Here is a 54,689-nt window from a genome sequence, read left to right on the forward strand (position 1 = left end):
CGGTCGTCGCCGTGGCCGGCCTCTACCGGGCCCGCCGCCAGGACGACGCCCGCGAACCGGCGCGCCAGTAGTTCAATGCCGTGAAGGCCACCTTGAGGGACTCAGAGTCCCTCAAGGTGGCCTTCACGGACGTTCGTGGTGGCACGGCCGGGCGCGGCGGTGGTTTGATCGGGTCAACGACACAAGCGGGGGTTGATCCGATGGCTCAGAAGGCGTTCCGGTTCGGTGTGGTCGCGGCGGCCCAGGAGGGCGGCGCGAAGTGGCGGGAAACCGCGCGCCGGGCCGAGGAGCTGGGCTATGCGACGCTGCTCTCGCCGGACAACCTGAACCTGCCGACCCCGACGGCGTCGCTCGCGACGGCCGCGGCGGTCACCACGACCCTGCGTGTCGGCTCGTTCGTGCTGGCCGGCCCGCTGCGCACGGCCCGCGCGGCGGCCTGGGAGGCGCACAGCCTGACGGTCATGACCGACGGCCGGTTCGAGCTCGGCCTCGGCACCGGCCTGCCGTCGATGCGGCAGCAGGCCGAGGAGCTGGGCCTGCCCTACGGCAACGGCCAGGAGCGGCTGGACTCGATCTCCGAGACCATCGACCACGTCCGCCGGCTCGACGGTGACACGCACACGCCGGTGATGCTCGCCGCGGGCGGGCCCAAGGCGCGCCGGCTCGCCGGGGCGAAGGCCGACATCGTCACCCTCGCCGGGGGTGTGCTGACCACCCGCGACGAGTTCAAGTCGCACGTCGAGGAGATCCGGACCGCCGCGGACGGCCGGGACCTCGAGCTGGCCCTCAACATCTTCGTCGTCGGCGAGGTCGTCCCGCCGTGGATCCGCGGGTTCATCGGCGTCGACGCGGAGACGCTCATCGAGCACGACTCGCTGACCATGCTCCGTGGCAGCGTCGACGACATGGCCGCGGAGCTGGAACGCCGTCGCGACGAACTCGGCGTCTCCTACGTCAGCGTCAACAGCGCCTTCATCGAGGAGTTCGCGCCGCTGGTGGAGCGCTTGACGGGGAAGTGAGCGTCGCGGGGTCGGTGTTGGCGCCGCAGAGCAGCACGGCGACGCGCTCGCCGGGCGCGGGCACGTAGGCGCCGCCGAGCAGCGCGGCGTAGGCCGTCGCCCCGCCCGCTTCGACGGCGAGGCGGTAGCGGTCCCACAGCGTCGCCCGGGCTTCGATGATCGCGGCGTCCTCGACCAGGACCGAGCCCGCGCCCGTCCGGGTGGCCACCGCGAAGGCGATGTCACCGAGCCGGGACGCACCGAGCGAGTCGGCGGCCGGCCCGGACACTTCCACCTGGACCGGCTCGCCCGCGTCCAGGGCCGAGTGGAGCGTCGGGATCGTGCGCGGCTCGACGCCGACCACCCGCGCCCGGCCCTCGACCGCCGCGGCGATGCCCGCCAGCAGCCCGCCGCCGCCGACCGCGACCAGGATCGTGTCGAGCCCGTCCACCTGCTCCAGCAGCTCCAGGCCGACCGTGCCCTGGCCGGCGCAGATCTCCGGCTGGTCGTAGGCGTGGCAGAACAGCGCGCCGCTGTCGGCCGCGTGCTTCACGGCCGCGTCGTAGGCGTCCGCGTACTTGTCGCCGACCAGCTCGACGGCCGCGCCGAGCGCGTGCAGCTTCGCCACCTTCACCGCGGGCGCGGTCGTCGGGACGAAAACCCTAACGGCCACGCCGAATTCGCGGGCGGCGTACGCGACGGCGAGACCCGCGTTGCCACCGGACGCGGCAACCACTCCGGCGGCGGACAGCTCACCCGCGGCGATGATCCGGTTGAACGCGCCGCGGGCCTTGAACGAGCCGGTGTGCTGCAGGTGCTCGAGCTTGAACCACACGCCGTCGTCGGAGAAGACGGGTGTCCGGCGGACCCGGCCGTGGATCCTCGCGGCGGCGCGTTCGACGTCCGAAGTGCTGATCATGGCCCCAGCATGCGCGCGGCCGGACGTAAGCACCAGCGACGTCTCCTATGCTGCCATCAGCAACGCTTACGGCTGGAGGCCCCCGTGCTCGACGCCCACCGCCTGGCCCTGCTCGCCGAGGTCGCGCACGCCGGTTCCATCGCCGGTGCGGCGCAACGGCTTTCGTTCACGCCGTCCGCCGTCTCGCAGCAGCTGGCCAAGCTCGAACGCGACGTCGGCGCCCCCCTGCTGCACCGCAACCCGCGCGGGGTGACGCTCACCGCCGTCGGCGAAGGCCTGCTCACGCACGCCGAAACCATCGTCGGGGAGCTGCGGACCGCCGAGCGGACCGTACGGGCGCTGCTCGGCGAGGAGCCGGCGCAGCTGACCGTCGGCACGTTCGCCAGCGCGGGCGCGACCCTCGTGCCACCCGCGCTCGCCGGGTTCCGCGACGCGCACCCCGCCGTCGCGCTGCGCCTGCTCGACCTGGAGCCGCCCGACGGGTACGGCCTGGTCAGCTCCCGCGAGCTGGACCTGCTCATCACCCACCGCTATCCCGGGGCGCCGCTGCCCGACCCGCGCGGCCTCGAGCGGACGCTGCTGCGTTCGGAGCGGTTCCGCCTGATCCTGCCGGAAGGGCACGCGAAGGCCCGGGTCCGCCGTCTCACCCTGCGCGGGCTCGCGGGGGAGGACTGGATCTCGGGCAGCCCCGGCGTGCCCAACCGGGTGTGCCTCGAGCAGCTCGCGGACGCCGCCGGGGTGACGCTGCGCGTCGCCCACGAATCCCGCGACTACCAGGTGATCCTGGCGCTGGTCGAGGCCGGGCTGGGGATCGCGTTCGTGCCCGAAAGCGTGCTGGAGCGCGCCGGCCGCGCGCGGATCGAGGTCCGCGACGCGGCGGACGCCCAGCCGGCCCGCGACGTCTTCCTGGTGCACCACAAGCGCCCAGGCCGGTTGGTGACGGAGATGGCGGACCGGTTGCGGGCCTGACTCACCGCCGTCGCAGGTGCGGGTTCTCGATCGCGGGCGCCGCCGCCTTGTAGTTGTCGTGCCGGTTGACCTCCGTACCGGCCGGCACGATCGCGTCGATCCGGTCCAGCACGTCGCCGGGCAGCGGCCCGGACGCGGCCAGCAGGTCGTCGAGCTGCTCCGGGGTGCGCGGGCCGATCAGCACCGACGTCACGGCCGGGTGGCTCAGCACGAACCGCAGCGCGAGGTGGGCCAGCGGCAGGCCCGCCTCGGCGGCGACCTTCCGCAGCCGCTCGACGGCCTCGGCCCGGGCGCGGTTCTCCGGGATCGCGAGGTCGAACACCTCGGGCATCATGCCCGCGCGGTGGCTGCGCGCCGGGTCGCGGTCGGTCAGCCAGCCGCTGGACAACGGCCCGTAGGTCAGCACGCCCATGCCGTGGCGCTGGGCCGTCGGCAGGACGTCGTTCTCGATGATCCGGGTCAGCATCGAGTACCGCGGCTGCTCGGTGCGGAACCGGTGGTGCCCGCCGCGCCGGGCGGCCCACTGCGCCTCGACCATCAGCTCGGCCGGGAACGTCGACGAGCCGATCGCGCGCACCTTGCCCGCCCGGACGAGCTCGGACAGCGCGCCGAGCGTCTCGTCGATGTCGGTGAGGTGGTCCGGCCGGTGCATCTGGTAAAGGTCGATGTGGTCGGTGCCGAGCCGCTTCAGGCTGGCCTCGACGGCCAGCTTGATCCACCGCGGCGAGCCGCCCGCCTGGTTGGCGTCCGGGCCCATCGGCATGGAGAACTTCGTGGCGAGCACGACGTCGTCGCGGCGGCCCTTGAGCGCTTCGCCGACGATCACCTCCGACTCGCCGTGGGAGTAGACGTCGGCGGTGTCGACGAAGTTGATCCCGGCGTCCAGCGCCGCGTGGATCATCCGCACCGACTCGGCGCGGTCGGTGTTGCCCATGGCGCCCAGCATCATGGCGCCGAAGGCGAAGCGGCTGACGGAGATGCCGGTGCCGCCCAGGATTTCGCGTTCCATCTCGTTCTTCCTTCTCGGTGACGTGCCTCCAGGTAACCCCCGCCGGGCGGCCGGGTGGGAGGACTGGTCCCACCGGGGGTCCAGCAGACCCCCGCACGCGCGCCGCGGCCGTCCTACGCTGGAGGGATGAGCGAAGGCAACCCGGAACTGCGGGACTTCCTGCGGGCCCGTCGCGCCCGGGTGACCCCCGAGGACGCCGGGCTCGCGCCGGAACCCGGGGTCCGGCGCGTCCCGGGGCTGCGGCGGGAAGAGGTCGCGCGGCTGGCCGGGGTGAGCGTCGACTACTACGTCCGGCTCGAACGCGGGCGGAACCTGAACGTCTCGGAGTCGGTGCTGGACGCGATCGCGCGGGCGCTGCAGCTGGACGAGACCGAGCGGCGGCACCTGTTCGCGCTGGCCAAGCCGAGCCGCCGCCGGCCGCGGACCCCGCCGCCCCAGCGGATCCGGCCCGGGCTGCTGCGGGTGCTCGAGACGCTGGACGACGTCCCGGCGATCGTCACCGGCCGGCGCTTGGACGTCCTCGGCGCCAACCGGCTGTCCAAGGCCCTCTACCGCGACTTCGACGCGCTGCCCCCGCGCGAGCGCAACATCGCCCGGTTCGTGTTCCTCGACCCGCAGGCCCGCGACCTGTACGCGGACTGGGAGTCGGCCGCCCGCAGCGTCGTGGCGACGCTGCACCTGTACGCGGGCCGCAACCCCCACGACCCGCAGCTGGCCGAGCTGATCGGCGAGCTGTCGGTGCGCGACCAGGACTTCCGCCGCTGGTGGGCCGACCACGACGTCTACCAGCGCACGAACGGCACGAAGCACTACCGGCACCCGGTGGTGGGGGAGCTGATCCTGGGCTACGAGGCGCTGGCCCCGACCGGGGACCCGGACCAGGTGCTGGGGGTGCACACGGTGGAGCCGGGGTCACCGTCGGAAGAACGGCTGCGGCTGCTGGCCAGCTGGGCCGCGGAACCGGCGACGCCCTGAGTCAGCCCGCCGGCCGCCAGGTCCCGCAGAACAAATCCATTTCGACGTGGTCCGGTTCGCCGCCGTACTCGGTTCGATCGGCCTGCTCGGCTGCCCAGAGGAGGTAGTCACGCCAGGTGCTGGTCCACCACCCGCTCGTGAACCGCGGGGCGGCGCCTGCCTCGGGAGGCAGCCGTGCCGCCACGACACTGTCGAGGATCAGCGGCTGAGGACCGCCGTGGCCGCGGCGATAGCCCGCGAAGTAGAGGATCTTGGTGAAGAACGCCGGGCCGAGGCCCTTGAGTTTCGCCGTGCTCCGCAACTGCTCGTAGCAGTCGAGCAAGGTCGCGAGGGGGACGAGTTCGGCGCGCAGACCGGCCAGGGCGGTGTCGAGGTGATCGGCGGCCAGGTCGTGGCGGAGGATCCGGTTCGTGCGATGCGGGCCGTAGCCGCGGACTCCGTAACCCCAGGCCAGCACGCCGGCCGCGAACTGCACGCTCGTCACCTCCCCTGATCGCCAGCGCTGGGCGAGGGCGAACACGTCGGCGCGCCACACCTGGCCGCTGAGGGCGAACGCGTCAGGCCAAGCGCCAGGCGGTAGGTGGGAGGCCCACCGTGACGAGGCGACCGTGATCGCTTGGGGTTCCCCAGGCAGCCCGAGATTCGACATGCCCATGAGTCGCTCGCACCGCAGTCACCGTTTCGGCGGGGCACGTCCCGAGCATCAGCCGGTCGGCCGCATCGCGCTTTCGAACCGGGCCGACGCCTCGCGCAGCGCGTCCAAGCACGCCCGGACCGCGCCGCGGTCCTCCTCGCCGGTTCGGCAGATCGCGTGGATCGTGCGGGTCAGCGCCGGGCGGGTGGTCAGGATGCGGACTCCGTCCGGGAGCCGCTCGCGGGCCAGGCGGGGGACCAGTGCCGCGCCCACGTTGCCCGCCACCAGGGCCAGCTGGGTCGGGTAGCCGCCCACCGTGCAGCTGATCCGGGGCTCCAGCCGCTGCTTGCGCAGCACCTGCACCAGCCAGTCGTAGCACCCGGAGCCGGCGGTCCAGCCGATCCACGGCAGGTCGTCCACTTCGGACAGATCGACGGTCTTGCGGTGGGCCAGGCGGTGCCCGGCCGGCAGGGCGAGGTCCGCGACGTCGGAGAACAGCTCGATGCGCGTCGTCGACGGCGGGATGACCGTCGGGCGGTCCGCCCAGCTCTCCAGCACCGCGACGTCGAGGTCGCCGGCCAGCACCCGGGGCATCGTCTGCTCGGCCTCGCCCTCGTGCAGCGTCACCGCCAGCCGCGGGTGCTGCGCGGCCAGGGTCGCCAGCGCCGGGGGCAGCAGGGCGTGCACGGTCGTCGGGATCGCGCCGATCCGCAGTGGCCCGATGACGTCCTCGCGCAGCAGCTCCAGGTCCGTCTTCGCCTCGGCGACCTGCGCGAGGATCCGCTCGGCGTGCCCGGCCAGCACCGCACCCGCCTTCGTCAGCCGGACGCCGCGGCCGCGCGGCTCCAGCAGCGGCTGCCCGGCCTCCTTCTCCAGCTTCGCCAGCTGCTGCGAGACGCCCGAAGGCGTCATGTGCAGGGACGCGGCCGCCGCGGCGACCGAGCCCTGGGTGGCGACGGCGTGCAGCGCGCGCATCCGCTCGAGTCCGAACACGGTAGTGATCCTACCGAGTTCCCCGCAGAAACATTCGCTTGTCCTTGACAGTCGGGGCGCTCACGCTGGAGACGTGACCCTGACTGCCACCCAACCGACGTTCACCCAGCGGGTCGACCCGCGCCTGCTCGCCGCACTCGGCAGCTTCTGCATCTCGCTGTCGTCGGTCTTCATCAAGGTCTCGCACACCAGCGGCGCCACCAGCGCGTTCTGGCGCTGCCTGCTGTCGTTGCCGGTCCTGTTCGCGCTGGCCTGGTGGGAGCGGCGCAAGGCCGCCCCGGGCACGCGACGCCGGGTGCTGTTCCCGCTGCTGGCCGGGGCCGGGCTCGGCCTGGACTTCGTGCTCTGGGGCGAGGCGATCCCGCGCGTCGGCGCCGGTATCGCGACGGTGCTGCTGGCGGTGCAGGTGGTCATCGTGCCCGTGCTGGCGTTCGCGTTCCTCGCGGAACGGCCGTCGAAGCGGTTCCTCGTGGCCGCGCCGGTGCTGCTCGGCGGGGTGGTGCTGGCCGGCGGCTTCGCCGGGACCGGCGCGTTCGGGCCCGACCCGGTCACCGGCGCCGTCGCCGCGCTCGTCGCCGGGGCCGGGTACGCCGCCTACCTGTTCCTGATCCGGCTCAGCGGCGGCGCCGGGACGCAGTCGCACTCCCTGCTCCTGGCGACGTTCTCCGCGGGCACGGTCGCCTTGGTGCTCGGCCTCCCGTCCGGCACGCTCGACCTGGCCCCCGGGTGGCCCGCGTTCGGCTGGCTCATCGCGCTCGCCCTGGTCGGCCAGCTGACCGGGTGGCTGCTGATCTCGGCCGCGCTGCCCCGGATGACGGCGACCGCCGGGGCGACGCTGATGCTGCTGCAGCCGGTCGGCGCGGTGCTGCTGGGTATCGGCCTGCTGGGCGAGACGCCCGCCGTCCTGCAGCTCGTGGGCTGCGCCGGTGTCCTCGCCGCCGTCTGCTTCGCCGGGACGCGGCGACCTGCGGACCGGCGCGGTCAGGGCTAGCGTCACGAGGATGCGAGTACTGGTAGCCGGAGCTTCGGGCTTCGTCGGCAGCAGGTTGTGCCCGGCCCTGGAAGAAGCGGGGCACGACGTGCTCGCGATGACCCGCCGTCCCGAAAGCTACGAGGGGGCCGGGGAACCCGTGCGCGCCGACGTCGCCGACGTCGGCTCCCTGCGTGACGCCCTGAAGGGCGCCGACGCCGCGTACTACCTGGTCCATTCGCTCGACAGCTCGGACTTCAAGCGCCGCGACTCCGAAGCGGCGCGTGCCTTCGCCCGCGCCGCGGCCGACGCCGAGGTCGGCCGGATCGTCTACCTCGGCGGGCTAGGCGACGACGACGATTCGCTGTCGGAGCACCTCGCCAGCCGCCGCGAGGTCGAAGAGCTGCTCGGCGAAACCGGCGTGCCGGTCACCGTGCTGCGTGCCGGGATCGTGATCGGCCACGGCGGCACGTCGTGGGAGCTGACCCGCCAGCTCGTCGAGCACCTGCCGGCGATGATCACCCCGCGCTGGGTCGGCACCCGCACCCAGCCGATCGCGATCGCCGACGTCGTCCGCTACCTGGTCGGCGTGCTCGACCACGCGGAGGCCAAGGGCCGGGCGTTCGACATCGGCGGCCCCGAGGTGCTGGCCTACCGGGAGATGCTGCAGCGCGTCGCGGCACTCGAAGGCCGTCCGCTGGTGATCGTGCCAGTCCCGCTGCTGTCGCCGCGCCTCTCGTCGTACTGGCTCTCCCTGGTCACCGACATCGACGTGCAGACCGGGCGCTCCCTGATCGACTCGATGACGAACGAGGTCGTCGTCCGCGACGACAGCATCCGCCGGATCGTCGAGTTCGAGCCGATGGACTACGACGAAGCCGTGCTGCAGGCCCTCAAGGAGCGCGCGCAGAGCAGGCGGGCCGGGTGAAGGGGCGGTTCCTGACGGCGGTGACGGCCGCCGGGACCGCGTTGCTCGGCGCGTCCCTGTCCAGCCCGCCCGCGTCCAAGCGGTTCTACGGCCTCACCGGCGGTGTCGCCGCGACCTGGCTGGCGGGGGCACGCGCGGCCGGCCCGGTGCACCGGGGCCGTCGTGACGTCGCAGGACCGGTGCTGGCCGGGGCGGGCGCGTTCGGCGTGTTCTACGGCTGTGCGCTGGTTTCGCGGCACATCCCGCCGCTGCGCCGCGCGATCGCCGGGGTGCTCGACTACGCCCACCGCGGTTCGACGACGTCGGTGGTCGTGACGACGCTCGTCACGGGCGCGGCCGAGGAGGTCTTCTTCCGCGGCCCGCTGTACGACGCGCTGGGCACCCGCCGCTCGACCGCGGTGTACGTGCTGTCGACGTGCGCGACCCGCAACCCCGCGCTGGTACTGGCGTCGGCGGTGATGGGGACGGTGTTCGCCTGGCAGCGCGGCCGCTCGGGCGGGGTCCAGGCGCCGGTGCTGACGCACGTGGTCTGGTCCTCTCTGATGCTGGCGGTCATGCCGCGGCTGTTCGACTCCCCGTCGGCCGATGTCCGGAACGAGCCAGAACCGCGCTGAATCCTTTTCTCCCGCCACCGGATTTCCTATCCTGAAAAGAAACCCGGTGCGTGGAGAGGGATGTCGATGCGGACATTGCTCGTGCTCCTGCTCGTCCTCGGTTCCCTGTCACCCCTCTCGCCTCTCTCGTCACGGCCCGCCGCGGCGGCCACCGCGGTGTGCGCGACCTCCTGCGACACGCTCGATCCGTCGCGAGCCGCGCGAGAGAGCTTTCCCTTGCCCGACAAGGTGATCAACGGCCGGGTCGTGCGCCTGCACGCCTCCGACCCCGACGGCATGGCCTGGGCGAGCATCGACAACGGCGTGGCCAACGACGCCGTCTGGCTCGACCGGTCCTGGGACGGCGGCGCGAGCTGGGAAGGCCTGCTGGGCAAGGCCACCATCCCCGGTTCGTGGACCGGCACCCGCACCCTGATGTACAACCTCACCGATCCGGCGCACCACCGCCGCGGCCTGGTCCGGGCCTGCGGGGACGCACAGGGGGTCGCCTGCACCGCGTGGATCTACCCGGACGTCTGCGACGCGGCGTGCGACCGCAGCGCCCCGGGCTCCGGGGACGCCCAGCCGGTCGCGCCGACGACGTTGTACGGCCGCACGATCCGGCTCCACTTCGACGGCCGCGGCATGGCGTGGGCCGGGATCGAAGCGGGCGGCGCCGGCGACGAGATCTGGCTCGACCGCTCCTGGGACGCCGGGGCGAGCTGGCCGGACGGCTCGTCGCTGGGCCGCACGAGCGTCGCGTCGGGCGCGACCGGGACGCACACCACGGCGTTCGCCACCCGCGACCCGCGCGGCCGGCTGTACGGCGGCGCCGTGCGCGCGTGCGGTCGCGAAGCCACGCACGCCTCGGGCAGCTGCACGGCCTGGGCGCGTCCGGCGACGACCCGGGCGGCCGGCGCGGTGGACGCGCTGATGTGGTCCTACGAGCCCTACACCGCGTGGTGGCCGTCGAGCTGGTGGAACTCGGCCGTCGCGGTGACCGCCGTCGCGGACGCGGGCGGCTTCGACACCGCCATGGCCCGCACGCTGGACGTCAACCGGGCCGTTTTCCCGGCCGGGGGACGGAGTTCCGACCCGATCGAGGGCGACTTCGTCAGCCGCGCCATCGACGACAGCGCGTGGTGGGGGCTGGCCTGGATCGCCGTCTACGACCGCACCCGCGACCCGCGGTACCTCACCGAGGCGACGACGATCGCCAACTACGTCAACGGGTTCTGGGACACGAGCAGCTGCGGCGGCGGGGTGTGGTGGAACCGTGAGCGGACGTACAAGAACGCCGTCACGAGCGGGTTGTACCTGCGCCTGACCGCGTCGCTGCACACGCGGATCGCCGGGGACACGGTGTGGGGCCAGCGGGCCCGGACCGCGGGCGACTGGTACCTGAACAGCGGGCTGATCAACGGTTCCGGCCTGGTCAACGACGGCCTGACGTCCTCGTGCGCGAACAACGGCCAGACCGTCTGGACGTACAACCAGGGCCTCGGCATCGGCGGGCTCGTGGAACTGTGGCGGGCCACCGGCGTCACGTCCTATCTGGACGCCGCGCGCCGGCTGGCCGACGCGGCGATGTCCCGGCTGACCTCGAACGGCGTGCTCGTCGAGTCCTGCGACGCCGCGAACTCCTGTGACGACAACCAAAAGCAGTTCAAGGGCGTCTTCATGCGCTACTTCGGCGACCTGGCGAACGCGACGGGGTCGGCGACTTACCGTGCCTTCGCGCAGAAGCAGGCCGACACGCTGTGGGCGGGCGATCGCGACTCGCTCAACCGGATCGGTGAGCGCTGGGCCGGGGGCACGCCGAACACGGCCGACTGGCGGACCCAGGCGTCCGGGCTGGAAGCGGTGCTTGCGGCGGGGTAGGCCGGGCCGTCCGGTCCCGGGGACGGCCCGGCCTGGCTCAGCAGTGGCCGAGGTCGGCCCACTGCGCGGTGAGGCCGGGCTCGGAGCCCTGCGTCCACCAGTTCGCCTGCCAGAGGTGGCTGTTGTGCTTGACCCGCTGGCCGCCGAGGTAGACGGTGCCCCAGTCCCACTCCGCCGCGCTCGAGCAGTTCGCCGGCTGGGTCGGCGTGGTCGGGGTCGTCGGCGTGGTGGGTGTGGTCGGCGTGGTCGGGGTGGTGGGCGTGGTCGGGCTGGTCGGCGTGGTGCAGTTGCCGGAGCCGACCGTGTCGACGTGCGCGGTGCCCGCGCCGCGGTAGGTCGCGGCCTGGGCGACCGCGGCCGACGGCGCGACGACCTGGTTGCCCGCGTAGTAGGTCCAGTCCACCTGCTCGGTGTAGGTGCTGGTGCCGCTCGTGTGGCCGGCCGTGTCGATGAACCACATGTTGTAGTTGATCGACATCGGCGTGCGCGGGTAGACCGGGTCGCCCTGGGCGTCGGTGGTGTGGTCCGCGGTGAGCACGCCGTCGAGGTAGTACTTCACGTGCCCGCCGGAGACCTGCGTGACGACGTCGTGCCAGCCGTCGAAGCTGCGGTTCTGCGCGGTCGAGGTGCGCAGGCCGTCCCAGGTCGGGTTGTTCCAGTAGGTGTACCAGGACGTCTGGTAGTTCGCGGTCGAGCCGCCCCAGCCGCCGTTGGGCAGGTACTCGGAGAAGTCGAGCTCGCTGTAGAGCGGGTCGCGGTCGTACCGCAGCGGCGAGATCGTGAAGTAGGTTTCGTTGACGTGGTCGCCGTCCGTGCCGCTGGTCGGCGTGTCGGTGAACTTGACCCGGCTGGCGTAGGTGCCTTCCTGGAACCGCAGCTGGTTCTGGTACATCTCGGCGTGGGTGGTGCCGTTCGCGCTGCCGTCGGTGGACGCGTTGAGCTGCGCCACCTTTTCCCCGTTCACCGTGGGGAAACTGATGTTGCTCGTCAGCCAGCGCGCACCGGGCACGCCGGGGCTGCCGACGTCGTTGCGGGTGGTCCAGCCGGCCGCGCCGAAGGCGGAGTCGGCAGGGGAGCCGTAGTGGAAGTCGTCGAACAGGACACCGCACGCGGCGGTGACGGTGGCGGGGGTGGCGGCGGCCGGGCTGGCGTCGGCGCCGTGGGCGAGCACGAGCGCGGCCGCCGTAGCCGTCACGGCGGCGAGCGCCGCGGCGGTCTTGGCCGGTTTGCGGGGGGACATGGTGGTGTCTCTCCTCTCGGGGGAGGTACCTCGAAGAGCGGACAGATTGGTCTAGACGAATTGGCCTCAGTAGCGTGAGGCTTACCATTGGTAATGTCAAGGATTTACCAGTGGTAAGTTCCCGATCCGGCGCCGGGACGACACAATGGCAGCCGTGCGGACCTTCGCGGCGCTGGCCGTCCTCGTGCTCGTCGCCGGCTGTGCGGTTCAGGTGCCCGGCACGGCTCAGCCGTCGGGAAACGGCTTCGTCGTCAAGGACGGGACGCAGCTGCGCTTCCGGCCGGTCCTGACGGAGCTGCCGCCCTCGCCGCCGACCGGCTCGGCGGCGGACCGGCAGAGTGCCGATCCGGCCGCGCAGCAGGCCGCCGCGGCGGCGCTCGACTGCGCCCAGGGCAGCCCGGACCCGCTGGCGGGCCGGGACGACCCGGCGCTGCCGCTGGTCAGCTGCGACCGCGCGCAGGGCACGAAGTACGTGCTGGGCCCGGCGTTCCTGAGCGGCACCGACGTCGGCTGGGTCGACGCCCGCCTCGATCCGCAGACCGGGAGGGCGGTCATCGGGATCCGGTTCACCACGGCGGGCACCCGGACGTGGGCCGACTGGACGGGCGGGAACGTCGGCAAGCAGGTGGCGATGGTGCTCCAGAGCCGCGTGCTCACGGCGCCGCAGATCCAATCCGCCATCACCGGCGGCGAAACGCAGATCTCGGGCCAGTTCACGCTGCCCGAAGCGCGGCAGCTGGCCCACGACATCGCGGGCGGCTAGGGCGGCCGGATCGCTTCGATCTCGAGGTCCTTCAGCAGCGCTTCGATCAGCAGCGGGGACCCGGCGACCTTGGTGGCCCACAGGTCGTAGTCGGTGCACAGGCACCATGAGCGGTCCTCGGCCCAGAGGTTGGACGGGCTGAAGCCGGTTCCGGGGTCGTCGTACAGGATCCCGGCGTCACCGAGGATTCCCTTGCGCACGTGGAGGTTCTCGAAGTCGGCGGCCCCGAGCGTCAGCGGGCTGTAGTAGGCCAGGCAGCGGGTGTCCGGGCCCGCGGGACTGTGCTCGGCGAGGATGCCGATCAGCCGCGTCCAGGTCTCGCGGTCCAGGCTTCCCTCGGCGGGCGGGATGATGCCGAGCGGCCAGCTGCCCTCCTTTGTGGCCGAGGGAAAGCAGCGGTACGAGGGCAGCAGCCCGTCCGGCACGACGGGATCGCCGGTGCGCCGGGCGAGCTCCGCCCAGCGCAGCCGCCGCCACCCGGGGCCGGGGTGCCCGGCGCGGCCCAGTCCGCCGCCGGTCACCGTGCTCCCGGCTTCGAGGTCCACGCCGTTGACGGCTTGGGGCCGGGCGCTTCCGTCCGCGAGCCGCGCCTGGTGGTACTCGTGGTGCGACGTCCCGGTCGGCCCGTCCTCGTGCTCGTACATCGTGTTGAGCACCCAGGCCGCGTCCGGCATCGCCGGCGGCATGAAGCCGGTCAGGCCGTCGCCGCACAGCTCTCGCAACCAGTCCGTCGTGCCGGACTCCGCGCGCGGCCACCGCATCGGCTGGGCCTCAGCAGCCCGGGCGGGCCACGGCTTCCGTGCAGGCTTCCGCGTTCGTCGTGTTCGTCACCTGCTGCAGCAGCGTGTAGAGCGTCTCGCGCTGGTCGGCGTCCAGGTCGCGGAACACCTCGTCCTCGACCGCGGCGAGCGCGAACTCCGCCCGTGCCAGCAGCTTCGCGCCGACGTCGGTCAGCTCGACGATGTGCCGGCGGCGGTCGACCGGCGAGCGCCGGCGTTCGATCAGGTTCTCCGCCTCGAGCTCGTTGAGCAGCCCGACGACGTTCGTGCCGTCGATCTCCAGGATCTTCGCCAGGTCCTGCTGCGAGCTGCCGCCCTGGTCGCGCAGCACGGTCAGGGCGATCAGGTGGCGCGGCCGCAGCCCCAGCGGGGTCAGCACCGACTCGCTGCGCAGCCGCAGCCGGCGCGCGAGGTGGTCGAGCAGCGCGCCGCAGCGGTGGGGCGGCTGGTTGACGACCGGCAGCGAGGTCATGCGCCCAGTATATGGGCGACCCGATGATCGGTGTGCTATTAATGGTTTGTCTAACACCAACGATCTATGGACGGCAAACAACATGGCGCATCTCCTGCACATCGACTCGAGCATCACCGGCGAGGCTTCGGTGAGCCGCAGGCTCAGCGCGCGGGCCGCGGCCGCGTGGCGGGCCGCCCACCCCGACGGCACGGTGACCTACCGCGACCTGGGGGAACACCCGCTGCCGCACCTCGACGCGGCGAGCGGGACGGCCCGCGCGGTGCCGCCGGAGCAGCACACGCCCGCGCAGGCGGCGTCCTGGGCGCTGACCCGGGAGCTCGTCGGCGAGATCCAGGCGGCCGACACCGTGCTGCTGGGCCTGCCGCTCTACAACTTCGGCCCGCCGAGCAGCGTCAAGACGTGGGTCGACCACCTCATCGCCCCCGGGCTCTCGGTCGACCACGCGACGATGTCCGGCCTGCTCGGCGGCCGCGACCTGATCGTGCTGGCCAGCCGCGGCGGCGGGTACGGCGAAGGCACGCCCCGCGCGGGCTGGGACCACGCCGAGGCGTGGCTGCCGCACGGCCTCTCGCTGACCGGCCTGGAGCCGCGGTTCATCACCGCCGAGCTGACGCTGGCGCACGTGAACCCGGCGATGGCGGAGCTCATCCCGCTGGCCGATGCCAGCCTCGCGACGGCCGAGCGCACCATCGACGAGCTGTGGGCGACCGCGCGGGTCTGACGCGGCGGGGTTCTCCTCACCGGCGTCGGGGGCTGGTGAGGAGAACCTTTACGACGCGGCCGGGCCCAGGTCGAGCAGCTGCTCGAGGAAGCCGCCGATCTCGCGTTCGCGGTCGACGAGGTGAACCTCCAGGATCCAGTGCGACGCCTGGCCGTTGCGGTCCGGCCGCCGCATCGGCTGGTCGCTGCCCGGCGCGATGTAGGACGCGATCTTGGCGCCGTCGATCGTCTCGTGCGGGAACTGGCCGACCAGGTGCCCGGCGATCTCGCCGCCGAACTCCCAGCCCGCCTCGTGCGCCAGCTGGACCATGTGCGCGTAGAGCTGCTCGCCGGTGATGTCGGGCAGCGCGTCGAAGTACGCGCGCCCGGCGTCGAACACCTTCGGCAGGGCGTCGCGCAGCGCGTGCTTCACCGGGTCGCCGCCCAGCACGAACGTGCGGCCGAAGTCGGCTTCCCAGTCCTCGAAGATCGGGCCGAAGTCGGCGAAGGCGATGTCGTCCTCGCCGAGCACGCGGTCCGGCGGGTTCTCGCGGTAGGGCCGCAGCGTGTTGACCCCGGCCCGGACGATCCGCTTGTGCCAGTAGCGGCGGATGCCCAGCAGGTCGCCGGCCAGGTCGCGGATCGCGTCACTGGCCTCGGTCTCGCGCACGCCCGGCGCGAGGATCCCGCGCTCCTCGACCGCCGCGAACAGCTCGACCGCCTTCGCCTGCGCGTCCAGCAGCCGCTCGGCCCGCAGCGCTTCGTCCTCGACCAGCTCGCCCATGGGCCGACGGTAGCAAGTCACACCGGGTTCGCGGGTGCTCCTCAGCGCGTCCCGCCGTGGCGCAGCTGCGGTGATCCGGCCTGCCCCGGTGCCGCACCACCCGATCGTGCCGGGCGGCTTCCGGCGGCGTGACCTGCGAAAAGGCCGTAGCCTGGCGCGGTTCGCACCCCAGCACCGCTAAGGAACACCATGCGTCTCTCCACCCGCAACCAGCTCACCGGCACCGTCGCGGCCATCAAGCCGGGCGCCGTGATGTCCGTCGTGACCGTCGAGCTCGACGGCGGCCAGCAGGTCGTCGCGTCCATCACGAAGGACGCCACGGAGGAGCTGGAGCTGGCTCCCGGCAAGCCGGTGACCGTGCTCGTGAAGTCCACGGAGGTCATGCTCGGCGTCGAGTGACGTCCTCCTTACGGGTGGTTCCCGGACGGGTGGCATGATGCGTGACTCGAACAGTGGCACCCGGGCCGAGGAAGGTCAGGTTTGAGCGCGCACACCTCCCAGATGGACGACCTCCGGCTGGTCGCGCAGCCCAGCGCGCTGCCGGTGACGGATCTGTTCGTCCGGCTGATTCTCACCGACTGGTCGTTGAAGCCGATGCTCGATCAGGTCACCGCGACCGCGAGACGCCTGGTCGAGGCGGTCATCAACGCCGGCGATCCGAAGGCACCCCCGTTCGTCACGCTGCGGCTGCGCCTCAGCGCCGAGTACCTGCTGGTGGAGGTCGACGACAACCTCCCCCAGCTGCCGGCGCCGCAGGCCCGGCCCGGCGAGCGCATCGGCGTCGACCCGGCCCCCGGCGGCGGCCGCACCACCTGGTGCGAGCTGGCGCTGCCGGGCGGGATGACGGCGAAGCAGGTGCGCCTGCCGCGGCGGGGCGATCGCCGGACGCTGGTCGACGAGCCCGTCTCCGGTGATCCGGTGGCGGCGGACCCGCAGGTCCTCGAACGGCTGCTCACCCGGCTGAGCGGCTGGTCCGGCGAGGGCTGAGCACTGGCTTTCCTGCCCTGGTCGTCGCACCATGGCGGGATGAGCGAGTGGTCGACGTCGGCGGTCGGGCGCGAGCACGCGTTCGAGTACTGGCGTGACCTCATCTGCGACACGTTCGTCCAGCTGAGCGCCACCCCGACCCGGCCGGGCGGGTTCGACGGCCGGCTCACGCACGCCGACCTGGGCGGCCTCGAGCTGTCCACGGTCCACGCCGGCGGCCAGCGGGTGCGGCGCACGCCGCGGCTGATCGCCCGGGCCGGCGAGCAGTACCTGCTGGCCAGCATCCAGACCGGCGGCCGCGGCCGCGTCGAGCAGGACGGCCGCGTCGCGGAGCTGGGCCCGGGCCGGATGGCGCTCTACGACAGCACCCGCCCGTACACCCTGCACTTCGACGACGCCTTCGAGCAGGTCGTCGTCCAGGTGCCGCTGACCGCGATCCTCGCCGAGACGGGCCTGCGCGACGCCGCTCGCGTCACGGCGGTTTCCCTGCCGGCCGACGGGCCCGCGGGTGTCGTCGCGCAGTTCTTCCACGGCCTGTCCCGGATGTACCCCGCCGACCCGGACGCCGCCCGCGCGCTGGCCCAGCACGGGCGCGGCCTGCTGGCCTCGGTCCTCAGCCTCTCGAGCGGCCGCGCACCTTCGGACCAGTCGCTCGCGCGGGAACGCGTGCGCGCCTTCCTCCGCGCCCACCACGCCGACCCGGCCCTGTCGGTCGACGACGTCGCCGCCGCGTGCGCGGTGTCGAGGAGGACGCTCTACCGCCTGTTCGACGGCGGGGTCGGCCCGGTGCTGCGCGAGATCCGCGTCGAGCACGCGCGAGTCCTGCTGCGCGCGGAGCCGGACCGTCCGCTGGGTTCGGTGGCCGCGGCGTGCGGGTTCGCCGGTGACCGGCAGCTGCACCGGGTGTTCCGGGAGGCGACCGGCCTGACGCCGGGGGAGTTCCGCGCGGGTGGCACGCCCCGTCGGTGATCCGGCACGGGACGTCGGTGCCGTGGCGCCGTCCCGGGTGGACAGTGGGGGAAATCCTTTCGCCCCAGGAGGTTCCCGTGACCCAGCAGGTCCGCGTCGCCGCCGTCCAGGCCGAACCCCGCTGGCTCGACCTCGCCGCCGGGGTCGACCAGGTCGTCGACCTCATCGCCCAGGCCGCCCGCGGCGGCGCCGAGCTCGTCGCCTTCCCCGAGACGTTCCTGCCCGGCTACCCGTGGTGGATCTGGCTCGACTCCCCGGCGTGGGGCATGCAGTTCGTGCCCCGGTTCGCGGCCAACTCGCTGACCCGCGACGGCGCCGAGATGGGCCGCATCGCCGCCGCGGCCGGCGAACACGGCGTGCACGTCGTGCTCGGGTTCAGCGAGTTCGACCAGGGCAGCCTGTACATGGCGCAGGCGTTCCTCGACGACACCGGCGAGGTGATTTCCGTGCGCCGCAAGCTGAAGCCGACGCACGTCGAGCGCAGTGTGTTCGGCGAAGGCGACGGCAGCGACATCCAGGTCCACGACACCCGGCTCGGCAAGCTGGGCGGGCTCAACTGCTGGGAGCACTTCCAGCCGCTGACCAAGTACGCGATGTACAGCCTCGGCGAGCAGATCCACGTCGGGTCGTGGCCGAGCTTTTCGGTCTACCGCGGCGCGGCCACCGCGCTCGGCCCCGAGGTCAACACCGCCGCGAGCCGCGTCTACGCCGTCGAGGGCCAGTCGTTCGTCGTCGCGCCGTGCTCGGTGGTCGGGCCCGCCGCCCACGAACTGTTCTGCGACACCGAAACCAAGCGGCAGCTGCTCGCCCTGGGCGGCGGCTTCGCGCGCATCTACGGCCCGGAGGGCAGCGAACTGGCCGAGCCGCTGCCGGAGACCGAAGAGGGCCTGCTGTTCGCCGACCTCGACTTCTCGCTGATCGCCATCGCCAAGTCGGCCGCCGACCCGGTCGGGCACTACTCGCGCCCGGACGTCTTCCGCCTGCACGTCAACCTCGCTCCGGCGCCGCGCGTCGTGCACGCGCCCGCCGAGGAGCCGGCGGACGGGGAGCTGGTGATACTGGAGCGGTGAAAGCCCGTCCCGTCCTCGTCGTCCTCTACGACGGCGTCCGCCTGCTCGACGTCTCCGGCCCGCTGGAGGTGTTCGCCGAGGCCAACGAGCACGGCGGCCGCTACGAGCTGCGGACGGCGTCGCCCGGTGGTGCGGACGTCCGCGCGAACACCGGGACGCGCCTCGGCGCCGACCTGGACCTGGCGGCGGCGGACCCGCGCGGGGCGACGGTGCTGGTGCCCGGCGGCCCGGTGTGGGCCCGCACGATCGCCGACACCGAGCTGATCGCGCAGATCCGCCGCCTCGCCGACGGCGCGAACCGGACGGCGTCGGTGTGCGCGGGCGCGTTCGCCCTGGCCGCGGCGGGCGTGCTCGACGGCCGCCGCGCGACGACGCACTGGGACCTGCTCGACCAGCTCGCCCGCCGCTTCCCGCTGGTCCGCGTCGACGTGGACGCGATCTTCGTCAAGGACGGCCCGGTGATCACCTCGGCCGGGGTCACCTCCGGCATCGACCTGGCGCTCGCGCTGGTCGAGGAGGACCTCGGCCCGGACATCGCGCGGCTGGTGGCCAAGCACCTGGTGGTGTTCCTGCAGCGGCCGGGCGGGCAGTCGCAGTTCAGCGTCCGGCTGGAGACGGGCCGCCCGCGTCACGAGGTCCTGCGGACGCTGCTGGACTCGGTCGCGGCGGACCCGTCGGCCCCGCACACCCTCGGTGACATGGCGGCCCGCGCGGGCGTGAGCGTCCGTCACCTGACCCGGCTGTTCCGCGAGGAGACCGGCCGCACGCCGGCCCGGTTCGTCGAGCAGATCCGCCTGGAGTTCGCCCAGCAGCAGCTGGAGGGCACCACCGACCCGCTGGACGTGATCGCCCGCCGGTCGGGCTTCGGTTCGGTGGAGACGCTGCGGCGGTCGTTCGCGCGTGGTCTGGGTGTCACGCCGAGTGACTACCGGGCGCGGTTCCGGACCACGGGCGTTTCCTGAACGTTTCCGCCTCACTGTCCGTGCTTCCCAACAGGGGCGTAATCGACGTGAGGAGGACCTTGTCGTGCGGATCGTGATCGCCGAAGACGACGCACTGCTGAGAGAAGGGCTGGTGCTGCTCCTGGGCAGCGCCGGCTTCGACGTCGCGGCCGCCGTCGACCACCCCGACGACCTGCTCGCCGCGGTCGGGACCCAGGCACCCGATCTGGCCGTCGTCGACGTGCGGCTGCCGCCCACGTTCACCGACGAAGGCCTGCGTGCCGCTCTCGAAGCGCGCCGCCGGGCGCCCGGCCTGGCCATCCTCGCGCTGTCGGCCTTCGTCGAGGACGGCTACGCGGGCGACCTGCTGGCCGCGGGCGGCGGCGGGGCCGGCTACCTGCTCAAGGAGCGGGTCGGGAAGGCCGACGAGTTCCTCGACGCCCTCAAGCGCGTCGCCGCCGGCGGGACCGTGCTCGACCGGGACGTCGTGGCCCTGCAGCTGGCCCGGCGGCGGCCCGGTGACCCCGTCACCACGCTCACCGCCCGCGAACGCGAGGTCGTCGCGCTGCTCGCCGAGGGGCATTCGGTCCCGGCGATCGGGCGGCTGCTCGGCATCGGCACGGAAGCCGCGCGCCGGCACGCCGGGGACGTCAGCTCGAAGCTGCGCGTCCCCGACGAAGCCCAGGCGATGCTCAGTTACCTGCGTGCGTGAGGGCCAGCACTTCGGCCTGCTTCGCGCGGTACCGCTCGACGTTCGCCAGCTTGACGTCCTCGTAGCCGCGCACCAGGTCCGGCAGCTCGGCCAGCGCGAGGACCTGCGCGAGGTCGACGTCCTCGGCCCGGAACGCCTTGACCACCACACTCCGGTAGTCCTCGACCAGCTCGCGCTCGACGCGGCGCACCTCGGCGCGGCCGAACGGGTCGAACTTCGTGCCGCGCAGCCGCCGCAGCGCGTGCAGCAGCCGGAACGCCGGGCGGAACCACGGGCCGAGGCTGATCTTGCGCTTCATGCCGAGCGCGCGCAGCACCGGCGGGTGCAGGCGGAAGGCGTAGCGGGTGCCCGCGCCGAACTGGTCGGCCAGCCCGGCCGTGAACGCCGGGTCGAGCGAGAGCCGCGCGACCTCGTACTCGTCCTTGTAGGCCATCAGCTTGTAGAGGTGCTTCGCGACGGCTTCGGTGACCGCCGTCGGCCCGTCCTCCAGCACCCGCACCTGCTCGACGAACTCGGCGTACGCCCGCGCGTACGCCTCGTCCTGGTACGCGACCAGGTCGGGGATCCGGATGTCGAGCAGCCGCGCCAGCTCCGACTCGGCTTCCGCGTGCACCAGCGCGCGCACGGCCGGGGCCGCGGGCTTCGGCGCCGCGACCGGCGCCGGGGTGAGCGCGGCCTCCAGCGCGGCCGGGTCGGCCACGAGCTGGCGGCCGCGGCGGAAGGCCTGCAGGTTCGCGGCCACCGCGGTGCCGTTCAGCTCGATCGCCCGCTCGATCACCGCGACGGGCAGCCCGATCACGCCGGTCTGGAAGGCCGCGCCGAGCTGCAGGACGTTCGCGAACTGGTCGTCGTCGAAGAGCGACTCGGCCAGGCCACGCGCGTCCAGCGACACGGTGCGGGCGGCCGCCGCCTCCAGCGGCGCGAGCACGCTGCCGGGGCTGGGGAACGCCACCGTCGTGTCGACGACCATCCGGCCGGTCGGCACCTCGGTGGTGGACACGACCGCCGTCGTGCGCGCCGGGTCGGCGACCCCCAGGTTCACCGGGTCGGCGCCGACGAGCGCGTCGCAGGCCAGGTAGAGGTCGCACTCCGCGGTCGCGAGCTTCGGGGCCTGGGCGACCGGCTCCGCCGTCACCTTCAGGTCGGAGACGACCGCGCCGCCCTTCTGCGCCAGCCCGGTCTGGTCCAGCGTGCGGACGTGCCGGCCGTCGAGCACCGCGGCGGTCGCCAGGATCTGCGTCACCGTGACGACGCCGGTGCCGCCGATGCCGGTGATCCGCACGGTGAAGTCCTTCGCCGCGGCCGGGGGAGCGGCGTCGGCGTCGGCGGCCAGCTCGGCCAGCTTGCGGTGCTGCTTGCGGCCGGTCGGCACGACCGTCACGAACGACGGGCAGTCCCCGGCCAGGCAGGAGTAGTCGACGTTGCACGACGACTGGTGGATCGTGGTCTTGCGGCCGAACTCGGTGGCCACCGGCTGCACCGACAGGCAGTTCGACTTGGTACCGCAGTCGCCGCAGCCCTCGCAGACGCGCTCGTTGATCACCACGCGCGTCGCGGGCGTCTCCTGCTTGCCACGGCGGCGTTTCCGCCGCTTCTCGGCCGCGCACTCCTGCTCGTGGATCAGCACGGTGACGCCGCGGACGGCGGCCAGTTCCTCCTGCGTGCGCAGGAGTTCGGTGCGGTCGCGGACCTCGACGCCGGCGGGCAGCTTGCGGCGGCGCAGAGCCCCGGGCGCGTCACTGGTGATCACGACCTGCTTCGCGCCTTCGACGAGCAGCAGCTCGGCGACCTTCTCGACCGGCAGCGCGCCGACGGCGTCCTGCCCGCCGGTCATCGCGACGGCCGAGTTGTAGAGCAGCTTGTAGGTGATGTTGACGCCGGCCGCGACGGCCGCGCGCACGGCGAGGCTGCCGGAGTGGGTGAAGGTGCCGTCACCGATGTTCTGCACGAAGTGCTCGGCCTCGACGAACGGCGCCATCCCGATCCACTGGGTGCCCTCGCCGCCCATCTGCGTCACGCCGAGGACGGTGCCGACCTGGTCGGGCTCCATGAACAGGGCCATCGTGTGGCAGCCGATGCCGCCGCCGACCAGCGTCCCTTCCGGAACCTTCGTGGACGAGTTGTGCGGGCAGCCCGAGCAGAAGTACGGCGTCCGCGCGAGCAGCGGCACGGAGATGCGCTCGCGGCGGCGGCGTCCGCGCCAGGCCTCGACCGACGGGATCTCTTGGTGCGCGGCGAGCCGCCGGGCCAGTCCGGTGGCGACGACGTCCGGGTCCAGCTCGCCCAGCTCGGTGAACAGCGTCCGGCCGTCGGCGTCCTTCTTGCCGTGGACGGCAGGCGCGCCGGGGACGCCGTAGAGGACCTCCTTGAGCGCGGACTCGATGAACGAGCGCTTCTCCTCGACGACGACGATCTCGTCGAGCCCGTCGGCGAACTCGCGGACGATCGACGGCTCCAGCGGGTGGATCGCGCCGAGCTTGAGGATCCGGATCCCGTGCCGCTCCAGGGTTTCCTCGGTCAGCCCGAGGATGCGCAGGGCCTGCTGGACGTCCAGGTAGGACTTCCCGGCCGAGACGATGCCGATCCGGTCGGCCGGCCCGCGCGCGGTGATCCGGTTGACGCCGCTCAGCCGGAGGTACTCGAGCGCCAGCGGCAGCCGCACGGTGAAGAGGCTGCGCTCCAGCGCGGCGAGGCTCGCGCCGAGCAGCTTCGACGTCGGCGCGTGCCGGTACGCCTGGCCGCCGAGCTCGGGTGCTGTCCACTGTGGACTCACCTGGGCGGTGCCGGACGCGTCGGCGACGTTCGCCACGACCTTCAGCGACGACCACAGGCCGCTGGCGCGGGACAGCTCGACCGCGTGCATCCCGAAGTCCAGGACGTCCTGCGAGTCGGCCGGGTACAGGATCGGGATGGCCAGGTCGGCCAGCGCCAGCTCGGAGGCGCACGGGACCGTCGAGGACTTGGCGTTCGGGTCGTCGCCGACCAGCGCGACGGCGCCGCCGCGCGGGTCGGTGCCGGCCAGGTTGGCGTGGCGCAGGGCGTCGGAGGCGCGGTCGAGGCCGGGCGCCTTGCCGTACCAGAACCCGGTGACCCCGCGCTGCCCGCCGGCGCCCGCGACGAGCTGGCTGCCCATCACCGACGTCGCGGCCAGCTCCTCGTTGAGCCCGGGGCGGTGCACCACGGCGTGCTTGTCCAGCAGCGTCGCGCGGCGGCCCAGCTCGAGGTCGTACCCGGCCAGCGGCGAGCCCTCGTAGCCGGAGACGAACACGGCGGGGTCGCCGCCGCGGGCGCGGTCGTGGCGGACGCGGTCGAACAGCAGCCGCACCAGGGCCTGCACCCCGGTGAGGTGCACGGTCCCCGCCTCCCGCAGATAGCGGTCCTCCAGCGTGAACGTCTCCACGACGCGGCTCCCTTCGCCCTCGCGCGGCTGTGCTCCGGCGCACAGTGCGATGCGGGCCACGGCACACGCTATCGACGTCCCACGCAACAGCCGCGGCGGGTTCACCCTTCGGTACGCAAACTTCGGCGGTCATGATCGACGATTGGCCCGGTTTTTTGCGCGGAGTTACGCTCGCCCGCATGACCGAAGAGCTGCTCGACGCGACCGACCACGAGATCCTCGGGCTGCTGCGCGAGGACGCCCGGCGCACGCTGTCCGACATCGCCGGCCGGGTCACGCTCTCGACGGCGGCGGTCAAGCGCCGGATCGACCGCCTGCGCGAGACGGGCGTGATCACGGGCTTCACGGTCCAGGTCGACCACGCGAAGCTCGGCTGGGGCATCGAAGCGTTCACCGAGCTGCGGTTCGTCGGCAACACGAAGGTCGCCGAGATCCTCCGGACCACCACGCGGATGCCGGAGGCCCAGGCGGTGTTCACGATCGCGGGCGACCCGGACGCCCTGGTCTGGCTACGCGTTAGGGACATGGCCCACCTGCAGACGACGATCGACGAGATCCGCCGGCACCACCAGGTCACCGGCACCAAGACGCTGATCGCGCTGGAGTCGTGGTCCCGCGGCCACTGATCGCTGCCCACCCGACGCGTCGACGGTCCCCGGCGTGATCATCCGTTCGTGTGATGAACATGCGTTCGAGAGCCGGTAATCTTGGTGTGTGGACAGCGAAGCGGTGTGGAGAGCGGATGCGGTGGCCTTGGCCGACCGCATCTCCGTGCTGCTCGGTGTCGTGCGGTCCGCCGAAGCCGAGATCGGCGCTCTGCTGGTGGAAATCGAGTCGCGTGGTGTGATGGAACTGTTCGGATATCGCTCTGTCGCGCGGTTGTTCGAGCACCTGGCCGATGTTCCCAAGTCGGCTGCTGAACGCGTGGTGAAACGGGCCCAGGCGCTCAATCCCGGGCGTGCTCTCGATGGCAGCCCGGTGCCCGCCGTTGCTCCGGCTACCGGGGTTTTGGCTGCTGATGGTTCGTTGAGCACTCCGATGGTCGACACCATCGTCGAGGTGCTGGCGCAGCTTGCGCCCGAGCACCGTGATGACGCCGAGCGGAGCCTGCTGTCCTTCGCCTCCGAGGCTGGGCACAAGCAGGTCGCGGCGCTGGGTGCGCGGATCGTCGCGCACCTCGATCCCGACGGCGCCGAACCCGACCCCACCGAACCAGCCGCTCCCACCCGGGAGCTGTCGTTGCGCCGTAAGAGAACCGGCGTGTGGGAGCTGACCGGTCGTTTCGACGAGGAGACCGGCACCCGTGCGAGCGCCTTGCTCGACTCACTGGCCGAGCGTCGCGCCGCAGACGACGGCCCCGACTTCCGCTCTCCGCAGGAACGCTACGGCGACGCCTTCTCCGACGCCGTCAACCTCGCGCTGAACTCCCCGGACCTGCCGATGCAGGCCGGTGAACGAGCGCACGTGATGATCGCGGTGTCACTGGAGGACCTGAAGTCCGGTGTCGGCCAGGCCACCCTCGGCGACACCGGCACCATGACCGCAGCCGAAGCCCGAGTCCACGCCTGCGACAGCATGCTCATCCCGGCAGTCCTGGGCGAGAAGAGTGAACCCCTGAACCTGGGACGCTTGCGCCGCCTGATCTCCGCGGGTCTGCGCCGAGCGTTGTATCTCCGCGACCGCGGCTGCGCCTTCCCGGGCTGTCATCGCCCGCCGCGGCATTGTCAGGGTCACCACATCCGCCATTGGGCCGAGGGCGGCGCCACCGAGCTGGGCAACCTGGTGCTGTTGTGCGCTCACCATCACCGGCTGCTGCACCGTTCCGGCTGGGAAGTCCACATCGCCGCTGACGGCCTACCGGAGTTCCGGCCGCCGGTGTTCCTGGACAAGCGCCGAAAACCCAGGCGCAACAACCTCCATAAACCGTTGCCGTTCGCGGCCTGAACAATCGAGCAGGGGAGAGGCCCGCAGCCAAAGGCTGCGGGCCCACCCCCACGTCGCAAGCCGCCCCCGAATGGCAACGATCATCGGCCACCCTGCCGCATCGACGGCCGCCTCGGCTGGGGCAGCACCGGTTCCACCACCACCGAACTGAGCGCCGTTTCCGCTGCTGACTTGAGCGACGGTTCCTCCGGCCACCGCTCACCGTCGAGCTGAGCACCGGTCCACTGCCGAGCTGAGCGAAGGTTGCACCGGCCAGCGGCACCGGCCGCCGCCCACCGGCGAACTGAGCATCGGTTCCACCGCCGAACTGCGCGACGGGCTCGGCTGCCGAAGCTCCGGCGACGGTTCCGCCCCGGCCGCAGCGCCGGGCCGATGTCAACGAACCTCAGACTTGCGACACCAGGTCCCTCATCGTGGCACCGTCGGAGTCGCACCACGGTCGGGTTCTCGGCGCACGTCCATGGAGATTTCTGGACAACCGACCTCTCCCGGATCTTCCATTGGCACCTCGCGGCCACGTGCGTGAGAAGCAACTTGGGGCGCGGCGGACCCGTGCGACACCAGGTCCCGGCGCTCCTCGATGGAGCATTCCGGACATCCAGCGTCCCCAATCCTCCATCGACACCTGCGCGGAATGCCCCTGCCAACGAACCTCAGCCGCCCAGCAAGACACCGGACGAGCGCTCCCGGTCGAAGAAGAACTCCGGCCACGCAAGGGAACCCGGCGGTGCCTCGATCGCCGCGGCCCGCCGCCGTAGTTCGTTCAGATAGTCCGTGTCCAGCACTGCCCGCGCCGACAGTGGTTCGCGCAGCAGGGTGGCGGCCGGGCCCTCGTACAGGTAGGCGTCCACGCCCGGATAGCCCCGCGTGCCCGGCGGGTAGGGGCGGTTCACCGGGAAGTACGTCGTGTCGAGCTTGCCCAGCCAGGAGCCGCTCAACGGGACCAAAGCAGGCCATGAACCCAGCTGCTGTTCGAGCCGCGGGTTGTCCCGGGTGAAGCCGCGGTGGTCGGCCACGACGTACGCCGCGCCCGGGTACTCGCGCTCCAGGGTTGCTACCGCGCCGCTGCCGCCGTCGTGCGTCAGGTGACCCAGGCCGAACAGCATCAGGGCCTTGCGGTGCTTCTGCAGCACCTGCGTCTTCACGACCGTCACGATCACCGGGTCGCGGTCGGTGAACGGGTCCAAGTCCGCCGGGGTGTGCACCCGGCTCCAGTCGATCGGCGGGTCGCACGCCAGCACACGGATCTTCCGGTTCGCCGGCAGTGTCGTGTTGACCTGGCGGACCAAGGCGAAGAGCTGTTCGTAGAACGTCGAAAACCCGCAGCTCGGCTGGGTTGTGTCCCGCCAGACCCGGCTGATGTCCGGGACGTCGGCGCCCGCGATGTAGGCGTCCAGCAGCGGCTGGAGGCGCGAGTTCCCGCACTCCACGGCGATGTCGTTCACCGCCCCGGGGAAACGCGGGTCGCGGACCAGGTCGAACACGAACGTCCCGACGTCCGGGCTGGACTTCGCGACGATCGGATGGTCCTTGAACGCCGCGAGCAGGGCGCCGATGGCGTCACGGGACGGCTGGGCGTCGGCGGGTGCCGCTACCAGGGTGACGGCCGCGAGCACAGCCAAAAGGACACGGAAGACACGCATGAGCCAGCTCCCCAGGACTGAATACCTACTGTCTTACGACTGTAAGACAACTAGGCCAGCATCCAGCCGCACCCCAGCCGTGTCAAGAGGCCGTGTCAAGGGGCGCGGTCAGTGCCGGAACGCCTCCGCGAGCCACCAGGAACCGCCGTCGTCGGCGATCTTCGCGTCGATGACCAGGGGCGCGTCGCGCGGTCCGGCCAGCCAGTCCTTCACCGCGAAGAGGTCCTCTTCCGACCGGACGGTGACGCCGTCGCAGCCGAAGCCGCGCGCGATGGCGGCGATGTCCGAGTCGGGGAAGCGGACCGTGGTCATGTCGGCGTCGCCGAAGTGGTGGACCTCCGCGCCGTACGCGGCGTCGTTGTAGACGATCACGACCAGCGGCAGGTGGAGCCGGACCGCGGTGTCCAGTTCGGACAGTGCCATGTGGAACCCGCCGTCGCCGGTGCCCAGCACGGGCAGCCGGTCCGGGTGGGCGAGCGCGGCGCCGATCGCCGTGCCCAGCCCCAGCCCGATGCTCTGGAACGCCTGGGTGAAGCAGAAACCCAGCTCGTCGGGGACCGAGAGGTACGCGCTCGGGTAGCCCATGAAGTTGCCGGAGTCGATCGCGACGATCCGCTCCGCCGGCAGCAGGTCGTCGAGCAGCCTGCTGAGCGTGCGCGGGTCGATCCGGCCGCCGCGGGACAGGTCGTCGTGCTCGACGTCGTTCCAGCGCCCGGTCGCGGCGATCCGGCCGGCGACGTCCGCGGAGCGGTAGCCCGCCCGCTCCGGCACCAGGGCGAGCACGTCCGACGCGGTGCACCCGACGTCGCCGACGACGCCGAGGTCGATCGGGCGGTGCGCGCCCAGCGCGGCCTGCTCGACGTCGACCTGCACGAGCTTCGCGTGCGGGCTGAGCAGCGCGCCGTGGCGGGTCGTCCACATGTTCAGCGCGCAGCCCCAGCCGACCACCAGGTCGGCGCCGACGATCAGCTCGGCGGACGTGGGCGAGGCGAACCCGCCCGAGATGCCGAGCGCGAACTCGTCGCCGTGGAAGAGCCCGTTGGCCACGGCCGACGTCGCCAGCAGCGCGCCGCTGCGGGAAGCCAGCTCCCGCAACGGTTCCCGGCTCCCGCGGGCGCCGCGCCCGGCGATGAACACCGGCCGCTCGGCGGCGGCGAGCAGCTCGGCCAGCGCGGCGGCGGACGCCGCGTCCGGTCGTACGGGGGCCGGGCCGGGAACCACCGGCAGCGGTTCCGAAACCGCGGGCTGCGCCTGGACGTCCAGCGGCAGGTTCAGCACCACCGTCCGGCGTTGCTGCCGGGCGGTCCGGAACGCCCGCACGGTGTCGGCGACCGCGCTCGCGGCCGAGTGCACCCGCTCGGGCACCGCGCCGACGGCGGCGGCCAGCGCGTCCTGGTCGACGCGGAAGTTGGACAGCACCGACGCGCTCGCGGAGTCGGCGGTGAGCACGAGCATCGGGGTCCGGCTCTTGGCCGCCTCGGTGATCCCGGTGACGGCGTTGGTCAGCCCGCAGCCCTGGTGCAGCGACAGCACCGAGACCTTGCCGCTCATCCGCGCGTAGGCGTCGGCCATGCTCGCCGCGCCACCCTCGTGGCGGGCGGCGACGAACCGGACGCCGCCCGCGCGCAGCGCGTTGGTGACCTCGAAGTTACCGCTGCCCACCACCCCGAACGCCGTGCCGGCGCCGAGGCCGGCCAGCGTGCGGCCGACCAGTTCGGCGACGTTCACCGCTCCACCAGTGCCAGCACCCGGGCCGGGCTGCCGGACCCGCCGACGATCGGCAGCGGCGAGACGATCAGCAGCACGCCGGTCGGCGGCAGCGTCGCGAGGTTCTGCAGCTGCGTCAGGCCGTGCTTCCCGGCGCCCAGCAGCAGCTCGTGGCACGGGAACATCGGCTCCAGCCCGGGTGCCTGGCCGGCGTCGGTGCCGACGGTCTCGACGCCCAGCCCGGCGATCGGCGTTTCCTCGGCGAGCCAGCGGGCGCACTCGGGGGAGACGCCGGGGCTGTGCGAACCGGCCTCGTCGGCGTTGAGGAATTCGTCCTGGTTCTCGCTGCGGGTGTCCCAGCCGGTGCGGTAGAGCAGCCAGCCGCCGTCCGGCAGCGGGCCGTGCTCGGCCGTCCACGCGGTGACGTCGTCGATCGAGAGCAGGAAGTCCGGGTCGGCGGCCGCCCGCGCCGAGAAGTCGAGCACGACCGCGGGCGCGACGAGCGTCTTCAGCGGCACCTGGGAGACGTCGTGGCCGTCCTTTCCGGACACCCAGTGCACGGGGGCGTCGAGGTGGGTGCCGGTGTGCTCGCCGGTGTGGATGTCGTTCCAGTACCAGCGCGGGCCGCGCTCGTCGTAGCGGCTGATCTCCTCCAGCCGGAAGGGGATGGTGTTGGCGAACGGTTCGGGCAGCTGGAGGATCGGCGTGCTCGAGCTCAGCGGTGCGGTGAGGTCGACGATCTCGACCGCCCCCGAGGTGATCGCCTGGCCCAGTCCGTCCAACAACGACATGCCTGCCTCCCGGTGCGGTGTACGTCTCGATCGAGACCCTAAACCGGGAACCGGGTCCTTGACAGGGCCGCGTGCGCGGGTGTTGTCTTAATGTCGTAGGACAATGGGAGGGTGCGGGTGATCGAGTTCGTCCTGGACGGCCGTTCGCGGGTCGCGACGTACATGCAGCTCGTCCTGCAGGTGAAGCAGGCGCTGCGTGTCGGCCTGCTGCGGGACGGTGACCAGCTGCCGAAGGTGCGCGAAGTGGCCCAAGCGCTGGCGATCAACCCGAACACGGTGCTCAAGGCCTATCGCGAGCTGGTGCTGGAGGGGCTGGCGGAGGGCAAGCCGGGGGTCGGGACGTTCGTCACCGGCACCCTCGCCGGCCCGTCGCTGGGGCACCAGGCCCGGCTGCGTGACGAGCTGCTGGCCTGGCTGGAGCGCGCCGAAGCCGCGGGGATGTCGGGTGACGACATCAACGCCCTGATCGAGACCACGTTGCGCGGCGCCGCGGCGCCGCAGGACCAGAAGCAAAGCTGAGGGGAGCCCGAAGATGGAGCTGGCGGTGGAGACCAGAGCGCTGGGCAAGCGCTACGGGCGCACCTGGGCGCTGCGGGACTGCGCGCTGGAGGTGCCCGCGGGGCGGATCGCCGCGCTGGTCGGCCCGAACGGCGCGGGCAAGACGACGTTGCTGCACCTGGCCGTCGGGCTGCTGCGGCCCGACGCGGGGGAGGTGCGCGTCTTCGGCCGCGACCCGCGTGACGGGCCTTCGGTGCTGGCCGACATCGGGTTCGTCGCGCAGGACACCCCGGTGTACCGGGACTTCACCCCGGCCGAGCTGATCACCATGGGCGGCAAGCTGAACCGCCGCCGGTGGGACGCCGCGCTGGCCCGTGACCGGCTCGCCGCACTCGGCATCCCGCCGGACAAGCCGGCCGGCCAGCTCTCGGGCGGGCAGCGGGCCCAGGTCGCGCTGGCGCTCGCCCTGGCCAAGCGGCCGCGGCTGCTGCTGCTCGACGAACCCATCGCGAGCCTCGATCCGCTGGCCCGCCGCGAGTTCATGCAGGCGCTGATGGGCGCGGTGGCCGAGAGCGAGACGACGGTGCTGCTGTCCTCGCACCTGCTGGCCGACCTCGAACGCAGCTGCGACTACCTCATCGTCCTGCAGACCGCCCGCGTCCAGCTGACCGGCGCGGTCGACGAACTGGTCGACGCGCACCGCACGCTCGTCGGCCCGCGCGCCGGGAGCGAGTCCATCACCGGCGTCGCGGAGGTCGTCCGCGCGAGCCACACCGAACGGCAGTCGACGCTGCTGGTGCGCCGCGACCCCGCCGTCCCGATCGATCCACTGTGGACGGAGCACGAAGTGACCTTGGAGGACCTGGTGCTGGCGCACCTGGCCGCGGCCGAACCCCGCGTCACCGCGGCCGCATGGGGGGTGCCGGCATGATCTGGCTGACCTGGCGACAGCACCGCAGGCAGGCGCTGTTCACGCTCGTCACCCTCGGGGTGCTGGCGTTGATCGTGGTGCCCACCGGGCTCGCGATGCACACGAAGTACGACAGCTCCGGGCTGGCCGCCTGCCAGGCCGCGCTCGGCAAGGCGCCGATGATCACGCAGACGGAAGCGGTTTCGAACTGCGCGAGCCTGGCCCACCAGTTCGAGCAGAAGTTCGGCAACCTGGTGTACGTCGCCGTCCTGTTCGTGATCCTGCCGGTGCTGGTCGGCGTGTTCTTCGGCGCGCCGCTGGTCTCCCGCGAGGTCGAGCAGGGCACCCACCGGCTGGTGTGGACCCAGGGTGTCAGCCGGGCGCACTGGGCGCTGGTCAAGTTCGGGCTGATCGGCGCGATCACCGCGGTGCTGGCCGTCGGGTACGCGCTGGGGGTGTCGTGGTGGTTCGGGCCGCTGGTCAGCACGACCAGCCGGCTGGGCTACTTCGCCTTCGACGTCCAGGGGGTGGTCCCGGTCGTCTACACGCTCTTCGCGCTGGCGCTGGGCGTCTTCGCCGGGACCTACTGGCCGAAGGTGCTGCCCGCCATGGGGATCGCGCTCGTCGGGTACGCCGTGGTGCGCGTGGCGGTCGAGCTGTTCGCCCGGCCGCGGTACCTGCCTCCGCAGAGCTACACCTACGCCCCGGACAGCACGCTGACGCCGAACCCGGCGGCGGGCGACTGGGTGATGGACCAGGGCATCCGCAACGCGGCGGGGGAGATGGTCCTGCCCAACGCGCAGGTCGGCCCGTGCGGACCCGCGGGCTGTGGTGACACCGGGGCCGGCCCCGGCGCCTACAACTGGGTGGAATACCAGCCGGGGGCGCGGTTCTGGACGTTCCAGGGCATCGAAACCGGGCTCTTCGCGGTGCTGACGGCGGCATTGGTGTTCTTCGCGATCCGCCGGGTGCGCACGCTCGCCTGAGTTCCGGTGCCGGCGCCTGGTGGGCGCCGGCACCGGAGCCGGTCAGGCCGGGGTGAGGTGGCGGGCCAGGAACCCGTCGTCGACACCGGTCCAGCGGATGGTGCGGTGGTCACCCGGGTTGGCGTGCAATGTCTTCTCCGCCGAGGCGAAGGCGTCGAACAGCCCGAGGGCGGACTGGCGGCCGACGTGCTGGTCGTCCCACGGGAGCAGGAACTGCACCGGCACGGTGATCCGCTTCGCCGCCTCGAGCAGGCCGTCGTGCACGACGAACCCGCCGCCGAAGATGGCGGCGGCGATCCGGGGTTCGGCCGCCGTCAGCGGGATCCCGATCCCGGTGCCGAGGGTGATGCCGCCGCCGTAACCGATCGACACTTCGGGACCGATCTCCGGCAGCCGCTGCAGGGCGTCGAGGGTCGCCTGCCACTCCGGTACGGCCCGCTCGGCCAGCGAAATGCCGTACCGGACGCTGACCGACGCGACGGCTTCGGTGTCGCCGTCCATCATGGCCTGCCGGAGGTCGGCGCGCGCCTGGTCGTCTTCCGCGGTGCGCGGGCGATCGCCGTGGCCGGGTGCGTCGATGGCCGCCACGGTGAAGCCGTGGGTGGTCACGGCGTGGTGGGCGCGGGCCAGGAGCGCCGGTGTCTTCTTGTGCTGGCCGCCGCCGTGGCCCATCAGCACCAGGGGCGCGTGCGGGGAGCCGGCTTCCGGCGACCAGAGCACGCCGGTGATCTCACCGAGGGTGAAGTCGCGTTCGACGACGCCGTCCGACGTCGTCGCAGAGGTGAAACGCAAGGTTGGTGCCTTTCGGGAGGAGTACCCACGTCCGTACTGCGTTCACGGGTCTCACCTCCTCCGGCCGTCTCACGGTCGCCGCGACGCTATCAGCTCGCCCGCCGGCCGCCCAGCCATTTACCCGCGTCCGGCGAACGGCGGATTTACAACGTTGTATCGAACCGGTAAGACTGTTTTTACAACGTTGTAATGACGAGCGGAGGCTGGTCCCCGTGTCTTTGAGCCGCAGGCAGTTCGTCGCCGGAACCGTCGCCGCAGGACTGCTCGCGAGTACGCGGGAAGCCGGGGCCGCCGTCCTCCGCAGCCCGCAGGTCGGGCCCGCCGCCGGTGGGCTCTACACCCCGAACGCGGCCCCGCTCAAGCCCACCGCCTTCCTCAAGCTGCCGCCCGGGGCCGTCACCGCGCGCGGCTGGCTCGCCGGCCAGCTGCGCCTGCAGCTCGACGGCCTTTGCGGGCACTACCCCGAGACCTCGCACTTCCTCGACTTCGCGACCAGCGGCTGGGTCCACCCGGAGCGCACCGGTTGGGAGGAGGTGCCGTACTGGCTGCGCGGGTACGTCGACCTCGCCGCGGTCACCGGCGACACCACCGCGAAAGCCACCGCCGGGAAGTGGATCGACGCGATCCTCGCCACCCAGCAGTCCGACGGCTTCTTCGGCCCGACTGCCCTGCGCACGGCGCTCAACAACGGCCCCGACTTCTGGCCGTATCTGCCGCTGCTGCAGGCGTTGCGGTCGTGGCAGGAGTGGACCGGCGACACGCGCGTCGTCCCGTTCCTGACCCGCTTCCTGCGCTACATGAACGCGCAGGGCCCCAGCGCGTTCAACTCCAGCTGGGTGTCGGTGCGCTGGGGTGACGGCCTCGACAGCGTGTTCTGGCTGTTCAACCGGACCGGTGACACGTACCTGCTCGACCTCGCCGACAAGATCCACGCCAACGGTGCCAACTGGGTCGGGAACCTGCCGAGCCTGCACAACGTCAACGTCGCCCAGGGTTTCCGCGAGCCCGCGCAGTACGCGCTGCGCAGCGGCTCGGCGTCGCTGACCCAGGCCTCCTACCAGGACTACACGACGATCATGGCGACCTACGGCCAGTTCGCCGGCGGCGGGTTCGCCGGGGACGAGAACGCACGCCCCGGCTTCGGTGACCCGCGGCAGGGCTTCGAGACCTGCGGGATCGTCGAGTTCATGGCCAGCCACCAGCTGCTCACCCGGCTGACCGGCGACCCGGTGTGGGCCGACCGCTGCGAGGACCTCGCGTTCAACTCCCTGCCCGCCGCGCTCGACCCGGCCGGGCGCGCGGTGCACTACATCACCAGCGCGAACAGCGTCGACCTCGACAACGTGCCCAAGAGCGAAGGCCAGTTCCAGAACGGTTTCGCGATGCAGGCCTTCCTGCCCGGCGTCGACCAGTACCGCTGCTGCCCGCACAACTACGGCATGGGCTGGCCGTACTTCACCGAGGAACTCTGGCTGGCCACCCCGGACAACGGCCTCGCGGCCGCGATGTACTCGGCCAGCAGCGTCACGGCGAAGGTCGCCGACGGCACCGCGGTGACGATCACCGAGGACACCACCTACCCGTTTTCCGAGCAGGTCACCTTCACCGTCCGGACGCCGCGGAACCTGGCCTTCCCGTTGTACTTCCGGATTCCCGCGTGGTGCGCGGCGCCGCGGCTCACCGTCGCGGGCGCGTCAGTCGCGGTGACCGCCGGGCCGACGTTCGCGAAGGTCTCGCGGACGTGGGCGGACGGCGACGTCGTCACGCTGACCCTGCCGCAGCGCACGACCGTGCGGACCTGGGGCGCGAACCACAACTCGGTGTCGGTCGACCACGGCCCGCTGACGTACTCGCTGAAGATCGGCGAGAGTTACGAGTCGCTGGGCGGGACCGCGCAGTTCCCGCAGTACGCGGTGCACGCGACGACGCCGTGGAACTACGGCCTGACCCCCGGCGCGGCGCTGACCTTCTCGGCGGCCGGCGGGGCGCTGCCGGCCAACCCGTTCACCCCGGACGCCGTGCCGGTGAAGATCACCGCGCCAGCGCGGAAGATCGCCGAGTGGACCGCGGACGACCAGCACGTCGTCACGCCGCTGCAGGCGTCACCGGCGAAGAGCGCGGCGCCGGTCGAGACGGTCACGCTGATCCCGATGGGCGCGGCGCGGCTGCGCATCACGTCGTTCCCGACCGCCGCCCCGGACGGGAACCAGTGGGTGCCGGGCGGCGGGGGAACGGGCGTCCGGATCGTGAACCGCAACTCCGGCAAGGTACTCGGCGTCGACCAGATGTCCACAGCGGACAGTGCGCGGGTCGTGCAGTTCGCCGACAACGGCACCGACGACCACATCTGGCACCTGGTCGCGAACGGGGACGGCTGGTACCGGATCCGCAACCAGCACTCGGGCAAGGTGCTCGGCGTCGACCAGATGTCCACTGCGGACAGCGCGCGGGTGGTCCAGTTCGCCGACAACGGCACCGCGGACCACCTCTGGCAGCTGGTCGACAACGGCGACGGCTGGTCGCGGCTGAAGAACCGCAACTCTGGCAAGGTCCTGGGGGTGGACGGGATGTCCACGGCGGACAGTGCCCAGGTGGTGCAGTTCGCCGACAACGGGACGGCGGACCACCTCTGGCAGCTGCGCTAGCGCTTGACCCCGACGATCCCGGCCACGCACTGGGCGGAACCGCTGAGCGGCGTGAGCCGGGGGCCGTCGGGCCACCACTCGTCGCAGACCGCCAGGCCCGGCTCCGAGGTCGCGTTGGGCTGCAGGAACTCCAGGCCCGCCAGCATCGCCTCGATCTCGGTGCGGGTGCGGAACCGGCCGGCGCCGAGCGGGCCCTGGGTCAGGATGTTCTCGATGCGCTTGGCGATCGCGGTCAGGTCCGGCACCTCGGGGTCGAAGAAGTGCGACAGCACCACGTACGAGCCCGGCGCCAGCGCGTCGATGTAGGCGCGCATGACGTCGGCGGCGCCGTCACCTTCGAAGTGGTGCATCGTGCCGACGTGCAGCAGCGCGACCGGCTCGGCGAAGTCGATGTGGCGCAGCACCTCGTCGTTCTCCAGCACGGCCTCGGGCTTGAAGATGTCCGCCTCGACCATGTGCGTGAAGTCGTTCTCGGCCAGCAGCGCGCGGCCGTGCGCCAGGACCACCGGGTCGTTGTCGATGTAGACGACGGTGGTGTCCTTGTCGATGCGCTGCACGATCTGGTGCGTGTTCTCCGCGGTGGGCAGCCCGGACCCGCAGTCGACGAACTGCCGGATCTTGGTCTGGCTCGCCAGCATCCGCAGTGCGCGGTTGTGGAACCCGCGGTTGCCGCGGGCGATGTCCACGGCCTCCGGGACCGCCTGCCGGATCTTCTCCATCACGACGCGGTCGACTTCGTAGAAGTTGTGACCGCCGAGGAACCCGTCGTAGATCCGCGCGATGCTCGGCCGCTCGGGATCCAGCCCCACCGGCTTCTGGCTGGGGGAACCTGTGCCTGAAGGAACGGCGGACGGTGCGTCGGACATGGCGACCTCGCAGGACATCGGCGGGTGGCGTGGGCCACCCAGCGTAGTAGGTCGCGTCCGCGCGGTGAACCCGAGGTCAGCCGCTCGGGCGAAGCCGCTGGTCGGGGATGTCGTCCTGGGACGCGTCGCGGCGGGCGCGTTCCCGGCGCAGCCGCGCCAGGTGCTGCTCGATCCGCCGGTCGAGGTCCCGTGCGGCCTCGGACAGTTCCGTCAGGTCGCGACGGGACACCGGGTGCCCGATGGCCCCCGTGTCCACTTCGTCCCCTGGCCCGTCCACTCCCGGCACCTCCCGTTTTCGGTGTGGTCCCCTGCCCGTGCTGCGTTACTGCCCCAACCGGCGGCCGCCAAAACCCCCGGGGCCGGTGAGCCGGGGCACGCTCGAATACGTCAGGGAAAACCCCAGACTTGTCCGGCCGGGTCACCGGGAAGGACCTGGTGTGAATTTTGACCAGGTGGTAGAAATCTTGTGGAGCCGTGGCGGGCGTCCGCCACCGTGAACTCAGGAGCTGGGGATGAGCTTGCTTTCCGTGCAGCTGTACTCGGTCCGCGACGCCTTCGCGGCCGATCCCGCCGACACCCTGCGGCGCCTCGCCGCGATCGGCTTCACGCAGGTCGAGCCGTACGGCGTCGTCGAGAACGTCGACGCCCTGCGGGCCGGGCTGCCCGCCAACGGCCTGTCCGCGCCGACCGCGCACGCGCAGCTGATCGGGACCGATCAGCCTGCCGTCTTCGCCGCGGCCGCCGAGCTGGGCATCGGCCTCGTGATCGACCCGCTGGTCAAGCCGGAGCAGTGGCAGGACCCGGCCGACATCGCCGCGACGGCCGACGCGCTCAACGCCGCCGCGAAGGTCGCGGCCGAGCACGGTGTCACCGTCGGCTACCACAACCACTGGTGGGAGCTGGAGTCCCGGATCGACGGCCGCGCCGCGTTCGAGGTGTTCGCCGACCAGCTCGACCCCGCCGTCGCGCTGGAGGTCGACACCTACTGGGCCACCGCGGGCGGCGAGAACGCGGCCGCGCTGCTGGGCCGCCTCGGCGACCGCGTCAAGGCGATCCACGTCAAGGACGGCGGCCTCGCCACCGACGCCACCGGCCAGCTCCCCGCCGGCCAGGGCCAGGTCCCGGTCGCCGAAGTGCTCGCCGCCGCGCCGGACGCGCTGCGTGTCGTCGAGTTCGACGCCTTCGACGGCGACCTCTTCGAAGCCATCTCCGCCAGTTACACCTTCCTGACCGGCGACCGGCGGTGACCGGCGGGCCGGTCGGCGTCGGGTTCGTCGGCGCCGGCGTCATCAGCGGCACCTACCTCGAGAACCTGACGAGCTTCCCGGACGTCCGCGTCCTGCGGGTCGCCGACCTCGACACCGAGCGCGCGGCGGCGCAGGCGGCGAAGCACGGGGTGCCGCGTTCGGGCACGGTGGCCGAGCTGCTCGACGACCCCGACGTCGAGCTGGTGGTCAACCTGACCACCCCGGTTTCGCACGTCGACGTCGGGCTCGCCGCGCTCGAGGCGGGCAAGCACGTCTGGGCCGAGAAGCCCCTCGCGCTCGACCGCCAGACCGGCCGCAAGCTGCTGGACCGGGCGCGCGAGAAGGGGCTGCGCGTGGCCAGCGCACCCGACACCGTGCTCGGCGCCGGGCTGCAGACCGCGCGCCGTGCGATCGACGACGGCCGGATCGGGCAGCCGAACACCGCGCTCGCGCTGTTCCAGGTGCCGGGCCCGGAGAGCTGGCACCCGGCGCCGGAGTTCCTGTTCCAGGCCGGCGGCGGGCCGCTGCTGGACATGGGCCCGTACTACCTGACGACGCTGGTGCACCTGCTCGGCCCGATCCGCCGGGTCACCGGCGCCGGCGGCCGGGCGCGCGACACGCGGGTCATCGGGTCGGGGCCGCGTGCCGGGACGGAGTTCCCGGTGACGGTGCCGACCACGGTCACCGCGCTGGTCGAGTTCGCCTCCGGCGGGTCCGCCCAGGTCGTGCTGAGCTTCGACTCGGCGTTGACGCGCACCGGGTTCGTCGAGCTGACCGGCACGCTCGGCACCGCCGTGCTCCCGGACCCCAACCGGTTCGACGGCCCGACCGCGCTGCACCTGTTCGGCCAGGAGAAGCCCGAGGAGCTGGAGCCGCAGGGACACGCGGCGTCGCGCGGCACCGGCACGCTGGAGCTGGCGCGGGCGATCCGGGCCGGGGTGCCGGAACGCGCGTCCGGCGAGCTGGCCTACCACGTGCTCGACGCGATGCTGGCGATCGACGAGTCCTTGACCCGCGGGCAGTCGGTGGAGGTGTCGAGCGTCGTCGCCGTGCCGCCCGCGTTGCCGGCGGCGTGGGACCCGTACGAAAAGACGCTCTAAAGAGGGACGGCGAGGAGGTTCTGCAGGGCGAACCGCAGTGAGCCGACCAGGTCCACGTCGCCGGGCACGGTCAGCCACTGCACCTGCAGGCCGTCCATCAGGGCGATGAACGTCAGCGCCGCCATCGCGGGGTCGACGCCGTCGCGCAGCTGGCCGCGCGCGGCGAGGACCTCGAACGACTCGTGGATGCTCTCGCGCGCGGCCCGGTAGTGGCGCACGAAGTACTCGTGCGCCGGGTGGTCCGGGGCCACGGCCTCGGCGGCGAGGCGCGAGTAGAGGTCGACGATCCCGGGGTGGCGGACGTTGTGCCCGGCCAGCGCGACGAAGTGGCGCAGGACGTCGAGCCCGGGCGCGACGTCGAGCTTCTCCCGGTCGGAGTCCTCGGTGTCGCGCCGTTCGAGGACGGCGGCGAGCAGGGCTTCCTTGGTGGGGAAGTAGTAGAGGAGGCCGGCGTGGGTGATCCCGACGCGTTTGGCGATCTCCCGCAGCGACGAGCTGTGGTAGCCGAGCTCGCCGTACGCCGCGGCCGCCGCCGTGATGATGTCCTCGCGGCGGATCCGGCCCTTCAGGTAACCCCCGGTCACGGGTTCGCGGTGGTCTCGGCGTCGTACACGGTCCCATCATGCCGCAGCCGGATTTCGCACAAGTTGCGTGATCGGTCGAACAAATCGGTTGTGCGAATGCTCGGTTCTTGCGAGCATCGCGGGGTGAAGAGCGCAGAACGGCAGCAGGTCATCGTCGAGCGGCTGCGCGGCACCGACCAGGTCGGCGTCGCCGAGCTGGCCGAGGTGACCGGCGCGTCCGAGATGACCGTGCGCCGGGACCTGGACCACCTCGCCGCCCGCGGGGTGCTGCGGCGGGTGCACGGCGGGGCCGTCCCGGCGGCACCGTCCGGGGTGGAACCGCCGTTCGCGGTCCGCGCCGCGGCCTCGACCGCCGCGAAGCGGGCCATCGCCGTCGCGGCGGCCGAGCTGATCTCCGACGGCGAGACCGTCGTCCTCGACAGCGGCACCACGGCGCTGGAGCTGGCGCGGCTGCTGCGCGACCGGTCGGTCACCGTGATGCCGCTGTCCCTGCACGCCGCCGGTGAACTGGCCGACGCCCCGCACGTGCGGCTGCTGCTGCCCGGCGGCGAGCCCCGGCCGGGGGAGCAGGCGCTGGTCGGGCCGCTGACGCTCGCTTCGCTGCGGGCGCTGCGGTTCGACGTCGCCGTGCTGAGCCCGTGCGCGTTCGACCTCGAGGCCGGGCTGACCGCGTTCGACCTCGCCGACGCCGAGGTCAAGCAGCAGGCCCTGGCCGTGTCGGCGCGCTCGATCGTGCTCGCCGACAGCGCGAAGTGGGGCCACGCTTCGCTCGCCCACGTGTGCCCCGCCGACCGTGCGGATGTCCTGATCACCGACCCGGGCGCCCCCGAGGACCAGCGTGCGGCGCTGGCCGAGCGGGGTGTGCTCGTGCACGTCGCCGTACCACTGGAGACCTGATGACGACCGTTTCCGCCCGTCCGCGCGCCGCCCGCGTCGCGACGTGGATGTTCTTCGCCCTCAACGGGTTCGGCATGGGGATGTGGGTGGTGCACATCCCGAACGTCGAGCGCGCGACCGGCATTTCGCACAGCACGCTGGGCGCGCTGCTGCTGGTGCTCGGCGGCGCGGCGTTCGTCGGCATGCAGGTGTCCGGCCCGCTGGTCGACCGGCTCGGGCACCGCAAGCTGGTCCCGGCGGCCGGGGTGTTCGTCGGCCTCGCGGTGTGCGCGCCGGGGTTCGCGAACTCGTGGTGGACGCTGGGGCTTTCGCTGATCCTGTTCGGCTTCGGCAACGGCGCGATCGACGTCGGGATGAACTCGCACGCGGTGGTCGTGGAGCGGGCGTACCCGCGCCCGATCATGGCGTCGTTCCACGCGATGTGGTCGATCGGCGGCGCGCTGGCCGCGGTGATCGGCGCCGCGACGCTCGGTGCGGGCGTCCCGACCGGCGTCACCCTGTCGTTCACGGGACTGGTGTGCATCCTGCTTTCCCTGGGAGCGGCCCGGTTCGTGATGGAGCCGGCCGACGCGCCGGCCGAGGTCTCGAAGTCCGCACCGGCGCCGACGACCGGCCGCCGGACCCCGGGCCGCCTGATCTGGCTGCTGGGCGGGCTGGCCCTGGCGCTGATGCTGTCGGAGGGCGTCGCGAACGACTGGGCGGCGCTGCACCTGGAGAAGGACCTGGGCACCACGGCCTCGACGGCGGCCTTCGCGTACGGCGCGTTCGCGGTGGCGATGACCACGGGCCGCTTCCTGACCGACCGCGTCGCCGCCTGGGCCGGGCCGGCGGCGATCGTCCGCTACGGCGCGGCGATGGCCGCGGTGGGCCTGTCGATCGCGGCCGCGGCCCCGTGGGTCCCGCTGTCCCTGGTGGGCTGGGCGATCTTCGGCCTGGGCCTCTCAGGCGGCGTACCTCAGCTCTTCACGGCGGCGGGCAACCTGGACACCCGCAACTCGGGCGCGTTGATGGCCCGGGTGGTGGGCCTGGGTTACGTCGGCCTGCTGGCGGGCCCGGCGCTGATCGGCGGGCTGACGCGGTGGATGCCGCTGAACGTGACGTTCGCGGTGCCGGTGGTGCTGTGCGTCTTGGCGGCGGTGTTCGCGGGGGTGCTGACCCCGAAGCCGGAACCGGCGGAGCAGCCGGTGGTCGTGAGTGAGAAACAGGGTTAGAACACTGTTTCCCCCTCACGACCGCTTCCGGCGCCCTTGACCCGTCGCTGACGGCTGCCGACACTAAAAGTGTCTAGTGTCGACAGTTATTCTTACACCTCCCCGACCGGCTCCTTCTTTCCTTGACATGACCGCGCTCACAGTCGCAGACTCTCCCGAAGTGTCGACACCTTGCGATCCGCAGTGCAGCCATCGTCAAGGAGGAGTGGTAGTGAACAAGCCAGAAGACCACCGGGGGCCGGGCGGGGTGGCGGTGCGCTGATGACTGCCGTCTGCCTCGACGCGAGGGACCTGCTGCTGGGGCACAAGGCCCGCCGCGGCGGCGCGTTCTCCACCGCGTGCCTCGACCTGAACCTGCAGATCCACGACGAGGAGTTCGTGGTCATCGTCGGGCCCAGCGGCTGCGGCAAGACCACGTTCCTGGAAGCCGTCGCCGGGCTCGTCCCGGTCGCCGGCGGCGCGCTGGAGCTGGCCGGCCGCCCGATCACCGGGCCGGGGCCGGAGCGGTCGCTGGTGTTCCAGCACGCCTCGCTCTACCCGTGGCGGACCGTGCTCGACAACGTCCTCTTCGGACCGCAGGTGCAGGGCCGGCTCAGCGCCCAGGCCCGGAAACGGGCCGAAGAGCTGCTGGACGTCGTCGGCCTGGCCAAGGTCGCGAAGAAGTACCCGCACGAGCTGTCCGGCGGGATGAAGCAGCGCGTCAACCTGGCTCGCGCCCTGGCCACCGACCCGACGCTGCTGCTGCTCGACGAGCCGTTCGGCGCGCTCGACGCGCAGACCCGCGAAACCCTGCAGGACGAGCTGCTGCGGATCTGGCAGGCCGGCGCCGTCGGCGCCAAGAAGACCGCGATGTTCGTGACGCACGACGTCAACGAGGCCGTGCTGCTGGCCGACCGCGTGCTCGTGTTCTCCCCGTCGCCCGCGCACGTCGCGCTGGAAGTGGTCATCGACGTCCCCCGGCCCCGCGACGCCGCCTGGCGGCGGAGCGCGGAGTTCCTGGCCTACGGCGACAAGATCCTTTCGGCCCTCCACCACGAACCCGCCCCAGCTTCGGAGCCGAGCCATGACAACAGCGTCACTCCCGCGCACGACGACCCCACCGGCACCGGCGACTCTGTCGGCGAGCTCAGGCTGGGTGCAGCGACACCGTAGCGGCCTGCTCGGCACGGCCGGCATCCTCATCGTGCTGGTGCTGTGGCAGCTCGCCACGGCGACCGGCCTCGTCGACGTCTCGTTCAGCAGCAATCCGCTGCGCATCGCCGCGGCCGAGGGAAAGCTCTTCGGCAGCGGCGAAATCTACCCCGCACTCGGCGCGACCGGCCTGGAACTGCTGTGGGGCCTGGGCATCACGTTCGTGCTCGGCATCCCGATCGGGCTGGTGCTGGGCCGCAGCCGGGTGCTGCACGACATGACCGAGCCGATGGTCAACATCCTCTACTCGGTGCCGTACGTGATGTTCCTGCCGATCATCATCTTCTGGTTCGGCATCGACAACACCTCCCGCGTGATCGTCATCGTGTGGGCCGCGATCCTGCCGCTGATCATCAACATCACCGCGGGCGTCCGGAACCTCGACAGCGACTACACGCGCGTCGCGACGGTGTTCTGCACGCCGCGGCTGAAGTTCTTCTACACCATCGCGCTGCCCGCGACCCTGCCCTACATCCTGGCGGGGGTCCGGCTGGCCGTCGGCCGCGCGCTGGTCGGGGCGATCGTGGCCGAGCTGTTCCTGGCCAGCCAAGGCCTCGGCTACTTCGTGCAGACGCAGACGTCGAACTTCAACATGGACTCGGCGATGGCCGGGATCGTCATCCTCGCCGTGCTCGCCCTGGTGCTGAACTGGGCCGTCCGGCTGGTCGAACGCCGTTTCACCCACTGGGCAGGTGCAGAATGAGAATCCGGACCACGGTCGTCGCCGCCAGCCTGCTGCTCGGCCTCACCGCGTGCGGCGGTGGCGCGGGCGGCACGGTCACCGCCGACGCGAACGGCGCGCTGCCGGTCACCATCGGCTACACCGCGCTCGGCGCGGGCTACTCCGACCTCTACACCGCGCAGGACTACGGCATCTTCGCCAAGCACGGCCTGAACGTGAAGCTCACCCGGCTCAACGACAGCTCGCAGCTGGTCGCCGGGCTCGCCAGCAACAGCGTCCAGATCGGCGTCGGCGTCGCGGCCGACACCGCGGCGGCGATCATGAAGGGCGCGGACCTCAAGTACGTCGCGATGTCCGAACCCCACTACAACCTGGAGATGTGGGCGAGCCCCGACGTCACGTCGGTCGCCGGGCTCAAGGGCAAGAAGGTCGCGATCACCTCACCCGGTTCGGAAAGCGACTTCGGGCTGACGGCGTTGCTGGAGGCGAACGGCCTCAAGCGCGAAGACGTCACGGCGGTGTTCGTCAAGGGCGTCCCGGCCGAGGTCGCGGCGCTGGGCAGCGGCGCGGTGTCGGCGATCCTCACCCAGCCGCCCAACGGCACCGAGAGCCGCAACAAGGGCGCGCACCGGCTCGCCGCGCTGTCGAACATGCCCTTCCCGCTCGGCGCCTACACCGTGCAGTCGAAGTACCTGCAGAGCAACCGCGAGGTCGTGAAGCGGTTCGTCGCGGCGGAAGCCGAGGCGCTGCAGTACATCCGGGGCCACAAGACCGAGACGGTGAAGAGCATCCAGAAGTACAGCGGCGTGCAGAGCACCGACCTGGCCGCCTACGCCTACGACTTCTTCCTCGACGTGTGGGCGAAAACCCCGGCGGTGGACGAGAAGGTGATCAAGCAGGCCTTCGACGAAGCCGCGGCGAACGCGAAGACCAGCGCGCCGGCGGACATCACGAAGTACATCGACAACAGCCTCACGGCGTCATGACCTTCGAAGCCGAGTGGACGAAGTACCTGACCGAACGGGACCGCGCGGTGCTCGCGGCGACGTCGTGGGCGAAGCGGGCCCCGTTCGGTCTCGGTACCAACCCGGCCGTGGTTGTCGTCGACCTCTACTACGCGGCACTGGGCCTGCCTCGTCAGGACATCTTCGACGCCGTCGAGGACTGGCCGAGCGCGTGCGGCGAGGACGGCTGGGCGGCGGTCGACCGGACCGGGCCGGTGCTCGACGCGGCCCGCGACGCCGGTGCGCCGGTGATCTACTTCCACGCGACCCCGGCGCGGTACGGCCGGTGGAACCGGAAACCGGGCTCGGCACTCACGCCCAAGTCCACAGTGGACCCGAACGCCATCGTCGCTGAGGTGGCGCCGGAACCCGGCGACATCGTGCTGGAGAAGATCGGGCCCAGCTGCTTCCACGGCACCGCGCTCGACACGATCCTGCGGGCGGGTGGCCACGACACCCTGCTCGTCGTCGGCGAGGCCACCAGCGGGTGCGTGCGCTCGACCGTCGTCGACGCCTGCAGCCGCGGCTACCGGGTGGGTGTCGTCGGCGACTGCTGTTTCGACCGGTTCGAGGCGTCGCACTGGCTGAGCCTGTTCGACCTGGACCAGAAGTACGCGGACGTGCTCACCGCCGAGGCGGCGATCGGCCGGCTCCGCACGACCTCGCGAAAGGTTCCGCATGACCGACCTGCGTAAGTGGCTGGCCGAAGCCGAAGCGGCCGGGGAGGTGCAGACCGTCGAAGGCGCCCACTGGGAGCTGGAGATCGGCGCGCTGTCCCAGGTCAACTACCGGCGTTCGCACCCCAAGGCGCTGCTGTTCGACGCGATCAAGGACTACCCGGCCGGCCTGCGCGTGCTGTCCGGCTCGGTCAGCAACCCGCGGCTGCTCGGGTCCGTGCTCGGCCTGGGCTGGGACAACACCGACGAGGACCTCGTCGAGAAGCTGGCCGTCAAGCCGGGGGAGTGGATCGAGTCCTCCGGCGACTTCCGTGCCGTGACCGTGAAAGACGGCCCGCTGCTGTCCCATGTGGACGACGAAGTCGACCTGCTGAAGTTCCCGGTGCCGCGCTGGCACGAGGGTGACGGCGGGCGCTACATCGGCACCGGCTGCGCGGTCGTCACCCGCGACTACGACACCGGCCGGATCAACCTCGGCGCCTACCGGATGCAGGTGCAGGACGAGGGCCGCTCGGCCAGCGTCAACATCGAGGCGGGCAAGCACGGCGCGCAGCACCTGCGCCGCTGGTTCGAGGCCGAGGGCCGCGCGCCGATCGCCGCGTCGCTCGGGCACCACCCGGCCTACCTGGTCGCGGCCGGCGTCGAAGTGCCCGGCGACGTCTCGGAGTACGACTACGTCGGCGCGATGGCCGGGGCCCCGGTGCGCACGATCGCCGGGCTCGCCACCGGGCTGCCGCTGCCGTTCGACGCCGAGATCGCCATCGAAGGCTGGGTGCGGCCGGACGACAAGCGCCCGGAAGGCCCGTTCGGCGAGTGGACCGGGTACTACTCCGGCTCCCGCGACCCGATCCTCACCATCGACGTCGAGAAGGTCTACTACCGCGACGACCCCATCCTGCTCGGCGCACCGCCGGGCAAGCCGCCGCACGACTACTCGTACATGCGCACGGTGATGAAGTCCGCGATCATCACCGACTCGCTGCGCAAGACCGGCCTGCCCGGCGTCCGCGGGGTGTGGGCGCACGAGGCGGGCGGCGGGCGGTCGCTGCTGATCGTGGCGATCGAGCAGCGCTACCCCGGCCACGCGCGCCAGGCTGCCTACCTCACCTCGCAGCTGCCGAACGCGGCGTACATGAACCGGTTCACCGTCGTCGTCGACCACGACGTCAACCCGCGCGACCTCGGCGAGGTCGTCTGGGCGATGTGCGGGCGGACCGACCCGGCGCTGGACATCGAGGTGCTGAGGCGGACCTGGGGCAGCCGGGTCGACCCACTGACCCCGCCCGGCGCGATCGCCTTCAACAACCGCGCGATCATCGACGCCTGCCGCCCGTTCGAACGGCTGCAGGACTTCCCGGCGGTCGCGGAGTCGAGCCCGGAGCTGGTCGCCGAAGTGAGCAGGCGCTGGCCCGAGGTGCTCGGCTAGTGACCGCCGTCGAGGTCCCCGACCTGCGGCGGGAGCTGCTGTTCACGGCGTTGCGCGGGACGGACGGCGGGTCCTCGCTCGCCTTCACGATCTTCCAGGAGATCGCGATCGGCATCGTCGAAGGACGGCTGCCGCCGGGCCACGAGGTCAACTCGGCCGAGCTGGCCCGGCGGTTCACCACCTCGCGGACGCCCGTGCGGGAAGCGTTGCTGCTGCTGGAACGCGAGTCCCTGGTGATCATCCCGCCCCGGCGCCGGCCGTACGTGTCCCCGGTGGCCATGCCGCAGGTGCGGGAGATCTACGAAATCCGGGCGAGCCTGTACGCGCTGGTCAGTGAGCTGCTGGTGGCCCGCGCGTCGGACGAGGAGATCGAGGGCCTGCGCGCGTGGCAGGGCCTGCTGGAAGCCGACGCCGCGGCCGGGGACGTCGACGCGTACTTCTGGCACAACGTCGGCTTCCGCAACGCGGAGGCGAGCCTGTCGAAGAACGGCGAGCTGCAGCGGCGGCTGAGCTCGCTCGGGCTGCAGATGCACCGGTTCCGGCACCTGAGCCTGTCGCTCCCGGGGCGGCTCCTGCACTCGGTCGCCGACCACGAACGCCTGGTGAACGCGTATGCGGACCGCGACGCGGGCCTGGCGGCGGCGGTCAGCCGGTCGCTGGTGATGCGCGGCTACCGGGCCATCGAACGCTCGGGCCGGGTTTGACCTTTCGACTTTTACACAGTGCTTTTTACGACAGGTCGTCGTATAGTTTGCGACAAGTTGTCGTAAACGGAGGTCTCATGAACCCGCTAGCCGATCGCATCGAACTCATCGAACTGATGGGCCGGTACGCCGACATCGCCGACCTGAAGGAGTACGAGAAGCTGCCCGGCCTCGTCTTCACCGATCCGCTGACCCTCGACTTCGAGTCGGTCGTCGGCCTCCCGCCGATGACCGTGCCCCTGCCGGACTACCTCGAGAACCTGCGCATGTCCTTCGAGCCGTTCGTGGCCACCCACCACGTCATCACCGGTCACGTCGTCGACCTCGACGGCGACCGCGCGAAGATCCACGCGCACGTCCGCGCGGAGCACTGGGTCCCGGACGAGGTCGCCGCCGGCGGCCCGAACCGCTGGCTGGTCGTCGGTTTCTACGACGACGAGGCGGTCCGCACGGCCGACGGCTGGCGGCTCACCCGCGTCAAGCTGACCGCGAGCCACCAGGAGAACGCCCACCTGTCGGGCGCGGGCGCGGCGGTACGGTAGCGCATGCCGCGGATCCGGGGAGCCAGCATCGAGGAGCACCACGAGCTGGTGTGGAACGCCCTCGCCGACGCGCTGCGGCAGCTGGCCGGTGAACGGTCGTACGACTCGATCACCATGGGCCACATCGCCGACCGGGCCGGGCTCGCGCGCAACACGCTCTACAACTACGGCCGGGACAAGGGCGCGCTGGTCCTGGCGCTGACCCGGCGGGCGTGCGGGCCGCTGGTCGAGCGGGTGGCCGCGATCGCCGCGCGGCCGGGCGAGCCGGCCGCGGCCCGGATGCGGGAGATCGTCGGCGCGGTCCTGGAAGCGTCCACCGACCAGGCGATGCAGCTGATGTTCCTGCCGGGCTCCGGCCCGCTGGTCGACGACGTGCCGAAGGGGCCCGAGGGCCCGTTCCACGCGATCGTGGCCGAGGTGGAGAACGTCGTGCGGGACGGCATCACGAGCGGGGAGTTCCGCGACGTCGGCGACGTGCCGCTCGCGGTGGAGCTGCTGTCCGGGGCGATGCGCGCGGGCGCCGAGCGCATCGGCCGGGACCCGGCCGCCTTCCCGGCGACGGTCCGCGCGGCGGGTGACCTCGTGCTCGCGGCGCTGGCCTGTGACGCTCGCCTGTGACTCAGCCTTCGAGACCTGACCAGCCGGACGCCTCGATCGCGTGCAGCCCGGTCATGATGATCGACCGCGTCAGCGCCACGGCCAGGGTCGCGTCGCGGTCGGCGTAGGCCTGCAGCAGCCGTTCGTGGTCCTCGACCGAGCGGTCCAGCCGGCCCGGCAGCGACAGGCTCACGTGCCGCAGCTGCAGCGTCCGCAGGCCGAGTGACCCGAGCAGGCGGGTCAGCTCGCGGTTGCCCGCCGCCTCGGCCTCGGCCTGGCGGAACGTCACGTTGTGCCAGAAGTACGCGTCGACGTCCCCGGCCGCGGCCGCGTCGTTCAGGCGCGCCTGCCACCCGCGGAGCACGGACAGGTCGGGCGCCTGCGCCACGATCAGCTCGCTGACGAGCGCGTGCAGGCTGGCCCGGATCTCGTACAGCTCACGGGCCTGGGTGAGCGTCACCGGCGCGACCCGCGGCCGGCGGCGGGCCGGGATGTCGACCAGTCCTTCGCGCTGCAGTGTCAGCAGCGCTTCCCGCACCGGCGTGCGGCTGGAGTTGAACCGGCGGGCCAGTTCGACGGAGTTGACGTCGGCGCCCGGCGGCAGGCTCCCGTCGATGATCTGCCGCGCCAGGTCCTCCACCATCCGGTCGACCAGCGAGACGTCCGTGCGCCCGTCCCGCAGCATCTGGCGCAGGATGTCGCCGCCGGGCCGGTCGGTCAAGAGCGCTCCTCCGGGTCGGTCGTCGCCACCGACCGCAATACTTCCAGCATCTGCCGCGCGGCGGGGGGATGACTCGCTTCGAGCAGCCGCACCGCGGCGATCCGCCGCCGGGGCGCGGGCCCGGCGAGTGGCACCGCGACGACGTCGGGGCGCTGCGCGACCAGCGCCAGCCGCGGGGCCGCGCCGATGCCGATCCCGGCGGCGACCAGGCCCTGCACCGAAAGGTAGTCCTCGGCCGCGAACCCGATGCGCGGCTCGAACCCGGACAGCCGGCACAGCGTCGAGAACGCCTCGTCGTAGGGCGGCCGGTGGCTGCGCACCACCCACGTCTCGCCGGCCAGCTCCCGCAGCTCCACTTCGGACTCCCCGGCCACCGGGTGGTCCAGCGGTACCAGCACGCTCAGCGGGTCGTCGGCCAGGTGGATCCACTCGACGTCGGCGGGCACCGACCGCGGGTCGAAGTCGTAGTCCCAGACCAGGCCGAGGTGGATCGAGCCGTCGCGCAGGGCCGCGGTCATGTCGGACGCGTGCGCCGGGCGCAGCACGATCTTCGTCTCCGGGTCGCGGCTGCGGAACTCGCTCACGACCCGGGGGATGAGGTCGGCGCCCGCGGTCGGGAACGCGCCGAGCCGCACCGACGTGTGCTGCGCCTTGAGGTCCAGCATCTCCTGCTCGATGTGGGCGATCGTGCCGAGCAGCCCGGTGCTGCGCGCGGCCAGCAGCCGGCCGGCCTCGGTGAGCTCGATCCCGCGCGGGCCGCGCAGCATCAGCGGCACACCCAGCTGCCGCTCCAGCAGCGCCATCTGCTGGGAGACCGCGGAATGCGTCATGAACAGGGCTTCGGCCGCGGCGGTGAACGAGCCGTGCTCGGCCACCGCCGAGAAGATCTGCAGCCGCCGGGCCTCGAGCACTCCGGCCCCTTTCGTCACCGCCCCAGCAGGTCGGCGGGGTCGGCCCTGCTCAGCTCGCCGTCCCACGGTTCGGGCGCCAGCTCCCATAGTCCCACCCGCGCCAGCGCTCGGCGAGCGGTGTAGTCCACGAGGTCCCCGACCGACCGCGGCCGCGGGTAGAACGCCGGCACCGGCGGCGCGACGATCGCGCCCGCCTCGGTCACCGCGACCATCGACCGCAGGTGCCCGAGGTGCAACGGCGTCTCGCGCACCATCAGCAGCAGCGGCCGTCCCTCCTTGAGGCAGACGTCGGCGGCGCGGCTGACCAGGTCGTCGGTGTAGCCCGTGGCGATCGCCGAGAGCGTCTTGACCGAACACGGCGCGACCAGCATCGCGGCCACCGGGAACGAGCCGGACGCGATGGTCGCCCCGATCTCGCCCGGCCGGTGGGTGACGTCGGCGAGCGCGCGCACGTCGGCCACCGACAGGTCGCATTCGTGGCGCAGCGTCAGGATCCCGGCCTTGGACAGCACCAGGTGCGTCCGGAACCCCGGCTGCTCCCGCAGCAGTTGCAGGATGCGCACACCCAGGCACGCTCCGCTGGCGCCGGTGATCGCCACGACCACGTTCCGCGTCTGAGTCACGACCGCCGCCCTTCCTCTTCGGACTGTCCCGCCATCGCATCACGAAGTCCGGGCGGGCGCGAGGGTTGCGCTGTTAGAACTCCTTACCGGTCCTGCCAGGAAAGCGCGCTGGTCCTCCCGCCGCCGCGAACCTAGCTTCAGGGGACCAACCCGACCGCTGGAGGTGAGTCGGACGGAAGTCCTCGACACGCACGCGCACATCGTGCCGCCCTCGCTGCTGACCGCCCTGGAACAGGCCCCGGTCGCGGGGTTCTCGGCGCGGCGCACCGAGCAGGGCTGGGTGGTGGCCGTGCCCGGCGCCGGCGACACCCGGCCGATCGGCGCGCGGATGACCGCGACCGCGCCGCGGGCGGCCTGGCTGCGCCAGACCGGCGTCACCCGGCAGGTCCTCTCGCCGTGGCTGGACGTCCTGGCCGCGCAGCTGAACCCGGGGCGAGCCCGTGACTGGGCACGCACGGTCAACGACGCGATGGCCGAGTCGGCGGCGGAGCACACCACGGTGGCGCTGGCGTCCGTGGCGACCGACGACGGCGACCGCGCCGCCGACGACCTCCTGGAGGCGTGGAAGCGGCCGGAGTTCGCCGGCCTGCTGCTGAACACCGACCCGCCGACCGGGCCGGCGCCGCACGAACCGGCGTTCGATCCTCTGTGGACGGTCGCGGCCCGCGAGGGGATCCCGGTGGTGCTGCACCCGCCGACGTGCGGGCCGTCCGGCGACCTCGCCTCGCTCGGCACCATGGGCAACGTCCACGGCCGGCTGATCGACAACACCGTCGCGGTCACCCGGCTGATCCTGGCCGGCGTCCTGGATCGCCACCCGGACCTGAAGCTCGTCCTGGTGCACGGCGGTGGTTTCCTGCCGTACCAGGCCCATCGCCTCGACGGCGGTTACCGCACCAAGGAAGCGTTCGACGTCGAGCTGGCCCGCGAACGGCCTTCGGCGTACCTGACGGACTTCCACTACGACACGGTCGGGCTCTCCGGCCCGGCGGTCGGGTTCCTCGCCGGGCTCGTCGGCGCCGGGCGGGTGCTGCTCGGCAGCGACTACCCCTTCGCCCTCGGCGACCCGCAGCCGGTGGAAACCGTGCGCGGGAGCGGGCTCGGCGAGGACGCCGTCGACGCGGTCCTGCACGCCAACGCCGAGACCCTCTTCCGGAGGCCCGCATGAGCCCGTCCCTGGCCGTCCGCCGCCGCGGCGCGGGGGACCCGCTGGTGCTGCTGCACCCGCTGGCCCTCTCCGGCGAGCTGTGGACCCCGCTCGCCGAAGCGCTGTCCGACGAGTTCCAGGTGTTCGCGCTCGACCTGCGCGGGCACGGCGACAGCGCGTGGGACGGCAAGCCGTTCACCATCGAGGACCTCGCCGACGACGTCGCGCGGACGCTCGACGCGCTGGACCTGCCGTCCGCGAGCCTGCTCGGGCTGTCGCTGGGCGGCAGCGTCGCGGTGAACTTCGCCGGGCGCTACCCGGACCGCGCCCGTTCGCTGGTGCTGGCGGACACCACCGCCTGGTACGGCGAAGACGCGGCCGCCGCCTGGGCCGAGCGCGCGCAGAAGGCCGTCACCGTGCCGCGGGCCAAGCAGGTGCCCTTCCAGCTGGACCGCTGGTTCTCCCCGGAGTTCCTCGACACCCACCGCGCCGAAGCCGACCGGGTCGTCAAGATCTTCCTGCGCACCAACAGCGAAGCCCACGCGGCGGCGTCGATCGCCATGGGCGCCATGGACTCCCGGCCGCTGCTGCCCGCGGTCACCGCGCCGACGCTGGTCATGGCGGGGCGCCACGACTACGCGACCCCGCCGTCGATGGCCCGCGTCCTGGCCGACGGGATTCCCGGGGCCGAGCTGGAGATCCTGCCCGACCTGCGGCACCTCTCGCTCGTCGAACGGCCGTTGCTGGCCGGGCGCGTGCGCCAGCACCTGCGTCACGTCACGGAGACCCGATGAAACCCGCCCGCTTCACCTACCACGCGCCCCGCGAGCTCGGCGAAGCCCTGGAGCTGCTGCGTGAACACGGCGACGAGGCGAAGGTGCTGGCCGGCGGCCAGAGCCTGATGCCGATGCTCAACTTCCGGCTGGCCCACATCGACCACCTCGTCGACATCAACCGGCTGGGCGCGCAGTGGAGCGAGCCGACGTTCGGCGCCGAGACGATCACCATCCCGGCCCTGGTGCGGCAGCGGCAGGTCGAACGCTCGGCCGAGGCCGCGTCCCTGCTGCCGGTGCTCACCGAAGCCCTGCACCAAGTCGCGCACCCGCAGATCCGCAACCGCGGCACCGTCTGCGGCAGCCTCGCCCACGCCGACCCGGCCGCCGAGCTGCCGAGTGTGCTCACCGTGCTCGACGCCAAGTTCACGCTCGCCTCGGCCCGCGGGGTCCGCACCGTCGCCGCGGAGGACTTCTTCCTGTTCCACCTGACGACCGCGCTGGAGCCGGACGAGCTGCTGCTCGAAGTGAGCGTCGAGCGTCCCGGCGCTAACCAGTTCTCCGCGTTCCGCGAGTTCGCGACCCGGCGCGGCGACTTCGCTCTCGCAGCCGTGGCCGCGGTGTGCGAAGTGGACACCACGGGTGTCGTGACGGCGTGCCGCATCGCCGCGGCCGGCGTCGCCCCGACTCCCCAGCGGCTGACCGACACCGAGCAGCTCGTCGTCGGCCAGCGTCTCGGACCCGACCTGGGCGCGGCCGCCGAGGCCACCGCCCGCGCCCAGGTCGACCCCACCGGCGACATCCACGCGAGCGCCGCGTACCGCGCCCGGCTCACCGGCGTGCTGGTCAAGCGCGCGCTCGCCGACATCCAGGAGAAGGCCCATGCTTGAGGACGCGACCCACCGGGTCCGGGGCACGGTGAACGGCGAGGAGTTCGACGAGAGTGTCGACGCGCGCCTCACCCTGGCCGACTTCCTGCGCGAGAAGCTGCGGCTGACCGGCACCCACCTCGGCTGCGAGCACGGCGTCTGCGGCGCCTGCACGGTGATCGTCGACGGCGCGGCGACCCGGTCGTGCCTGATGCTGGCCGTGCAGGCCGACGGCGCGGCGGTCGAGACCGTCGAAGGCCTGGCCGACGGCGGTGAGCTGGCCCCGCTGCAGCAGGCGTTCAAGCGCAACCACGCACTGCAGTGCGGGTTCTGCACCCCGGGCTTCCTGATGAGCGTCACCGCGGCGCTGCGCGAGGACACCGTGCGCGACGAGACGCAGGCGCGTGAGGTGCTGAGCGGGAACATCTGCCGCTGCACCGGCTACACGGGCCTCGTCCAGTCCGTATTGGACGTCGCGAAAGGACGGTCCGATGCCTGAGAAGATGATCGGCGTCCGGCTGCCGCGCCGCGAGGACGAGCGGCTGCTCACCGGCCGCGGCCGCTACCTCGACGACCTCGACCTGCCCGACGCGCTCGCCGCCGCGTTCCTGCGCTCCCCGCACGCGCACGCCCGGATCACGGCGTTCGACGCCTCCGAGGCGCTCGCCCTGCCCGGCGTCATCGCGGTCTACTCGGGTGCGGACCTGCCGGAGATCCAGAAACCCCTGGCGCCCAAGGTGCTGCACCCGCAGCTGCGCGACTACCCGCGGCTGCCGATGCCTCCGGAGGAACTGCACTACGTCGGCGAGCCGCTGGCCGTCGTGATCGCCGAATCGCGGTACCTCGCCGAAGACGCGCTCGAACTGATCGACGTGGACTACGAGGTGCTGCCCGCGGTCGGCTCCACCGCCGCCGCGCTGCGCCCCGGCGGCCCGCTCGCCCACACCGGCGACGAGTCGAACGTCGCCGTCCTGCTCACCCAGAACGCCGGGAACGCGACGGAAGCCCTGCGCACCGCGCCGCACACGCTGAGCGAGGAGTTCTACCAGATGCGCGGCGGCGGGCACTCGATGGAACCGCGGGCGGTGGCCGCGCGGTTCGAGCCGGCCACCGGGCAGCTGACCATCTGGGACACCACGCAGTCGCCGCACTACGCGCGCCAGCAGCTGTCCGTGATCTACGAGATGGCCGAGGACGACCTGCGCGTGATCGCCCCGCCGGACGTCGGCGGCGGCTTCGGCCCGAAAGCCCAGTTCTACGGCGAGGAAGTCGTCATCCCGTGGGTCGCGAAGAAGCTGCGCCGCGCGGTGAAG

Annotated in this window: 57 protein-coding genes (1 of these 57 running past the window's edge); 38 read left to right on the plus strand and 19 right to left on the minus strand. The window is 72.3% G+C overall.

Annotation, left to right across the window (positions count from 1 at the left end; all coding sequences use genetic code 11):
- Window positions 1-200 precede the first annotated feature (200 nt).
- On the plus strand, window positions 201-1,019 hold the full coding sequence (locus ACIOD2_RS49935; protein WP_400553173.1) for an LLM class flavin-dependent oxidoreductase: 819 nt from the start codon (window positions 201-203) through the stop codon (window positions 1,017-1,019).
- Here ACIOD2_RS49935 and ACIOD2_RS49940 read toward each other — a convergent pair.
- Complete coding sequence (locus tag ACIOD2_RS49940; RefSeq protein WP_400553174.1) at window positions 973-1,917, minus strand: threonine/serine dehydratase; 945 nt, start codon at window positions 1,915-1,917, stop codon at window positions 973-975. The genes ACIOD2_RS49935 and ACIOD2_RS49940 overlap by 47 nt on opposite strands.
- An 84-nt stretch (window positions 1,918-2,001) precedes the next feature.
- On the opposite strand from ACIOD2_RS49940, the gene ACIOD2_RS49945 reads away from it, so the two are divergent.
- Window positions 2,002-2,886, plus strand: coding sequence for a LysR family transcriptional regulator (locus ACIOD2_RS49945; RefSeq protein WP_400553175.1), 885 nt, complete (start codon window positions 2,002-2,004; stop codon window positions 2,884-2,886).
- A 1-nt stretch (window position 2,887) separates the two neighbouring features.
- On the opposite strand, the gene ACIOD2_RS49950 is transcribed toward ACIOD2_RS49945, so the two are convergent.
- Window positions 2,888-3,895 (minus strand): aldo/keto reductase, encoded by a 1,008-nt coding sequence (locus tag ACIOD2_RS49950; protein ID WP_400553176.1) that lies wholly within the window; start codon window positions 3,893-3,895, stop codon window positions 2,888-2,890.
- A gap of 126 nt (window positions 3,896-4,021) precedes the next feature.
- On the opposite strand from ACIOD2_RS49950, the gene ACIOD2_RS49955 reads away from it, so the two are divergent.
- Window positions 4,022-4,870, plus strand: a complete 849-nt coding sequence (locus tag ACIOD2_RS49955) for a helix-turn-helix transcriptional regulator (protein ID WP_400553177.1) — start codon at window positions 4,022-4,024, stop codon at window positions 4,868-4,870.
- Between the two features lies 1 nt (window position 4,871).
- Here the strand turns inward: ACIOD2_RS49955 and ACIOD2_RS49960 are convergent, their stop codons facing one another.
- Both ACIOD2_RS49960 and ACIOD2_RS49965 read right to left on the minus strand, forming a co-directional pair.
- Window positions 4,872-5,525 (minus strand): hypothetical protein, encoded by a 654-nt coding sequence (locus tag ACIOD2_RS49960; RefSeq protein ID WP_400553178.1) that lies wholly within the window; start codon window positions 5,523-5,525, stop codon window positions 4,872-4,874.
- Between the two features lie 48 nt (window positions 5,526-5,573).
- On the minus strand, window positions 5,574-6,497 hold the full coding sequence (locus ACIOD2_RS49965; RefSeq protein WP_400553179.1) for a LysR substrate-binding domain-containing protein: 924 nt from the start codon (window positions 6,495-6,497) through the stop codon (window positions 5,574-5,576).
- Between the two features lie 73 nt (window positions 6,498-6,570).
- Here ACIOD2_RS49965 and ACIOD2_RS49970 point away from each other — a divergent pair, with 73 nt between their 5' ends.
- The 4 genes from ACIOD2_RS49970 to ACIOD2_RS49985 all read left to right on the plus strand — a co-directional run bounded on the left by ACIOD2_RS49970 (window position 6,571) and on the right by ACIOD2_RS49985 (window position 10,869).
- Complete coding sequence (locus tag ACIOD2_RS49970; protein WP_400553180.1) at window positions 6,571-7,488, plus strand: DMT family transporter; 918 nt, start codon at window positions 6,571-6,573, stop codon at window positions 7,486-7,488.
- Window positions 7,489-7,498: 10 nt separating this feature from the next.
- Complete coding sequence (locus tag ACIOD2_RS49975) at window positions 7,499-8,395, plus strand: NAD(P)H-binding protein (RefSeq protein ID WP_400553181.1); 897 nt, start codon at window positions 7,499-7,501, stop codon at window positions 8,393-8,395.
- A complete protein-coding gene (locus ACIOD2_RS49980) occupies window positions 8,392-9,009 on the plus strand; it encodes a lysostaphin resistance A-like protein (RefSeq protein WP_400553182.1) in 618 nt (205 codons plus the stop codon). Before ACIOD2_RS49975 ends, ACIOD2_RS49980 begins: the two co-directional genes overlap by 4 nt.
- Window positions 9,010-9,075: 66 nt before the next feature.
- The gene (locus tag ACIOD2_RS49985; protein ID WP_400553183.1) at window positions 9,076-10,869 is read left to right on the plus strand and encodes a glycoside hydrolase family 76 protein; all 1,794 of its coding nucleotides are present in this window, start codon (window positions 9,076-9,078) and stop codon (window positions 10,867-10,869) included.
- A 37-nt stretch (window positions 10,870-10,906) separates the two neighbouring features.
- On the opposite strand, the gene ACIOD2_RS49990 is transcribed toward ACIOD2_RS49985, so the two are convergent.
- Window positions 10,907-12,109, minus strand: coding sequence for a carbohydrate-binding protein (locus ACIOD2_RS49990; protein ID WP_400553184.1), 1,203 nt, complete (start codon window positions 12,107-12,109; stop codon window positions 10,907-10,909).
- Window positions 12,110-12,254: 145 nt separating this feature from the next.
- Here ACIOD2_RS49990 and ACIOD2_RS49995 point away from each other — a divergent pair, with 145 nt between their 5' ends.
- A complete protein-coding gene (locus tag ACIOD2_RS49995; RefSeq protein ID WP_400553185.1) occupies window positions 12,255-12,872 on the plus strand; it encodes a SecDF P1 head subdomain-containing protein in 618 nt (205 codons plus the stop codon).
- On the opposite strand, the gene ACIOD2_RS50000 is transcribed toward ACIOD2_RS49995, so the two are convergent.
- Window positions 12,869-13,633: a hypothetical protein gene (locus ACIOD2_RS50000; protein WP_400553186.1), complete on the minus strand. Its 765-nt coding sequence runs from the start codon at window positions 13,631-13,633 to the stop codon at window positions 12,869-12,871. The genes ACIOD2_RS49995 and ACIOD2_RS50000 overlap by 4 nt on opposite strands.
- A gap of 10 nt (window positions 13,634-13,643) precedes the next feature.
- Window positions 13,644-14,123, minus strand: a complete 480-nt coding sequence (locus ACIOD2_RS50005; protein WP_400553187.1) for a MarR family winged helix-turn-helix transcriptional regulator — start codon at window positions 14,121-14,123, stop codon at window positions 13,644-13,646.
- An 82-nt stretch (window positions 14,124-14,205) separates the two neighbouring features.
- On the opposite strand from ACIOD2_RS50005, the gene ACIOD2_RS50010 reads away from it, so the two are divergent.
- The gene (locus ACIOD2_RS50010; protein ID WP_400553188.1) at window positions 14,206-14,847 is read left to right on the plus strand and encodes an FMN-dependent NADH-azoreductase; all 642 of its coding nucleotides are present in this window, start codon (window positions 14,206-14,208) and stop codon (window positions 14,845-14,847) included.
- A gap of 48 nt (window positions 14,848-14,895) precedes the next feature.
- Here ACIOD2_RS50010 and ACIOD2_RS50015 read toward each other — a convergent pair whose 3' ends face one another.
- A complete protein-coding gene (locus tag ACIOD2_RS50015; protein WP_400553189.1) occupies window positions 14,896-15,609 on the minus strand; it encodes a M24 family metallopeptidase in 714 nt (237 codons plus the stop codon).
- 189 nt (window positions 15,610-15,798) lie between these two features.
- On the opposite strand from ACIOD2_RS50015, the gene ACIOD2_RS50020 reads away from it, so the two are divergent.
- The 6 genes from ACIOD2_RS50020 to ACIOD2_RS50045 all read left to right on the plus strand — a co-directional run bounded on the left by ACIOD2_RS50020 (window position 15,799) and on the right by ACIOD2_RS50045 (window position 20,288).
- Window positions 15,799-16,008, plus strand: coding sequence for a TOBE domain-containing protein (locus tag ACIOD2_RS50020; protein ID WP_323326127.1), 210 nt, complete (start codon window positions 15,799-15,801; stop codon window positions 16,006-16,008).
- A gap of 81 nt (window positions 16,009-16,089) precedes the next feature.
- Window positions 16,090-16,596 carry an ATP-binding protein gene (locus ACIOD2_RS50025; RefSeq protein ID WP_400553191.1) on the plus strand — a complete coding sequence of 169 codons (507 nt, stop codon included), beginning with the start codon at window positions 16,090-16,092 and terminating at the stop codon, window positions 16,594-16,596.
- Window positions 16,597-16,635: 39 nt separating this feature from the next.
- A complete protein-coding gene (locus ACIOD2_RS50030) occupies window positions 16,636-17,565 on the plus strand; it encodes an AraC family transcriptional regulator (protein WP_400553192.1) in 930 nt (309 codons plus the stop codon).
- A 77-nt stretch (window positions 17,566-17,642) separates the two neighbouring features.
- On the plus strand, window positions 17,643-18,635 hold the full coding sequence (locus ACIOD2_RS50035; RefSeq protein WP_400553193.1) for a carbon-nitrogen hydrolase family protein: 993 nt from the start codon (window positions 17,643-17,645) through the stop codon (window positions 18,633-18,635).
- The gene (locus ACIOD2_RS50040) at window positions 18,632-19,597 is read left to right on the plus strand and encodes a GlxA family transcriptional regulator (protein ID WP_400553194.1); all 966 of its coding nucleotides are present in this window, start codon (window positions 18,632-18,634) and stop codon (window positions 19,595-19,597) included. Before ACIOD2_RS50035 ends, ACIOD2_RS50040 begins: the two co-directional genes overlap by 4 nt.
- A gap of 64 nt (window positions 19,598-19,661) precedes the next feature.
- A complete protein-coding gene (locus ACIOD2_RS50045; protein WP_323326137.1) occupies window positions 19,662-20,288 on the plus strand; it encodes a response regulator in 627 nt (208 codons plus the stop codon).
- On the opposite strand, the gene ACIOD2_RS50050 is transcribed toward ACIOD2_RS50045, so the two are convergent.
- Window positions 20,269-23,688, minus strand: a complete 3,420-nt coding sequence (locus ACIOD2_RS50050; protein ID WP_400553195.1) for an indolepyruvate ferredoxin oxidoreductase family protein — start codon at window positions 23,686-23,688, stop codon at window positions 20,269-20,271. The two genes, ACIOD2_RS50045 and ACIOD2_RS50050, sit on opposite strands and share 20 nt — an antisense overlap.
- Before the next feature lie 179 nt (window positions 23,689-23,867).
- Between ACIOD2_RS50050 and ACIOD2_RS50055 the strand changes: the two genes are divergently transcribed.
- Complete coding sequence (locus ACIOD2_RS50055; RefSeq protein ID WP_323326141.1) at window positions 23,868-24,314, plus strand: Lrp/AsnC family transcriptional regulator; 447 nt, start codon at window positions 23,868-23,870, stop codon at window positions 24,312-24,314.
- Between the two features lie 88 nt (window positions 24,315-24,402).
- On the plus strand, window positions 24,403-25,632 hold the full coding sequence (locus ACIOD2_RS50060) for a DUF222 domain-containing protein (RefSeq protein WP_400553196.1): 1,230 nt from the start codon (window positions 24,403-24,405) through the stop codon (window positions 25,630-25,632).
- A gap of 653 nt (window positions 25,633-26,285) precedes the next feature.
- Here ACIOD2_RS50060 and ACIOD2_RS50065 read toward each other — a convergent pair.
- From ACIOD2_RS50065 to ACIOD2_RS50075, 3 genes are all read right to left on the minus strand, one after another.
- Entirely contained in the window at window positions 26,286-27,275 is a 990-nt protein-coding gene (locus ACIOD2_RS50065) for a hypothetical protein (RefSeq protein WP_400553197.1), read from the minus strand.
- Between the two features lie 108 nt (window positions 27,276-27,383).
- Window positions 27,384-29,003 carry a thiamine pyrophosphate-binding protein gene (locus ACIOD2_RS50070; protein WP_400553199.1) on the minus strand — a complete coding sequence of 540 codons (1,620 nt, stop codon included), beginning with the start codon at window positions 29,001-29,003 and terminating at the stop codon, window positions 27,384-27,386.
- Window positions 29,000-29,773, minus strand: a complete 774-nt coding sequence (locus ACIOD2_RS50075; protein ID WP_400553200.1) for a cyclase family protein — start codon at window positions 29,771-29,773, stop codon at window positions 29,000-29,002. The genes ACIOD2_RS50070 and ACIOD2_RS50075 overlap by 4 nt, the downstream gene beginning before the upstream one ends.
- A 117-nt stretch (window positions 29,774-29,890) precedes the next feature.
- On the opposite strand from ACIOD2_RS50075, the gene ACIOD2_RS50080 reads away from it, so the two are divergent.
- The 3 genes from ACIOD2_RS50080 to ACIOD2_RS50090 are packed head-to-tail and all read left to right on the plus strand — an operon-like array spanning window position 29,891 to window position 32,167.
- Window positions 29,891-30,292, plus strand: coding sequence for a GntR family transcriptional regulator (locus ACIOD2_RS50080; RefSeq protein ID WP_392768032.1), 402 nt, complete (start codon window positions 29,891-29,893; stop codon window positions 30,290-30,292).
- 13 nt (window positions 30,293-30,305) lie between these two features.
- Window positions 30,306-31,202: an ABC transporter ATP-binding protein gene (locus ACIOD2_RS50085; protein ID WP_400553201.1), complete on the plus strand. Its 897-nt coding sequence runs from the start codon at window positions 30,306-30,308 to the stop codon at window positions 31,200-31,202.
- Entirely contained in the window at window positions 31,199-32,167 is a 969-nt protein-coding gene (locus tag ACIOD2_RS50090; RefSeq protein ID WP_400553203.1) for an ABC transporter permease, read from the plus strand. Before ACIOD2_RS50085 ends, ACIOD2_RS50090 begins: the two co-directional genes overlap by 4 nt.
- 42 nt (window positions 32,168-32,209) lie before the next feature.
- Here ACIOD2_RS50090 and ACIOD2_RS50095 read toward each other — a convergent pair whose 3' ends face one another.
- On the minus strand, window positions 32,210-32,959 hold the full coding sequence (locus ACIOD2_RS50095) for an alpha/beta hydrolase (protein ID WP_400553204.1): 750 nt from the start codon (window positions 32,957-32,959) through the stop codon (window positions 32,210-32,212).
- Window positions 32,960-33,171: 212 nt separating this feature from the next.
- On the opposite strand from ACIOD2_RS50095, the gene ACIOD2_RS50100 reads away from it, so the two are divergent.
- Window positions 33,172-35,604, plus strand: a complete 2,433-nt coding sequence (locus tag ACIOD2_RS50100) for an RICIN domain-containing protein (RefSeq protein WP_400553205.1) — start codon at window positions 33,172-33,174, stop codon at window positions 35,602-35,604.
- Here the strand turns inward: ACIOD2_RS50100 and ACIOD2_RS50105 are convergent.
- Window positions 35,601-36,470: an SAM-dependent methyltransferase gene (locus ACIOD2_RS50105; RefSeq protein WP_400553206.1), complete on the minus strand. Its 870-nt coding sequence runs from the start codon at window positions 36,468-36,470 to the stop codon at window positions 35,601-35,603. The genes ACIOD2_RS50100 and ACIOD2_RS50105 overlap by 4 nt on opposite strands.
- Window positions 36,471-36,546: 76 nt before the next feature.
- Window positions 36,547-36,747, minus strand: a complete 201-nt coding sequence (locus tag ACIOD2_RS50110) for a hypothetical protein (RefSeq protein WP_400553207.1) — start codon at window positions 36,745-36,747, stop codon at window positions 36,547-36,549.
- 235 nt (window positions 36,748-36,982) lie between these two features.
- Between ACIOD2_RS50110 and ACIOD2_RS50115 the strand changes: the two genes are divergently transcribed.
- Both ACIOD2_RS50115 and ACIOD2_RS50120 read left to right on the plus strand, forming a co-directional pair.
- On the plus strand, window positions 36,983-37,717 hold the full coding sequence (locus ACIOD2_RS50115) for a sugar phosphate isomerase/epimerase family protein (RefSeq protein WP_400553208.1): 735 nt from the start codon (window positions 36,983-36,985) through the stop codon (window positions 37,715-37,717).
- The gene (locus ACIOD2_RS50120; RefSeq protein WP_400553209.1) at window positions 37,714-38,817 is read left to right on the plus strand and encodes a Gfo/Idh/MocA family protein; all 1,104 of its coding nucleotides are present in this window, start codon (window positions 37,714-37,716) and stop codon (window positions 38,815-38,817) included. The genes ACIOD2_RS50115 and ACIOD2_RS50120 overlap by 4 nt, the downstream gene beginning before the upstream one ends.
- Here the strand turns inward: ACIOD2_RS50120 and ACIOD2_RS50125 are convergent.
- Complete coding sequence (locus tag ACIOD2_RS50125; protein ID WP_400553210.1) at window positions 38,814-39,401, minus strand: TetR/AcrR family transcriptional regulator; 588 nt, start codon at window positions 39,399-39,401, stop codon at window positions 38,814-38,816. The genes ACIOD2_RS50120 and ACIOD2_RS50125 overlap by 4 nt on opposite strands.
- Window positions 39,402-39,524: 123 nt before the next feature.
- Between ACIOD2_RS50125 and ACIOD2_RS50130 the strand changes: the two genes are divergently transcribed.
- The 10 genes from ACIOD2_RS50130 (at window position 39,525) to ACIOD2_RS50175 (ending at window position 48,353) form a co-directional block, all read left to right on the plus strand.
- Window positions 39,525-40,298, plus strand: a complete 774-nt coding sequence (locus tag ACIOD2_RS50130; RefSeq protein WP_400553211.1) for a DeoR/GlpR family DNA-binding transcription regulator — start codon at window positions 39,525-39,527, stop codon at window positions 40,296-40,298.
- Complete coding sequence (locus ACIOD2_RS50135) at window positions 40,298-41,509, plus strand: MFS transporter (protein WP_400553212.1); 1,212 nt, start codon at window positions 40,298-40,300, stop codon at window positions 41,507-41,509. Before ACIOD2_RS50130 ends, ACIOD2_RS50135 begins: the two co-directional genes overlap by 1 nt.
- Window positions 41,510-41,770: 261 nt before the next feature.
- Window positions 41,771-42,661, plus strand: coding sequence for an ABC transporter ATP-binding protein (locus tag ACIOD2_RS50140; RefSeq protein ID WP_400553213.1), 891 nt, complete (start codon window positions 41,771-41,773; stop codon window positions 42,659-42,661).
- Window positions 42,645-43,403, plus strand: a complete 759-nt coding sequence (locus ACIOD2_RS50145) for an ABC transporter permease (RefSeq protein ID WP_400553214.1) — start codon at window positions 42,645-42,647, stop codon at window positions 43,401-43,403. Before ACIOD2_RS50140 ends, ACIOD2_RS50145 begins: the two co-directional genes overlap by 17 nt.
- Entirely contained in the window at window positions 43,400-44,368 is a 969-nt protein-coding gene (locus ACIOD2_RS50150) for an ABC transporter substrate-binding protein (protein WP_400553215.1), read from the plus strand. The genes ACIOD2_RS50145 and ACIOD2_RS50150 overlap by 4 nt, the downstream gene beginning before the upstream one ends.
- The gene (locus ACIOD2_RS50155; RefSeq protein WP_400553216.1) at window positions 44,365-45,081 is read left to right on the plus strand and encodes an isochorismatase family protein; all 717 of its coding nucleotides are present in this window, start codon (window positions 44,365-44,367) and stop codon (window positions 45,079-45,081) included. Before ACIOD2_RS50150 ends, ACIOD2_RS50155 begins: the two co-directional genes overlap by 4 nt.
- Window positions 45,065-46,489 carry a UbiD family decarboxylase gene (locus ACIOD2_RS50160; protein ID WP_400553217.1) on the plus strand — a complete coding sequence of 475 codons (1,425 nt, stop codon included), beginning with the start codon at window positions 45,065-45,067 and terminating at the stop codon, window positions 46,487-46,489. The genes ACIOD2_RS50155 and ACIOD2_RS50160 overlap by 17 nt, the downstream gene beginning before the upstream one ends.
- Window positions 46,489-47,193 carry a GntR family transcriptional regulator gene (locus ACIOD2_RS50165; protein WP_400553219.1) on the plus strand — a complete coding sequence of 235 codons (705 nt, stop codon included), beginning with the start codon at window positions 46,489-46,491 and terminating at the stop codon, window positions 47,191-47,193. The genes ACIOD2_RS50160 and ACIOD2_RS50165 overlap by 1 nt, the downstream gene beginning before the upstream one ends.
- 77 nt (window positions 47,194-47,270) lie before the next feature.
- Window positions 47,271-47,735, plus strand: coding sequence for a nuclear transport factor 2 family protein (locus tag ACIOD2_RS50170; protein ID WP_400553220.1), 465 nt, complete (start codon window positions 47,271-47,273; stop codon window positions 47,733-47,735).
- Between the two features lie 3 nt (window positions 47,736-47,738).
- Window positions 47,739-48,353 (plus strand): TetR/AcrR family transcriptional regulator, encoded by a 615-nt coding sequence (locus ACIOD2_RS50175; protein WP_400553222.1) that lies wholly within the window; start codon window positions 47,739-47,741, stop codon window positions 48,351-48,353.
- Window position 48,354: 1 nt separating this feature from the next.
- On the opposite strand, the gene ACIOD2_RS50180 is transcribed toward ACIOD2_RS50175, so the two are convergent.
- The 3 genes from ACIOD2_RS50180 to ACIOD2_RS50190 are packed head-to-tail and all read right to left on the minus strand — an operon-like array spanning window position 48,355 to window position 50,587.
- Window positions 48,355-49,053, minus strand: a complete 699-nt coding sequence (locus ACIOD2_RS50180) for a GntR family transcriptional regulator (RefSeq protein ID WP_400553223.1) — start codon at window positions 49,051-49,053, stop codon at window positions 48,355-48,357.
- Window positions 49,050-49,982, minus strand: a complete 933-nt coding sequence (locus ACIOD2_RS50185; protein WP_400553224.1) for a LysR family transcriptional regulator — start codon at window positions 49,980-49,982, stop codon at window positions 49,050-49,052. Before ACIOD2_RS50185 ends, ACIOD2_RS50180 begins: the two co-directional genes overlap by 4 nt.
- Window positions 49,979-50,587, minus strand: a complete 609-nt coding sequence (locus ACIOD2_RS50190) for a UbiX family flavin prenyltransferase (protein ID WP_400553225.1) — start codon at window positions 50,585-50,587, stop codon at window positions 49,979-49,981. Before ACIOD2_RS50190 ends, ACIOD2_RS50185 begins: the two co-directional genes overlap by 4 nt.
- 163 nt (window positions 50,588-50,750) lie before the next feature.
- On the opposite strand from ACIOD2_RS50190, the gene ACIOD2_RS50195 reads away from it, so the two are divergent.
- The 5 genes in view from ACIOD2_RS50195 to ACIOD2_RS50215 are tightly spaced (each overlapping or abutting the next) and all read left to right on the plus strand, a layout consistent with a single transcriptional unit that may run on beyond the window.
- On the plus strand, window positions 50,751-51,755 hold the full coding sequence (locus tag ACIOD2_RS50195; protein WP_400553226.1) for an amidohydrolase family protein: 1,005 nt from the start codon (window positions 50,751-50,753) through the stop codon (window positions 51,753-51,755).
- The gene (locus tag ACIOD2_RS50200) at window positions 51,752-52,528 is read left to right on the plus strand and encodes an alpha/beta fold hydrolase (protein ID WP_400553227.1); all 777 of its coding nucleotides are present in this window, start codon (window positions 51,752-51,754) and stop codon (window positions 52,526-52,528) included. The genes ACIOD2_RS50195 and ACIOD2_RS50200 overlap by 4 nt, the downstream gene beginning before the upstream one ends.
- Complete coding sequence (locus ACIOD2_RS50205) at window positions 52,525-53,397, plus strand: FAD binding domain-containing protein (protein ID WP_400553228.1); 873 nt, start codon at window positions 52,525-52,527, stop codon at window positions 53,395-53,397. The genes ACIOD2_RS50200 and ACIOD2_RS50205 overlap by 4 nt, the downstream gene beginning before the upstream one ends.
- Window positions 53,390-53,875 (plus strand): (2Fe-2S)-binding protein, encoded by a 486-nt coding sequence (locus ACIOD2_RS50210; protein ID WP_400553229.1) that lies wholly within the window; start codon window positions 53,390-53,392, stop codon window positions 53,873-53,875. The genes ACIOD2_RS50205 and ACIOD2_RS50210 overlap by 8 nt, the downstream gene beginning before the upstream one ends.
- Window positions 53,868-54,689 carry the start of a xanthine dehydrogenase family protein molybdopterin-binding subunit gene (locus ACIOD2_RS50215; protein WP_400553231.1) on the plus strand. Its footprint extends 1,533 nt past the window's final position, so only the first 822 of its 2,355 coding nucleotides appear in the window; its start codon is at window positions 53,868-53,870; its stop codon lies off the right edge, out of view. Before ACIOD2_RS50210 ends, ACIOD2_RS50215 begins: the two co-directional genes overlap by 8 nt.

Source organism: Amycolatopsis sp. NPDC088138 (assembly GCF_044741685.1).
In the GTDB taxonomy this organism is placed as follows: Bacteria; Actinomycetota; Actinomycetes; order Mycobacteriales; family Pseudonocardiaceae; genus Amycolatopsis.

What these genes read in the sequence shown, in the direction of transcription:
- ACIOD2_RS50140 (WP_400553213.1), top strand. Translation starts at nt 41,771, where the DNA reads ATGACTGCCGTCTGCCTCGACGCGAGGGACCTGCTGCTGGGGCACAAG.
- ACIOD2_RS50015 (WP_400553189.1), bottom strand. Translation starts at nt 15,609, where the DNA reads ATGGGCGAGCTGGTCGAGGACGAAGCGCTGCGGGCCGAGCGGCTGCTG.
- ACIOD2_RS50135 (WP_400553212.1), top strand. Translation starts at nt 40,298, where the DNA reads ATGACGACCGTTTCCGCCCGTCCGCGCGCCGCCCGCGTCGCGACGTGG.
- ACIOD2_RS50205 (WP_400553228.1), top strand. Translation starts at nt 52,525, where the DNA reads ATGAAACCCGCCCGCTTCACCTACCACGCGCCCCGCGAGCTCGGCGAA.
- ACIOD2_RS50160 (WP_400553217.1), top strand. Translation starts at nt 45,065, where the DNA reads ATGACCGACCTGCGTAAGTGGCTGGCCGAAGCCGAAGCGGCCGGGGAG.
- ACIOD2_RS50175 (WP_400553222.1), top strand. Translation starts at nt 47,739, where the DNA reads ATGCCGCGGATCCGGGGAGCCAGCATCGAGGAGCACCACGAGCTGGTG.
- ACIOD2_RS49940 (WP_400553174.1), bottom strand. Translation starts at nt 1,917, where the DNA reads ATGATCAGCACTTCGGACGTCGAACGCGCCGCCGCGAGGATCCACGGC.
- ACIOD2_RS50020 (WP_323326127.1), top strand. Translation starts at nt 15,799, where the DNA reads ATGCGTCTCTCCACCCGCAACCAGCTCACCGGCACCGTCGCGGCCATC.
- ACIOD2_RS50200 (WP_400553227.1), top strand. Translation starts at nt 51,752, where the DNA reads ATGAGCCCGTCCCTGGCCGTCCGCCGCCGCGGCGCGGGGGACCCGCTG.
- ACIOD2_RS49960 (WP_400553178.1), bottom strand. Translation starts at nt 5,525, where the DNA reads ATGGGCATGTCGAATCTCGGGCTGCCTGGGGAACCCCAAGCGATCACG.
- ACIOD2_RS50115 (WP_400553208.1), top strand. Translation starts at nt 36,983, where the DNA reads ATGAGCTTGCTTTCCGTGCAGCTGTACTCGGTCCGCGACGCCTTCGCG.
- ACIOD2_RS50210 (WP_400553229.1), top strand. Translation starts at nt 53,390, where the DNA reads ATGCTTGAGGACGCGACCCACCGGGTCCGGGGCACGGTGAACGGCGAG.
- ACIOD2_RS50010 (WP_400553188.1), top strand. Translation starts at nt 14,206, where the DNA reads ATGGCGCATCTCCTGCACATCGACTCGAGCATCACCGGCGAGGCTTCG.
- ACIOD2_RS50105 (WP_400553206.1), bottom strand. Translation starts at nt 36,470, where the DNA reads ATGTCCGACGCACCGTCCGCCGTTCCTTCAGGCACAGGTTCCCCCAGC.
- ACIOD2_RS50155 (WP_400553216.1), top strand. Translation starts at nt 44,365, where the DNA reads ATGACCTTCGAAGCCGAGTGGACGAAGTACCTGACCGAACGGGACCGC.
- ACIOD2_RS50065 (WP_400553197.1), bottom strand. Translation starts at nt 27,275, where the DNA reads ATGCGTGTCTTCCGTGTCCTTTTGGCTGTGCTCGCGGCCGTCACCCTG.
- ACIOD2_RS49935 (WP_400553173.1), top strand. Translation starts at nt 201, where the DNA reads ATGGCTCAGAAGGCGTTCCGGTTCGGTGTGGTCGCGGCGGCCCAGGAG.
- ACIOD2_RS50030 (WP_400553192.1), top strand. Translation starts at nt 16,636, where the DNA reads ATGAGCGAGTGGTCGACGTCGGCGGTCGGGCGCGAGCACGCGTTCGAG.
- ACIOD2_RS50085 (WP_400553201.1), top strand. Translation starts at nt 30,306, where the DNA reads ATGGAGCTGGCGGTGGAGACCAGAGCGCTGGGCAAGCGCTACGGGCGC.
- ACIOD2_RS49995 (WP_400553185.1), top strand. Translation starts at nt 12,255, where the DNA reads ATGGCAGCCGTGCGGACCTTCGCGGCGCTGGCCGTCCTCGTGCTCGTC.
- ACIOD2_RS50170 (WP_400553220.1), top strand. Translation starts at nt 47,271, where the DNA reads ATGAACCCGCTAGCCGATCGCATCGAACTCATCGAACTGATGGGCCGG.
- ACIOD2_RS49990 (WP_400553184.1), bottom strand. Translation starts at nt 12,109, where the DNA reads ATGTCCCCCCGCAAACCGGCCAAGACCGCCGCGGCGCTCGCCGCCGTG.
- ACIOD2_RS49985 (WP_400553183.1), top strand. Translation starts at nt 9,076, where the DNA reads ATGCGGACATTGCTCGTGCTCCTGCTCGTCCTCGGTTCCCTGTCACCC.
- ACIOD2_RS50150 (WP_400553215.1), top strand. Translation starts at nt 43,400, where the DNA reads ATGAGAATCCGGACCACGGTCGTCGCCGCCAGCCTGCTGCTCGGCCTC.
- ACIOD2_RS50055 (WP_323326141.1), top strand. Translation starts at nt 23,868, where the DNA reads ATGACCGAAGAGCTGCTCGACGCGACCGACCACGAGATCCTCGGGCTG.
- ACIOD2_RS50000 (WP_400553186.1), bottom strand. Translation starts at nt 13,633, where the DNA reads ATGCGGTGGCCGCGCGCGGAGTCCGGCACGACGGACTGGTTGCGAGAG.
- ACIOD2_RS50005 (WP_400553187.1), bottom strand. Translation starts at nt 14,123, where the DNA reads ATGACCTCGCTGCCGGTCGTCAACCAGCCGCCCCACCGCTGCGGCGCG.
- ACIOD2_RS49950 (WP_400553176.1), bottom strand. Translation starts at nt 3,895, where the DNA reads ATGGAACGCGAAATCCTGGGCGGCACCGGCATCTCCGTCAGCCGCTTC.
- ACIOD2_RS49955 (WP_400553177.1), top strand. Translation starts at nt 4,022, where the DNA reads ATGAGCGAAGGCAACCCGGAACTGCGGGACTTCCTGCGGGCCCGTCGC.
- ACIOD2_RS50090 (WP_400553203.1), top strand. Translation starts at nt 31,199, where the DNA reads ATGATCTGGCTGACCTGGCGACAGCACCGCAGGCAGGCGCTGTTCACG.
- ACIOD2_RS49975 (WP_400553181.1), top strand. Translation starts at nt 7,499, where the DNA reads ATGCGAGTACTGGTAGCCGGAGCTTCGGGCTTCGTCGGCAGCAGGTTG.
- ACIOD2_RS50075 (WP_400553200.1), bottom strand. Translation starts at nt 29,773, where the DNA reads ATGTCGTTGTTGGACGGACTGGGCCAGGCGATCACCTCGGGGGCGGTC.